A 57671-nucleotide genomic window follows, 5' to 3' on the forward strand; every position below is an offset into this window, starting at 1 on the left:
CCACCCGATTCCATCAGGTCATTGCCGGCGCCGCCGACGAACACGTCGTTGCCCGCGCCACCGATCAGGTGATCGTTGCCGTCCAGGCCGAACAACCAGTCGCCACCGGCATGGGCCTTGAGGGTGTCGGCGCCGCTGGTGCCCTTCACGCTCGATTCGTACTGGGTGACGTTGTTGCCGACCTTCAGGCCATCGGCGGTCACGCTGTGGGTCACGTCGTCCTTGAACAGGCCCCAGAGGAAGCCCGGCTCCTTGGTGACGATGCTGCCGATGTCACGGGTGATGCTGATTCCACCGTTGGCATCGCGGATGTACAGGTTGCCGGCGCCGTCGTTGGCGAAGTCGAACTTGTTCACCGACTGCTGCAACTCGAGGGTGTTGTTGCCTGAACCACCGAGGATGATGTTGTAGCCGCCGCTGTCGCGGAAGGTGTCGTTGCCGGCACGGCCTTCCAGATAATCGTTACCGCTGCCGCCCTGGATCAGGTCGTTGCCGTCGCTGCCGATGATGAAGGTGCTGCCCTTGTGGGGCTCGGCGTTGCGGTTGAGATCCTGCACCCAGGTGTTGGCCCGCGCCGGGTCCGACAGGTTGGCCACGATAATCGTCGAGTCACGGCTGGTGAGGTCGTAGAACTTCGACTCGATGACCCGGTTCATGCCGTCGCCGTAAGCCGTCGGCAAGTGCGAGATCCAGGTCGGGATGTTGACGATCGAATACGGCAGCACATTCCACGCGTTCGAGGCGTAGTGGTCGTTGAAGCTGACGATGTTGTCGTTGGCCGACACTTTCGACGCGTCGTGCACGCCCAGCGATGCCCCGGTGAAGGTCGAGCCGTCGAGCGCGCGGAACACCGGGTCATTCTCGTAGCCGACGTTGAGCACTTTGTCGGTGCTGCTCTGGGTCGGCGAGGCGTAGGCGATGTAGTTGGAGTCCTGGAAGAACCCGCCCCACTTGCTGCCGCTCAGGTCCGCCATGCTGTTGACCGCCAGGCCCCCGAGGCTGTGGCCGCTGACCAGCACGTCCTTGCCGGTGAGGCCGTTGGCCTTGGCAAAGGCCACCACGTTGTTCATCAGGTTGCCGAAGGCTTCGCCGACGTAGTTCTTGGCGTAATCCTTGGGACCGAACGCGGCGAGCAGGTCATTGATGGCGTCGGCGATGGAGTCGCCGATGAGGATTTCCCGTGGGCCGCTGGTGCCGCGAAAGGCGATGCCGATTTCCGTGAGATGGCCCTGGGCGTCGTACTTGCCGAGGATTTCCACTTGGGCACTGGTGTAGCCGGGCTTTTCACCGAAGAAGGTTCCACGCACGTCGGTCTTGCCGTCATAGCCCAGTTGCGACGCAGTGATGGGCGTCCAGCCGGCCTTCTTTACGGCGTCGAGAGCGAGTTTTTCCGAGTCGGGGTTCCACGGGATTCCGGGAATAACCCCTTGAGAGTCGGTGCCGCCGATCAGCGCACTGATCAGCGTGGCCGGTAGGCCGAGGCCGAAGCCGTTGTGCTGATAGCCGACCGCGAAACCGTTGTCGAGGTTGTGATAGGAGTACAGCGTGATGGCCATGGCGTCGCTGAACAACGCCTTGGAATCCGCCGTGCTGAAGTTCTTGTAGTCATACACACCCATTGCTGTTGCCTCTCTCTTTGTTGGAATTATTCAGAGATAGCTCACAACCAGAACGCCCCTCTCGGGGCGCCCCGGAGCATTTCCTTACAACACTTCTGTCATGCAACTCCAATGGGAACCGCCGCAAGCCACGGTGGTTCCCGCACGGAATCAGGCGAACACGAAACTCGAGTCCGACAGGTTAGCCACACCCACCCCGATCAGGGTCACGGCATAGTCGCCAATCTTCAGCACGGTATCGGCGCCGGACTGCGAAGCATGTTGCTTGTAGTCGTAGCCCTGCCCCGCGCCCTGCACGCCCATGAACACCAGTTTGTCGCTGCCCTGGTAGCCATGGATCGAGTCGAAGCCGAACGCGCCGCTGAACAGGAAGGTGTTATTGCCACCCACCGCACTCATCACGTCATTGCCGGCGCCGCCGACGAAGGTTACGTGGGCCTTGTCGCTGAACAGGTGATCGTCGCCGCCCAGGCCGAACAGCCAGTCGCCGTCAGCGGTGGCTTTCAGCGTGTCGCCGAGTGCGCCGCCGTTGAGCGAATGGTTGTACTGGGTCAGTTCGGCGCCGTTGGCCAGGCCTTTGCCGGTGACGGTCCAGGTGATTTCCTTGCTGCTCCACATCGAACCGGACTCTTTGCTCACGATCGCGCCGATATCACGGGTCATGCTGATGCCGCCGTAGGCGTCGCGCACGTAGAGCGTGCCGTCGCCGTCGTTGGCGAAGCTGAAGTTCTGCAACGGTTTTTGCAGGTCGAAGGTGTTGTGGCCCTGACCACCCAACAAAATGTTGAAGCCCCCGTCATCGCGGAACAGGTCATCGCCGGCACGGCCTTCGAGGAAGTCGTTGCCCGCCCCGCCCTTGAGCCAGTCGTTGCTGTCGGTGCCGATGATGAAGGTGCTGCCGGTGTGCGGCTCGCCGCTGCGGCCCAGATCCTCGACCCAGGTCTTGCCCCGGGACGAGGCCTCCAGATTGGACACGATGATGGTCGAGTCCTGGCTGGTGAGGTTGTAGAACTTCGAGTCGATCACCCGGTTCAGACCATCGGCATAGCCCAGCGAACTGTGGGCCGACCAGTTCAGCGGGTTGACGATGCTGAACGGCACCAGGTTCTGCGCGGTGGACGCGTAGTTGTCGTTGAAGTTGACGATGTTGTCGGTGGTCGAGTCGTGCGGCTTGTCGTGTTTGCCCATCGACGCCGTGCTGAACGTGGTGCCGTCGAGCACACGGAATACCGGATCGTTCTCGTAGCCAATGTTCAGCACGTTGGTACCGGTGCTGCTCTGGGTCGGAGAGGCGAACGAAATATAGTTGGCGTCCTTGAAGAAACCACCCCAGTCGCTCGCGCTCAGCTCCGCCACGCTGTTGACCCCAAGCCCGCCGAGGCTGTGGCCGCTAATCAGCACGTCTTGGCGGCAATGCCGTGAGCCGTGGCAAACGCGGCGACGGATTTGAGCAGGTTGTCGAAGGCGTTTTTCGCGTAATTCTTGGCGTAATCCACCGGCCCGATGGCGGCCAGCAGATTGTTTTTCATGTCGCCGAAGGTGTCGCTGTAGCTCAGCCCGCCAGTGCCGCGAAAGGCCACGCCGATGCCGATCAGCTTGCCGGCGGCGTCGTATTTGCCCAGCACTTCCGCCTCGGCGCTGGTGAAGCCGTCCTTCTCGCCGAAGAAAGTCCCTTTCGCGTCGGTCTTGCCTTGATAACCCAGGGCCGAGGCACCCAGTGGCGACCAACCGGTACCGGGCAAAGGCTGCCCGGTCGGCGTGTAGGAATACAGCGTCAGCGCGATCGCATCGCTGTACAACGCTTTGCCGTCGGCATTTTTGTAATCAAACAATCCCATGTCGTGCTCTCTCTTCCTTTCAAAAACGGCAGTTCTCTGCAGAACTGCCGCTACACCTTAGAACTGCCAGTCCAGCGTCAGGCCCACACCGTGGTCCTTCTCGTTCGAACCGATCAGTCCGTTGTAGTCCAGGTTGACCCGGACATCGCGATTCAGCGCCAGACCGGCGCGAACGCCGACCACCGCTGCATCTCGATCCATCGACACACTTTGCACCGTGAACGCGCTGTTGCCATTGACGAAGGCCAAGTGGCTGTCGGAATCCACGCTGCTCAGGTTGTGCTGCCAGCCCAATGTCGCACCCAGTTCCAACTGATGTTTGTCCGACAGGGCAAACGTGCGCTTGGCGCGAACGCCGAGGGTCGACAGCACGGCGTCGCGGTTGTCTTCACCGCCCTTCAGTGCGGCGGCATCACCCTTTTCGGTGAAGCTGTCGCTGTTCAGGTGCACGTAAGCCAGATTGGCGAACGGCTCCAGGTTCATCGGCTGCAGACCAAGATCGTAGGCGGCTTCCGTGAACAGTTGTGCGGTGGTCGCATCGCGTTTGGTTTTCTGCTTGCCGCTGACACCGGCAAATTGCAGGTCACGTTTGACGTCGATGCGGTGCCAGCTGTAAGCCGCGCCGGCGGTCAGGCGCAGGGCATCGATCTGGTGCCCCAGGTATGTACCCAGGTGATAGCTGTCAATCGACGCCGACGAGTGCGTGCCGCTGCCCATGTTCAAAGAACTGTCGCTATAACCGGTAACGAAACCCAAGCGAGTATCTTCAGTAATCAAGCCATCGACACCGAGCAACAGTCCGCCAATGGAGCTGTTGGAATTGGCATTTTCATGCCCTCCATCGGTCTTGCCCCAGGCACCGAGCACTTTGAACCAGGCATTGCTGCGGTCATCGGTCGGCGCACCTGCATCGAACAGATCCCGTTCGCGCAGACGCTCACCCACCGCATCACGCAGGTAACGGCTGTCGTTGATCAGCAGTGTGCCGATGGCCGGGTGGATCTCGCCGGACAGTTGCTGGAACGCGTCCTGCGCAACGGCAGCGGTCGGCGACAGCAGCAGGGTTTCGAACAACGCATTGCCCGCGCCCAGACGTTCGGCGGCAGCACCGACGGCGCGCTGGTTCGGAGTCAGGCCGACGCTGGCGAACGAAGCACCGTTACGCCCCACGTCCAGCTGAACACCGCCCGAGGAGTAATCGAGAGTGCCGCCGAGGAACGCGTAGTTTGGCAAGACCTGACCAAAGCGCCCCTGAATCCCGCCTGCCGCCTGCAGAATGTTGAACTGGCTGCCCAGCAGCGATTTCACTTCAGTCGTGGTCAACAGCGTCGGGCTGTTTTCCAGGGTCAGGGCGACCGTTGCGCCGTCAATGATTGCAGTGCCGCCAGCGACCACACGGTCGCTGCTGGTGGGCGATACTTCCACGGCATAGGTCGAGCCCGGTTCGAAGGTCACGTCGCCGGCCACGTTCAAGGTGCCGATGGAGTTGCCCGGCGCCACGATACCGCCGCTTTTCGCGGTCAGTGCGGCGATGCGCCCGTTACCGCCCAAAATACCGCCGTCGTTGACCGTGACCGCCGATTGCAGCGAGCCGTTGATTGCCAGTCGGCCACCGTTCACCAGGGTCGGGCCGGTGTAGGTGTTGGCACCGGTCATCACCAGAGTGCCGATCCCCTGTTTGGTCAGACCACCGTGGCCGGAAATGTCGTTGCGCCAGGTGTCGAGCCCGCAGGTGATGTCGGTACAGACGCGCTCGGTGGGCTTGCCGGCGTCGATGATCGCGCCGATCCCCGGCAGATCCGCCACGAACTGGCTGGAGCCGTAGGCGCCTTCGATGCGGAACTCCGCCGGGATGTCCTGCTCGGTGACGAACATCGCCGGGCCGTCGATGCCCTTGCGCAGGTTGATCATGCCCCAGCCGTACAGGGCGTCGATGCCCGGAGCGCCGAGGTCGGTGGCAGTGGTGCGCAGCACGCTGGCGACCTGGGCACCGGACATGTACGGGAAACGCTCCATCAGCACCGCCACGGCGCCGGCCGCATGTGGCGCGGCCATCGAGGTGCCGTTGTAGTTGGCATAGCCGGTGGTCAGATCGCTTGCGTTGGTGCCACCGATGATCGAACTGTAGATCTGCGTACCCGGCGCCGAGACGCAGAAGCTCGCGGTGTAACCGCAACGCGAGGAAAAGGTACTCATGATGTACGGGTTGGCGCTGGTCTGATCCGGGTTCTTCTGCAGCGCGGAGACGGTCATCCAGTTCGGCGCGATTTCCGGCACGAAGTAACCGAGGCCGGCGATGGCATCCGGGTTGTTCAGGTTGTAGTCGTTGCCGGCGGCAAAAATGGTCACGATCCCGCTGCGCGCCGCGGCGATTGCACCGTCATAGGCGCCGCCGGGTTTGGTGCCGAGCAGCGTGCGGATCTCGTTGAACTGCAATTGCGCGTCGTTGACGGTGAAGTGCGGATACGCCGGGTCGCGGCCGCCGAGGTCGAAACGGTCAGTGATGCCGATGCCCCAGCTGTTGTTGATGATCCGCGCGCCGCTGGCGATCAGGGCATCCCAGCCGGCCTTGTACACCGCGCCGTCGTTGCCGCGGACGATGCCGTCTTCCGGCCCCGGGTCGCCGTTGTCGGCACTGATGATTTGCGCTCCGAACGCCACGCCATGCATCGGCCCGCCATCACGGCTGCCCGCCGCGATACCGCCGACGTGGGTGCCGTGAGCGCCGAGTTTGCCGTTGGAGCCTACCGAAGGTGAACCGTCATAGCGAAAGGCGTCCCCGGCTTTGACCGGAATGTACGGGTCGGTGTATTCGCGGATACCGCTGGTGACCAATGTCACGACTTTGTTCGGGCCGGAAAACTCCGGGTGCGCGGCATAAACCGGCTGGTCGAAGATCCCCAGTTTCACACCTTTACCGGTATAGCCGGCAGCGTAGGCGTAATCCGCGCCGATCGCGCCCAGGCCCCAATCCGCCTTGAACTCGGCGCTGCGCCAACTGGCCGGGTCCCCTGCCCGGCCGTTTTCCACGTAGGGCGCGGCGTGTGCGCTGCCCCAGGTGGCCATGGCGCAGAGCAAGGCGCAGTTGAGGGTTTTCAGGCGAAAGCATCCACCCGATTGCGCGGGGGTGTTGTTGTTTTTCATCCAGCGACCTTCCTTAGTGATGTTGCACAAAATCCGTGTATTGAATTGATCGTTCCGACGCCCTCCCCGTTGATCGTTCCCACGCTCTGCGTGGGAATGCCTCTAGGGACGCTCCGCGTCCAGTGACGCAGAGCGTCACGGGCTGCATTCCCACGCGGGAGCGTGGGAACGATCATCTCTTGATGAGTCAGAACTGCCAGTTCAGGCTCAGGCCGACGCCGTGACTCTTCTCGCGGCTGGCCAGTTGTCCGTTGTAATCAAGGTTTACCCGTACGTCGCGGCTCAGGGCCAGGCTGGCCTGTACCCCCACCAGCGCGGCGTCGCGCACCAGCGGCGAACTTTCGACGCTGTACGGCGCGCTGCCGCTGGCGAAGCGCAAATGCTGTTCGGATTCGATGTCGGTGAGGCTGTGCTGCCAGCCGAGACGGCCACTGACATCGAGTTTCTGCGAGCCCGACAGGTTGATCGTCTTGATCGCCCTGACGCCGAGGGTGCTGAGCACCGCGTCACGCTGGTCGCCGCTGCTTTTCAGCGCGGCAGCGTCGCCCTTCTCGGTGAAACCGTCGCTGTCCAGATGCACGTAGGCCAGATTGGCGAACGGCTCCAGAGCCAGCGGTTGCACGTTCAGCCGGTAGGCTGCCTCGCCGAATACCTGAGTGGTGGTGGCATCGACCTTGGCTTTCTGTTTGGCGCTGACGTCGCCGTATTGCAGGTCCCGTTTCACGTCGGCGCGATGCCAGCTGTAGGCTGCGCCGGTGCTCAAACGCCAGGCGCCGATGTCATGCCCGGCATAGGCGCCGAGGTGGTAGCTGTCGACCTTGGCCGAAGAATGCGTGCCGGAACCCATGCTCAACGAACTGTCGCTGTAACCGGTGACCAGACCGATGCGGGTCTGCTCGTCCAGCGCACCGTCGACACCGGCCAGCAGGCCGCCAATCGAGGTGCTGTAGCCGGCGGTGTCGTGTCGCGAGTCGGTTGTGCCCCAGGCGCCGAGGGCCTTGACCCAGCCGTTGCCTTGGGCGCTGTTCGCGTCTTGCAGGCGTTCGCCGATGGCGTCGCGCAACTGACGGCTGTCGTTGATCAGCACCGAACCGAGGGCTGGGTAGATTTCCCCGCTCAATTGCTGGAAGGCTTGCCGTGCATCACTGGCGGTGGCGGACAACAACAGGCTTTCGTACACGGAGCTGCCAGCGCCCATGCCTTCAACAGCGCTGGCCACGGCCCGCTGGTTCGGCGTCTGGCCAACGCTGGCAAAAGACGTCGCGTTACGCTCGACACTCAGTGTGATCCCGTTACCGGTGGACGCGAGGCTGCCACCGATGAACAGGTAATCCGGCACCACCGCACCGAACTGACCCTGAATGCCGCCCGCCGCTTGCAGAATGTCGTACTGATGACCGAGCAGGCTTTTCGCTTCGGCGGTGCTGAGCAAGGTCGGGCTGTTTTCCAGTGACAGGCTGACGGTGGCACCGCTGATGGTCGCGGTGCCGCCAGCGACGATGCGGTCGCTGGCCGTCGGTGACAGCTCCACCGCGTAGGTCGAGCCCGGTGCGAAGGTCACGTCACCGGCGACGTTCAAGGTGCCGATGGAGTTGCCCGGTGCCACACGACCGCCGCTGTTGGCGGTCAGTGCGCCGATCCGCCCGGAACCGCCGAGGGTGCCGCTGTCATTGACCGTGACCGCCGACGTCAGCGAGCCGTTGACGCTCAGCAGGCCACCATTGACCGTGGTCGGGCCGCGATAGGTGCTGTCGCCGGTCAGGATCAAATGCCCGGCGCCGGACTTGATCAGGCTGCCCTGATACACCCGATTGGCAGCCGCCGCCTCACGGGCCGTGCCGACGGCGTAATCCGTCTGGTCCTGTTGGCTGGCACCGACCGGAACGCCGTTCTGCCAGCCCTTGTCCTGCAGGGTTTGCTGCCAGGCGCTGTGTTCGGCGAGGTCTTCGCCCTGGCGCTGGATCAGTGCCTTGTCGGAGATGTCGTTGCTCCACACATCGCGTTGCCCGGTGGCCAGATTTGCGTCGAACGCGCCGAGCAACTGCCCCGGCCCGCCCATCGCCCGCTTCAGGTTGGCCACACCCCAGCCGACCCGCTCGTTGGGTGCGTCGGTCACCGAGCCGTCGAGTTGGGTGGCGGTAGTCAGCAGCACTTCCAGCGCCTGCTGGTTGTTCATGTACGGGTAACGCTCCATCACCAGTGCCAGGGCGCCAGTGGCATGGGGCGCGGCCATCGAGGTGCCGGACTTGATCCCGTAGCCACCGTCGGGAACGGTGCTGTCGATCTTCGCCCCCGGTGTGGTGATGCACCAGTATTTGGCGATGCCGCACTGGTTGTACTTCTGCTGATTGCTTTGATCCAGCCCCGATACGGCCAGCCAGTGGCCTTCCAGATCCGGCTGAAAATACGGCAGTGCCGAGCGTACGCTGGCGTTGGGGTAGCCGCTGTTGCCGGCACTGAACACGTTGATCACACCACGGCGCGAAACATCGGCGGCGGCATCGAGCCAGGTGCCCTTGTTCCAGTGCTGGGCGTAAGCGGCGTGCAGGTCCGCCAGGGTTCGATAGCTGACATCCGGCGGCTGGCTGCCCCAACTGTTGTTGATCGCCCGTACACCTGCATCGGCCAGCGCGTCGTACGCCGCTTTGAAGTAACGCGGGTCGGGATTGGGGCCGAACAGGAAACTGTCGTTCTTGTTGGTGTTGCCGACGTAGATCTGCGCATTGAACGCCACGCCGTGCATGCCGGTGCCGTCGCGGGAGGCGCCCATGGTGCCGACTACGTGAGTGCCGTGGGAGTCGTTGTTCGGGTTGAGCGTGCCGTTGACACTGAAGGGCGAGCCATCGACGTAGCTGCCGCTGCTCAACACTGGGTGATAACGGTCGCTGGCGAACTCTGGATGGGCCGCGTCGAAACCGGAATCCAGCGCGCCGATCTTCACACCCTTGCCGGTGATGCCGGCGGCGTAGGCCTGATCGGCCTGCATCCGGTCCAGTCCCCAGTCCCGCAGGAACTCGGCGGAACGCCAACTGGCGGCGTCGCCAGGTTTGCCAGACTCCAGGTATTGCGCCTGGGCCTGGCTGACAGAAATTGCGAGCAACAGGGTGCCGACCGATACCGGCTTGAAGCGTACGTCCATGTTCACCACTCGTTTTTGTTGTTTGGTGTAAAAACTACGGTGTTATTGCGTCCGTGGGCCTTGCCCGAATGCTTCGTCCACCCGAGCCAGATCCTGCTCGCTCAAGGTGCCCGCGTAGTAATGCAACTTGGTCCAGGCCATGAGGTAGTCATAGCGTGCCTGGGCCAGATCGCGGCGGGTGGTAAATAGTTGTTGTTCGGCGTTCAGCGCGTCCAGGTTGGTCCGCTCACCGCCGAGAATGCTTTGTTTGGTCGACACCACCAGCGCTTCGGCCGAGGTCAGGGCTTTCTGGTAGGCGCGCAGTTTGTTGACGCCGGACAGACAGGCACTGAACTGGCGACGCAGCTCGATCAGGGTTTCGCGGGTCTTGCCGTCCAGTTCGTATTCCGCCTGCTCCATGTTGCGGCTGGCTTGGCGAGTCGAGGCCGAGACGCCGCCACCGGCGTACAACGGCACGTTGACTTCGATGCCGATGGTGTTGGTGTCGTAGCGCTGGTTATAGGTGTTGCCGCTTTCCGATTCGTTCTGGCGCATCGAGGCGTAGGCACTGACTTTCGGCAGGTGCCCGGCACGGTTGCGCTCCACTTCATAACGGGCCACTTCCACGGCCTGGCGCTGTGACGCCAGGTTCGGGTTGTTGCTGATCGCCAGTTCGTGCCAGGTGTCGTAGTTGGCCGGCATCAACGCAAAGGTCTGGAAGTTCTGGTCCAGGGGCGCCAGGTCAGAGATGTCCACTGCCGGCACACCGACCAGCGCACCCAGTTCACGCAGCGCCGCATCCTGTTCGTTGCGGGCCTCGATTTCCTCGGCAGTCGCCAGCTCATAGCGCGACTCGGCTTCGAGAATGTCGGTCCGTGTGCCTTCGCCCTGCTTGAACATGTGCTCGTTCTGCTGGAACTGCTGCTCGTACGCCTTCTTCTTGGCCTGGGCGATGTCGATCTGATCTTGAGCGAACAAGGCCTTGGTGTAGTTGTCCAGCACCCGCACCAGCAGTTCCTGGCTCTTGCCCCGGAAGTTCTCGTCGGCAAACAGCGACTGCGCCACACCTTTGCGATACGCGGCGTAGGCCTCGTAGTCGAGCAACGGTTGTTGCAGGGTCAGGTTGGAGCCGTAACTGTTGTAGTTGCGGTTTTCAGTAAAATTGCCGCGATCGGTGAGCTGCGTAACCTTCGAGGTGTTGTGGCCCTTGTTGTAGTTGTAACCGACTTTCGGCAACAACCCGGCGCGGCCAATGGCCCGGTTTTCAAGGCCTGCATCGCGTTCCTTGATCGCGCCGAGGAACACCGGGTCGTTGCGTAATGCCTGTTCGTAGATTTCGAACGGCCCCATGGCCGCCACCGCACTGTTGCCCGCGAGCAGCGCGAACGCTGCCGCCAGCATGGAAAGCTTATTCATACAGCCGAACATCCTTATTCTTCAGTCAATGCGGAGCCGGCCCGGTCGAGCAGCGGTTTGAACAGGTAGTTGAGGAGTGAACGTTCGCCCGTGCGCACGAACATTTCCGCCGGCATGCCGGGCTTGATCACCAGGCCGTTGAGCTTCTCCATGGCCTGATCGCTGACACTGCTGCGCAACACGTAATACGGCGCACCGGTTTTCTCATCGACCATCTGGTCGGCGGAAATCAGGCTGACTTCGCCGGGAACGCGCGGGGTCTTGCTCTGGTTGAACGCGGTGAAGAGGATGTCCACCGGCAGGTGCGTGCCGACCTTGTCGATCAGGTTGATCGGCAGGTGCCCTTCCACTTCCAGGCGCGTGCCTTGCGGAACGATCTCCAGCAGGGTCTCGCCCTGACGCACCACGGCACCTTCGGTGTGCACGCCGAGATTGACGGCGATGCCGTCCGAGGTCGCAAGAATCTCGCTGTGTTGCAGGTCGAAACCGGCGGAGGTCAGTTGCTCGGACAGGGTGACGCTTTTCAGTTGCGCGTCGGCCAGTTGGCTGCGGACTTCTTTCTGGTATTCCTCGCCATGCTGTTGCAGTTTCAGGCGCGATTCGAGAATGCCCTGCTCCACCCGGCCGCTTTCGCCGGTGTTCTCGGCCAGTTGCTGCTGCACTTGTGACAGCTGACGCTGGTATTCCATCAAGCGGTTGCGCGGAATGTAGCCGTTGTCCGCCAGCGGTTGCAGGTTGCTCAACTGCTGTTGCAGGGAATCGGCCTGAGCATTGAGATCAGTACGGGCGCGGCGCATGCCAGCCAGTTGCGAAGTGGCGCCTTCGATGCTGGCGCGCAATGCAGCCTGCTCGCGGGAGAACGCTTCACGACGGCTGCTGAACAGTTGCCGCTGACCTTCCAGTACCAGCGCCAGACGCGGGTCCGCGTTGTCGCTCAGCTCTGGCGGAAAGGTCACCTGCTTGAGGTTATCGCGCTCGGCCTGCCAGCGCGCCAGGCTGGCCCAGGCCATACGGTACTGGGCCTGCAGCGATTGCACGTCGGCGGCGACCTGGGTCTGGTCGAGGCGGAACAAGGGCTGGCCCTGCTTCACGATCTCGCCTTCGCGCACCAGGATCCGGCTGACCACACCGCTGCTCATCGACTGCACGGCCTTGCGTTTACCGGATACCACCACCGTGCCTTGCACCGGGATCCCCTGATCCAGCGGCGCCAGTGCCGCCCAGGCAAAGAAACTGCCGGCGCCGGCCAGTGCCAGAATCCAGCCCATGCGGGCGAAGAACTTCGCGTCGCGCTCCGGGCGCTCGGTGATGTAGTCGTGTTCCATGCTGGCTTCGTTTTCTGTGTTCATGCTCGCGCTGCTCATACACCCGAATTCCTTGTCGTGGGCTGGTACTGCCGGCTCATGCTGAGCCCGCCCGGTGCCTGCGCGGTTTTTTCAGTTTGTTGTTGCGGCTGTTGCTGCGGGTTGCCGGACAGTGCCTTGAGCACGTCATGGCTCGGACCGAAGGCTTGCAGGCGACCATCGTTGAGCACCAACAATTTGTCGGCCTGGGCCAGCACGGAAGAACGATGCGTCACCAGCACCACCGTGGTGCCCTGGGCCTTGAGTTGCACGATGGCGCTGGACAATGCCGCTTCGCCGACGGTGTCGAGGTTGGAGTTCGGCTCATCCAGCACCACCAGGCTAGGTGTGCCGTAAATTGCACGCGCCAGGGCCACACGCTGTTTCTGGCCGCCGGACAGACCGCTGCCGTCCTCGCCCAGTTGCGTGTCGTAGCCTTGCGGCATGCGCAGGATCATTTCGTGAACCCCGGCCTGTTGCGCGGCGGCCACGACTTTCTGCGGATCGGTCTCGCTGAAGCGTGCGATGTTCTCGGCGATGGTGCCGCTGAACAGTTCGATGTCCTGCGGCAGGTAGCCGATGTACGGGCCGAGCTGGTCACGGTTCCAGCGATGGATGTCGGCACCATCGAGACGCACTGTGCCGCCGAGGGTCGGCCACACGCCGACCAGCACCCGCGCCAGGGTCGACTTGCCGGAGCCGGAGGCACCCAGCACACCCAGCACTTCACCGGCCGCCAGATTGAAATTGACCATGTGCAAGGTCGCGGCACGTTGCCCGGGCGGGCCGGCACTGACCTGTTCGAAAGTGATCTGGCCTTTCGGTGCCGGCAGTGCCATGGCGTCGTCGCTCGGCGGGAACGATTGCAGCAGGGAATCGAGACGGCGGTAAGCCAGCTTCGCCCCGCTCCACTGTTTCCACACGGCAATCAGCTGATCGATCGGGCTGAGCACGCGGCCCATCAGGATCGAACCGGCGATCATCATCCCGGCGGTCATGTCACCCTTGATCACCAGCAAGGCACCCAGGCCCAGCACCAGCGATTGCAGGCACAGGCGCAAGGTCTTGCTCAGCGAGCTGATGACAGCGCCGGTGTCGCTGGCCTGGTTCTGCAGGCCGAGAAAACGCGAATGCACCTGGAACCAGCGTTTGCGCAGCGAGCCAAGCATGCCCATTGCCTGAATGGTTTCGGCGTTGTGCAGGTGGCTGGTGGCCAACTGGCTGGACTTCTGCGAGAAACCGGCGGCTTCGCCCAGTGGTTTCTTGGTCATGTATTCGTTGAGGCATGCCAGGGCGATCAACAGCAGCGCGCCAGCCGTGGCGAGGACGCCGAGCCAGACGTTGAACAGGTAAATCACAAACAGATAGACCGGGAACCACGGCGCATCGAAGAACGCGAACAGCGCAGGCCCGGTGACGAACTGGCGAATGTGGGTCAGGTCGCCCAGCGACTGGCCAGCGTTGCCCTCGCCCTTGAACAGGTTGCGCTCGAACGCGGCTTGATAGACCCGCAGGTTGAAACGGCGCTCCAGCTGGCTGCCGATACGGATCACGATGAAGCTGCGCACCACCTCCAGCAGGCCGATGAACGCGAAGAACCCCACGACCATCAACGACAGCATCGCCAGCGTGGTTTCATTTTGCGAAGACAGCACTCGGTCATAGACCTGGAGCATATAAATGGAGGGCACCAGCATCAGCACGTTAATCAGTGCGGTAAAGCATCCGACGCTGATCAGAATACTTTTATAGTCACCCAACGCCTTGAATAAGGGAGCGGTGGCCGGGGCCTTCGCCATCTTCATTGATTATTCCTGAAATGATATTCCCCGCCGTGCTTGGCGAGACTTCAATTAATTGCCCGCACCGAGGACGGGACATACACCGTCAGTATTGGCTTACACTTCAATAACAACTTTCGCGATTTAAACTGGCGTCAGCGTTATTGCAGACTCGCTTATAACTGTAACGGGGTGCCTTATATTTAAACTGTGAGTCGGTTCCGGTGATCAGGGCTGTTTGGCAGCTCGTTCGAGTGTAATCACCAGGCCTGACTTCAAAGTGCTCAGATAAAGCCCATCACGTTGTCGGCTGAAGAACTGGATTCTTGAGCCTTCCTTGCCGGTGATCGAAAGCCCGTCCGGGTCGGGAAACCAGCCGATGGCGCTCTCTTGCAGCCACGCGCTCAGGCAATCGGCGCCCTTGCCCAGGGTCTGGTTGGCTTCGAGGTCGATCTGGCAGGTGTTCGACGGTTTGTCTTGCAGCGCCTGCGCTTCGGGAGCGTCATTGCGAGCGGTCAGGGTGGCTTGCCACTGCCCGGCAAATACCGATGGGTCTTCGAGTCTGAGGCTGCTTGCCATGGTTGTTTCTCCAGAAATCATCATCAGCATCGGCAACAGATACGCTGCCGCTTTGCGGGTAAAAGCGAATTGGATCATGGGAAATTTCACTCCGGCGTGTAGCCTTGCTTACCGGCCAAAGTGATGCAAGTAAAGAAAGCGGCGCATCACGCGCCGCTTTCCTTTTTTACATCACGCTACGATGTCGCTGATCGCCGCCTGGCCAACGGTGCTGACCTGGAAGTCCGCCACGCCGTGCCCGGAGAAGTCCACCGACAGCAGGCTGTTGCCGCCCGAGGTGGTCAGGATGGCATCGCCCGCTGCACCGGTGAAAGCGCTGACGAAGTGCAGGCCCGCACCTTTGGTGATACCGGTCAGGTCGATTTTGTCCAGACCGCTGGCAAAGTCGAGGATCTGATCGATCGCACCCGGCTTGGAGTCGGAGCTGGCCGCGAACACGAAGGTGTCCGAACCCGAACCGCCCCACAGCTTGTCGGCACCGCCGCCGCCCCAGATGATGTCGTTGCCGGCACCGCCCTTGAGTTCGTTGGCTGCGCTGTTGCCGATGATCAGGTCGTTGCCCGAACCACCGATGGCGTTCTCGATGGTGACGCCCTTGGCAATGGACACGTTGCCCACCAGGCCGCCAACGTCGGAGAACGAGGCTTCATTGAGGTTGATCTTCTGGTTCTGGGTGAAACCCGAGAAGTCGAAGGTGTCCTTGCCGCCCGCATCCCACACCGAGAACACCAGCTTGTCCGACGATGAAGTCGCGCTGAGGAAATCGCGACCTGCGTTGGAGTTGAAGCCGTAGGTGGTGTCACCGGTACGCGTGGACATGTTCGCGCCGTAGAGCTTCTGGATCGCAGCGATATCGTCCATCAACGGACCCGAAGCATAGGCTTCGACGCCGCCCTTGCTGAAGTTCTGGCTGGTGTTGCTTTCACTCCAGTAACTCATGAGGCTGTAGCCGCGGGTATCTTGCCCGTAGGAAGCATCATTGTAGGTCGGGTTGCCAGTGCCGGCGTTGTAGTCGCCAGGGTGAGACAGGCCCAGGGTGTGGCCGATTTCGTGGGTCAGCGTCTGACGCCCGTAATTGTTCACGCCCGGGTTTTTGTTGACATCGTATCCACTGCCGGTCAGGTACCAGGACTGACCGTCGTAGCCTGGCTCGGTGCCTGGCAGGAAAGCGAATGCCGCTGCGCCTTCCTGACCGCCGCTGTAGTTACCGAAGGTCATGTGGCCGTCGCCACCCTTGGCTGCTTCGGTAAAGGTCACGTTGGCGACATCGGCCCAGGATTGCATGGCGAGCACCGCCTGGGCTTTTTGCAGGGAGCTGAACTGACTGAAACCGGTGACACCCAGGCCGCCGAAGTTGGCCGTCTTGGAGGTCAGAAAGGTGTAGGTCAGTTCGATCTTGCCGCTGCCGTCGAGGTCGTGCCAGGAGGCACCGTCGCGCAGCAGTTGAGTGGCGGCTTGATCCACCGAGAAGGAGGGTTTGCCATTGACCGTGAGGTTGCCGCCACGATCGTACTGATGGCTGAAGCTATTGATCTGGTTGAACGCCGAGCTGGTCGCTGCCAGTGGTTGTGGCGCCGCGTTCAGCTGGAAAGCCTGTTCGGCAGTATCAATAGCATTAGCTTTTACTTTCGACATAAACACACTTCCTTGTTTAGCAATGGAACAGTTTTTGTCCGATAGCGACAACCTCTGGCGAGATTGTCCTATCACTCGCCCAATGAAGGCGTAAGAAACCTGACACAATTTGAAATCTGTCGTCTAGCGATTTTTCGAGATCAAATTGAACTATTCCGGGAAAGTCCCGTAAACAAAGCGCGCGCCGCTGAAAGAATGTTGTAAGTGTGGTGAGTTTGCCTAATTGTCTGACGATTTCTTATTTAAATATTAAATATCGGTAAGTTACTTTTTGTTAGCCGCGTCTCACTTTCCTGCACTTTATTAGTGCGGTGCCAGCGAAGTGACATCAAACAAATAAACATATGCAACGGGCGTCATATGCCTCTGACGGAGCGGGGAAAAACCCGCTCCTTCAGTTTTTTCAGCTACCGGTACGAATCTTGTTCCAGATGCGCGTGCGGATCCGGTCGATGTTCAGCGGCATGGCTTCGAGGGCAAACAATTTGCCCATCATTTCCGGGCTCGGATACACCTTGGTGTCGTTCTTGATGGCCGGGTCGATCAGGCTGTCGGCCTGTTCATTGCCATTGGCGTAATGCACGTAGTTGCTGATGCCGGCCATGACGTCGGGCTGCAGCAGGTAGTTCATGAAGGCGTAACCGGCCTTGGCATCCGGGGCGTCGGCGGGCATGGCGACCATGTCGAACCAGATCGCCGCGCCTTCCTTGGGAATCGCATAGCCGATATCGACGCCGTTCTTCGCCTCTTTGGCGCGGTTTTCCGCCTGCAGGATGTCGCCGGAGAAACCGACCGCTACGCAGATATCGCCGTTGGCCAGGTCGCTGGTGTACTTCGAGGAATGGAAGTAGCTGACATACGGCCGCACTTTCATCAGCAGCGCTTCGGCCTTCTTGTAGTCCTCGGGGTTCTTGCTGTGATGCGGCAGCCCCAGGTAGTTCAGCGCTGCCGGCAGCAGTTCCGGGCCGTTGTCGAGGATCGCCACGCCGCACTTCTGCAGCTTTTCCATGTATTCGGGCTTGAAGATCAGATCCCAGGAATCCACCGGTGCGTTATCGCCCAGTACGGCCTTGACCTTGGCGACGTTGTAACCGATGCCGGTGCTGCCCCACAGATACGGAAAACCGTGTTCGTTGCCCGGATCGTTGGTCTGCAAGGCCTTGAGCAATACCGGATTGAGGTTCTTCCAGTTCGGCAACTGGCTCTTGTCGAGCTTCATCAGCGCCCCGCCCTGAATCTGCCGCGCCATGAAATGGTTGGACGGAAACACTACGTCGTAACCGGACTTTCCGGTCATTAACTTGCCGTCGAGGGTTTCGTTGCTGTCGTAGACGTCGTAAGTGACGCCGAGACCGGTGGCCTTTTCAAAGTTTTTCGCGGTGTCCGGCGCAATGTAATCGGACCAGTTGTAGACCTTGACCGTTTCCGCTGCCTGAGCAAGGGAAGCGGCGAGCATCAAGGGGGCGAGAGCGAGGGTCTTTCGGATCATGGATCGATTCCTGTATTGGCTATTGTTGTTGGCAGGCAATCAAAAGGATCAAGCAATCAGAAAATCAGGACGTAGGTCTTGCGCACGGTCTCCTGGATGTCCCAGATGCCGAGCGTGTTGGCCGGCAACATCAGTGCGTCGCCCCCTTGTATGTGCAGGGTTTCGCCGCCATCGTCCGGGGTGAACGTGCAGCGACCGGAAATGAAGTGGCAGAACTCCTGGGCGGTGATCTGCCGCCGCCAGCGCCCGGGGGTGCATTCCCAGACGCCGGTTTCGACGCCGTCGTCGCGCTCGACGCTGGTGGTCGATGCCACCGCGACCGGCGTGCCGAGCGGCACGGCCACCGGGTTGGATTCGTCCAGTTGCAGCGTGGCGGTATTCTTGAATTGGGTGATGCTCATGGCGCTTCCTGTCTTGAAGGCTGTCTGGAATTGAACGATGTTTAGTGCATGAAACCTTCCATGAACCCGGCCACCCGACTGGCTAGCTTGCGCCGCCAGGGCGCGGTTGCCGGGTTGGCCAGGGTCTGGTCTTCGTGAACGAAGCTTTTGATGATCGCGTTGTAGCCGAGCCAGCGGCACGGTTCCGGCTCCCAGGCCCGCAGCGCGTGAATTCCGCCATCCGGCAGCACCCAGGGTTGATGCACCAGTTCGGTATCGCGCTCGAGAATCAGATCGGCCAGGGTGCGGCCGCCGAGGTTGGAAGCACCGACGCCCTCCCCGCCATAACCGCCGGACAGCGCGATGCCGCTGGCCCGGTCGCAGAGCATGTGCGGCTTGAAATGCCTCGACATGCCGAGGTTGCCGCCCCAGGCGTGGGTGATCGTGGTGTTTTTCAGTTGCGGGAACAGCTCGCCGAACAGATAACGCCGCAGCTCTACTTCGTCCCGGGTCAGATCAAAGTTGTGGCGCAACTGGCCAGCGAACTGGTAGCCGCCACGGGCGCCGAAGATCAGCCGGTTGTCGGCGCTGCGCTGGCCGTAGGTGACTTGACGGCTGAACTCACTGAACGCCTGGCCACGGTTGAGGCCGATTTCGTCCCAGGTCGCCGCCGACAACGGTTCGGTGGCGACAATCAGGCTCTGCACCGGCAATTGATAACGACCCAGCGGCGGTAGCGTCACCGAATAACCTTCGATGGCCGGGACGATCCAGCGACTGCGAACGCTGGCCTTGTCGGTACGCAGACTGCCCGACTGCCAATGGGTCACGGGACTGTTTTCGTAGATCTTCACGCCCATGCCCTGAACGGTCCGGGCCAGGCCGCGCACCAGTTTTGCCGGCTGAATGGTTGCCACATGGGGTGCGTAGATGCCGCCATAAGGTTTGGCGACGCGAATCTGCTGCGCCAGTTGCTCAGGATTGAGCCAGCGATAATCGTCGTCGGTCAGGCCTTGGGCGTGCAGCTTGTTCAGATACTCGCGCAGGCTGGCTTCCTGCTCGGGATAGCGCGCGGCGCAGTAAAGCACCCCGCCCTTGCGGTAATCGCAGTCGATGCCTTCGCGCTCGAGGACGACTTCCACCTCATCGGGAATGCTGTGCAGCAGATCGAATGAGGCGCGGCGTTGTTGTGGCGACAGGCCCGCCAGCAGGCGATCCTCGCCCAGCAGATTGCCCATCAACCAGCCACCGTTGCGGCCGGACGCACCGAAACCGGCGGTTTGCGCCTCGATAATGGCGATGTCCAGGCCCGGCGCGTGTTTCTTCAGGTAGTACGCGGTCCATAACCCGGTGTAACCGGCGCCGATGATTGCCACGTCGACGTCAAGGTCTTGCTCCAGCGCCGGGCGCGCAGTGAGCGGCTCGTCGAGTTGGTCCATCCACAAACTGATAGTGCGCCACGCCGGCATGCAAGACTCCGCCAATCCAGATTTCGATGGCGTCGATCCTAGTGGTTGACCTCAGGGACTGTCTTGCGCGCGTGTCCGCAAAGAAATTTGTTTGGCATAAGCCTTGGGCGACTGGCCGGTGTGCTGGCGGAAACAGCTATAAAACGCCGAAATCGAGTTGAACCCGGCGGCGAACGCCAGTTCATCGATGCGCAGCGGCGGCGTGGCGTTGTCCAGCGATTGCAGCAAATGCTGGAGCCGCGCCTGATTCACGTAGCGGTAGAAGCTCTGCCCCAGCACCTGATTCAGCAGATAGGAAATCTGGTTGCGGCTGTAACCGCACTCCTTCGCCACCCGTTGCAGATCCAGTTCGGGATCGAGGTACGGCTGCTGACGCTGGAAATACTGCTGCAGGTCTTCGGCCATGAAACTCAGCTGGCGTGGCGACAGGCCCAGTCGGCTCGCCGCCGGACGCTGACTCGGCGTCGAGCTACTGGAGCCCTGCTCGCGCACCAGTGAGGCGTATTCGTTGACCCGCCAGATTTTCGCGTCCTTGACGGTAATCGCTTCGCTGGAACGGAACGACACCAGGCCATTGCCGCCACGCAGGGTCACTTCGTATTGAATAAACGCCGTATTGCCGTCGATGCGGATCCGGTCGCAATGCTCCAGCGCTTCGTCGGATTCACGGGGCATGCTGACGCGAACGTACTCGCGCAGTTCGTCGAGACCGAGCACGCGGTTCTGGAAAAAATCGTTGTACTGAATGTCCGGATGGTAAAGCGCCATGACGCCATCCAGGTCCCGGTGTTTCCAGCACAGGTGATAGCGCATGACTGTTTCGGCCGTGGCCGGGGTCTGCTGCGGGCCGTCATCATCGGCGTGCATAAGGGACTCTTGGCAAAAGAACCGAGCTTGCCCAACTTCGGGCGCTTCATCAACCAAGCGGCGCATAGTGGCACTTTGGCGACAATTTCATCAGCCGTGACTTACATCAAAAAAATCCCTGCAATCGCCAAACGGCCTGAAAATTCTCACAGGTTTTTCACATCCAGATGCTACTTTTAAGGACAGTCACTGGTTGAGCCAATGAAGGCTCTTCCCACCTACCATGAGCAAACGGAAGCGCTCGATGAAGAAGGCGGGCAACACATGAACAAAGGGTCAAGCAAGGTCACGTTCCCCAATGCCTGCCAGTTGATGCGCTGGCATTTTCATCCCATGGGTTTCGAAGCCACGATGGACGCACCGGGCAGCATGATCGCCCGCCTGTTCGATCGGGCCAGCGGCGAAACCATGATCGCCATTGCCGGCATTCCTTGCGCAACGGTAATGAATGCAGCAGATGTCGAACGAATAATCGAAGCCGTCGAGGACGAACTGGAAGCCTTTGTTCCTCCGGAGTCTCTTAGAAGTTACGCCTAAACCATTGTTTTAAAATAAAAAGGCCCGCTGCTCGCGGGCTTTTTTTGTGGGCGATCGGTTCAGGCGGTTTTCTTTTCCGGCCGGTGATCGACGAAGAACGGCTTGCCCTTGGCGACCCGGTCCGACGCACGCGGCATGTTCACCGCCTGGGCATCCTGCGGCTCGACATACCAATAGCAATGACTCACTGCCCGGGTAATGCCGACATAGGCCAGACGCAGGATTTCGTCCTTCTGCGCCGTGTCGTAAGGCTCGTTGTCACCGGCCTTGCCCAGCCCGGCCATGCGATAGACCTGATTCTTGTAGGGCGAACTGGTGAGGTGCTGGCAGTCGCCCAGCAGAAACACCGCGTCGGCCTGCAAGCCTTTGGCGCTGTGATAGGTCAGCTGTTTCAAGCGTCGAGACTCGTACGGCAAGCTCGAATCAACATTAACTACTGACTGAATATGCTGCTCTATCAATGATTTATCGCTACTTTTTCGATAGAGCATCAAGATCGAATCGCCGTTTCTGTAGTGCTCTGCCAAACGCTGGCCCAGCGCCTGATCATCGCGTTCCAGCACATTGACCGGTTGCAACGGCTTCTCATTGCCGCTGGCCTTGGCTTTTTTGCCGGGAATCGCCGGTGCGGCACGGACGATGTGCTCGGCCGCGTCGATGATGTGCTGATGGCTGCGATAGTTGTCGCTGAGCATCACCCGCGTGGTGCTCGGCGAGGAAAACTCCTTGTTGAACTCCATGAAGTAGCTCGGCGAACTGCCGCGCCAGCCGTAGATCGACTGCCAGTCATCGCCCACGCACAACAAGGATGAGCGTTGCGCACCGCGCCCGACGTGCATCGCCGGGCCACGGCTGCGGATCTCTGCAAGACTGGCGCGAATCCACGAGACGATCTGCGGTGAAACGTCCTGAAATTCGTCGATCATCAGGTGTGACATGGGGCGCAGCAGTTCATCGCTCAGTAGCTTGAGGTTTTCCGGCGAGTGCTCGCTGAACAGCGCGAACATGCGGTTGTAGGTCATGACTGGCGGCTTCTGATCGAGCAAGTGATCTTCCAGTGCGCGCCAGAACAGGCTCAGTGCCTCGAAGAAAAACCGGTCCGGATCATCCTTGGCGAAACTCATGCGGCCAACGGCGTCCGGTACATCCAGGCCCAGGTTCTCGATAAATCCGGCGGCAGCGACAAAACAATCCAGCAACGGCGCGGACGCGAGCTCTCCCTTGACCTTGTAATCGAAGCCGGGACCCGCACTGGCATCACCGGCCAACGTGGCCAAAACGCGTCTTGATGACTCGTAACTATCTATCCAGATCAATGGTTTACGACAGAATGCTTGAAACAAGGTGCGCTTCACCGCCCATTCTGCGCGGACCGTCAGCTTGGCATTGGGACGGCAGACTTGCGGGTTTTCTCTCGGATCAAAGCCCAAAACGACCCAGGCATCGAGACTCGGGATATAGCCATGGCAGTGAAAGGTCGAGCCGTTGATCTCGAAAGCCTGACGATTCGGCTCGACCCCCTTGATCGGCCAGGCACCGGCGCGAAACCACAGATCCTCGATCACATCGCACAGTTCTTCGTCACGCTTGGCCGCCAGTTCGGTCACCGCCATGCGCTTTTGCACGTCCGGGTGATCGCGCTCCAGCTCCTTGAGCTGCAGGGCATGCCGGGACAGTGGCTGGATCAATTGCCGAAAACGCTCGTCCTCGGTGTAGAGCCGGTGGTAGCAGGCGTTGAGCTGCTGGCGCTGGGCGTCGTTGATCCGCAGATCGAACGGATTGCTGTCGACGTCATCGTCCCCGCCCTGTGGCCGCAGACTGAGGTTTTCAAACGCCTGCAAACGCTCGAAGCCCGGCAGGCTGCGCACCATCGGCAGAATCCGCGAATGGAAGGTGCGCACCAGATCCCGGGCAGTCTTCTGGCTCAGGGAATGACCCCAGAGGGCAAACAGCTCGATCAGTTTGCTGATGAAGTCCTTGCGCGATTCCCGGGTGAACGTCACCACGGTCATCGAATCCAGCTCAAAGCCCAGGTAGTGCGTCAGCAGCAGGATGCGTAACACCAGCGTGGTCGATTTGCCGGCGCCAGCCCCGGCGACCACCGACGTTGACGGCGTATCACTGAAGATCATCTTCCATTGCGCCACACTCGGCTGGGCGTGGGCCGGCAGCAAGCGGGCAACATCAGCCTTGATGCGTTTTTTCAGTTCGGCAGTCAGTGGCAGACGCCAGTCATCGAACAGGTGATTGTCGATACCCGGCGCGCGATGCTCGGTGCTGCGGCTGTCGCGGATCAACAGGACCTGACGGCCCTCTTCCAGCCCCTCGGCCTTGCCCTCCTTGTAGCCGTAATCGAACCCGGCGGTGTGCCCGCTGCGAAAGCCATCGGCCTGACCGTGCAGCCACGATGCACGATGCTGGGCGCGCAATTGCGTCAGACCATGCCCGAGGAAACGCGCCGCCAGGCGTTTGAACCACGGCATCTCGGCCAAGGGACGAAGTTCGGGAGGAAGATCGGGGGTGTGTTGCGCCACGCTGACGGACTCCAGAGGCTGAGGCTGTTGAGGGCTATGGTGTCTGCATTTGCCGTTGAGTTCTAGCGAAATGCTTACGGGTCATTGAGTTAGGCGATGAACTGAAGGCTGCATGAGAGCGTTTCGAGATTTATAACATCAGTCAATTCGATGGGAATGCAGCACTTTTTACGCTTTTTCTCGATTATTGGTTGATAGATGATGCTCGCCATCAATCACCGGTCTCGCTTCGTGGCTGCGGCCGAAACGCCCCATGACGAACCTTTTGAGGAGAAGATCATGCTTGAACTCAGACCCTTCAGCTCGCTGGGCGGCGCCCATCACGGCTGGCTGGATGCCCATCACCATTTTTCGTTCGCCGAGTACTACGATCCACAGCGCATGAGCTGGGGCAACCTGCGGGTGTGGAACGATGACATCATCGCCCCGGGCACCGGTTTCCCCACTCACCCGCATCGGGACATGGAAATCATCACCTATGTGCGTGAAGGTGCGATTACCCACCAGGACAACCTGGGCAACAAGGGTCGCACTGAAGCAGGCGACGTTCAGGTGATGAGCGCTGGCACCGGAATCGCCCACAGTGAATACAACCTGGAAGCGACTCCGACCAAGATTTTCCAGATCTGGATTTTGCCGACCGAAACCGGTGCACCACCATCCTGGGGCGCCAAACCGTTCCCCAAAGGTGGGCGCGAAGGTTTCGTGACGCTCGCCAGCGGCAAGGACGGTGACGATGAAAGCCTGCGGATTCGCGCCAACGCACGACTGGTGGCGGCCACCATCAAGGCCGGGGAAACTGCCGAGTATCGACTCGATGCCGGACGTCGCGCTTATCTCGTACCGGCCACCGGTGTGATTGAAGTCAACGGCTTGCGTGCACAAGCTCGAGACGGTGTCGCGGTGAGCCAGGAGCCGGTGCTGACCGTCACGGCCATTGAAGACAGTGAAATCGTGTTGGTGGATCTGGCCTGATCGGCTGGATTGCGGGAAAAAAAAGGGCGACCTCTTGGTCGCCCTTTTCTATTCGGCCGTGATCACTTGGTGGAAATTGCACCATCGACCAGGGTTTGCGCTTCAGCCACCAGTTGCTTGAGGTGGTCGTCGCCGATGAAGCTCTCGGCGTAGATCTTGTAGATATCCTCGGTGCCCGAAGGACGCGCGGCGAACCAGCCGTTCTCGGTCATGACTTTCAGACCACCGATGGCCTGATCGTTACCCGGTGCCTTGCTGAGAATGCTCTGGATCTTCTCGCCCGCCAGTTCGGTCGAGGTTACCTGCTCCGGCGACAACTTGCTCAGCAGGGCTTTCTGCTCAGGGTTGGCCTTGGCGTCGACACGTACCGAGAACGGCTCGCCCAGCTCTTCGGTCAGTGCACGATAGGCCTGGCTTGGGTCGCGACCGGTGCGGGCAGTCATTTCAGCAGCCAGCAGCGCCGGGATCAGACCGTCCTTGTCGGTGCTCCAGACGCCGCCGTCCTTGCGCAGGAACGATGCACCGGCGCTTTCCTCACCGCCGAAACCGAGCGAGCCGTCGAACAGACCGTCGGCAAACCACTTGAAGCCGACCGGCACTTCGTACAGACGACGGCCCAGACGCTTGGCCACACGATCGATCAGACCGCTGCTGACCACGGTTTTGCCCACGGCCGCATCGGCGCGCCATTGCGGACGGTTCTGGAACAGGTAGTCGATCGACACGGCCAGGTAGTTGTTCGGCGCCAGCAGGCCGCCGGACGGAGTAACGATGCCGTGACGGTCGTGGTCCGGATCGCAGGCGAACGCGACGTCGAAGCGTTCCTTGAGGCCGATCAGACCTTGCATGGCGTGGCTGGACGATGGGTCCATGCGGATCTGGCCATCCCAGTCGACGGTCATGAAGCGGAATGTCGAATCGACTTCCTTGTTCACCACATCGAGGTCCAGACGATAGTGCTCGGCGATGGCCGACCAGTAGCGCACCCCTGCTCCGCCCAATGGATCAACACCCAGACGCAGTTTGGCGCCACGGATGGCATCGAAGTCGATGACGTTGATCAGGTCGGCAACGTAGGTGTTGACATAATCGTGGCGGTGCGTGGTCGGGGCTTTGAGCGCCTGTTCGTAACCGATGCGTTTTACGCCAGCCAGTTTGTTCGCCAGCAGCTCGTTGGCCTTGGCTTCGATCCACTTGGTGATGTGAGTGTCGGCCGGGCCACCGTTGGTTGGATTGTATTTGTAGCCCCCGCTTTGTGGCGGGTTGTGCGACGGCGTGATGACGATGCCGTCAGCCAGGCCGGTGGTGCGGCCGCGGTTGTAGCAAAGAATGGCGTGAGACACGGCCGGCGTCGGGGTGTATTCGTCGCCTTCGGCGATCATTACGGTCACGCCGTTGGCTGCCAGCACTTCCAGGGCACTGGCCCCGGCCGGTGTGGACAGCGCGTGAGTATCGATGCCGACAAACAGCGGACCGGTGATGCCCTGGGCTTCGCGGTACAGGCAGATCGCCTGGCTGATGGCCAGAACGTGCCACTCGTTGAAACTCAAGTCGAAGGAGCTGCCACGATGTCCGGAAGTACCAAACGCTACACGCTGGGTGGAAATCGAGGCGTCGGGTTGACCGGTGTAATACGCCGTTACCAGTCGCGGGATGTCGACCAACAACTCTGCCGGTGCCGGTTTGCCCGCAAAAGGACTGAGTGTCATGCAAAACCTCTGAAATAGAGTGGTTCAGGAAATTACAGCGGAGTTTACTGGCAGTTTGACCGTAGTGCGATGGGATCTATCCAGTGCGTCCCCGATGTTTTTTAACAGCTCAGCCATCGGGTGCCAGTCGCAACGCATCGCCGATCAAACCGACGACGCCTTCCAGTTCAGGCCCGTTGCTGGCTGTCGCACTCAGTCGCATGTATTGCCCATGCATGCCTTGTGCGCTGAACAGTTCGCCCGGTGCGATCAACACGTGTTGCTTGAGCAAGCGCTGGAACACGGCGCCCATCACTATTCGGCGCGACGAGCGCACCCAGACCGTCGCGCCGCCCTGCGGCTCATCGATGTGCAGCGCGTCGCCCAGGCCTTCGCGCAGCAACTCGATCAACCGGGTACGACGCTCCTTGAGCAGGCGCTTCAACACCGGGAGGTGCTGATCGACCCGACCACTGGCATACAGTCGGGCAATGGCCTTCTGGCGAATCGGCGAAAGTCGGAACGAGCGCAGCAGAAAGTGCCGTTGCAAGTCGGTACGCCACTGGCGAGCCAGTACAAAGCCGTAAGGCGCTTCGACACCGATCACCTTTTCGAAGGTGGAAAACACCAGGAGACGATCCGGGTCCAGCAAATCCCGCAGAGGCCGACGTTCACAGTCGTCACCCAGCTCGCTGTAACTGTCGTTTTCCAGCACCCAGGTTCCATGATTCCTGAGCAACTGCACGATGGCTTCGCGATTATCCTCAGGTGTCAGACTGCCACAGGGCATGTTCAACACAGAAGACAGCAGGATCAGTCGAACCGGCTCGGTTTCCAGCAACATTTTCAAGTGCCGTGGATCAAGCTCCCCGCCAGGTTGCACCGGCAGCTCGATGACCCTCACATCGGCAGACTGGAACAGGCGCAACACCATCCAGTCACAGGGTGATTCAACCACCACCGTTGCGTTACGCAGCTCAAGGACAGCGATCAGGATCTCCAGCACCCCTCTCACATCAGCGCCGATATAGACGTCCTCGGCGTGCCAGCAATGAGTCGGCGACGAGGTATAGCGAGCCGCCAGCAGCATGCGTAGCTCAAGCTCTCCGCACGGCTGGGCCGAGACCTGTGATTGCCGAGGGTATTGCCGCATCAGCTCCCGTTCGAGCATCAGCAACGGGCTGTCCAGCGGCTGGATCGATGCCGGGTCGTCGGCGCTCAATACGCGCATGCCGAAACACCTGGCGTTGACGTAGACGGTTTCCAGCAAATCATTGCCTCGACCCGGCGACATGACCGCGGACGTTGGCTGTGCGAAGTACCCGGACTTGGCCACGGAATAGACCCGGCCTTCTTTCTCGAGCAGCGCGTAGGCGTACTGGATGGTCGAAATCGACACGTTCAACCGTTCGGCCAGTTGCCTCAAGGATGGCAGCCGCATCGCACCCTCGCCGCTTGGCCCATCGATCAGTTGAGTGAGATAGCGATAGACAGCCTGATAGGCGAAATCGGTTTCACGCGAGGCATTCATGAACGGGCGTCCGGCATTCTTTGGCGATCGGGCGCGAGACTCACGCTCAACCTTCCGCCGAACGGTCGCCTGCGGCAACCCCATTGTCGACAGGGTCCGGGGCCTGCGTCGCCTGGTCAGTCACTTGGACGGGCGCCATGGAATACAACCGGCTGATCAGTTGCACGGGCAAGCCGCTGACATCGGTCATCCATTGCAAAACCTGCTCAGGAGCGTGCAACCCCTGCATCGCGCGATGCAGGTCCGGCATGGCCACCAGCATGCCGGGATGGCAGGTTCGCAGAAAACGTTCGAGTCCTGCGCCACTCTCGATGAAAGGCGCAAACAGCAGACAGACCAGTTGCGCTTCATTGAGCCCGAAATTCTTTTGCAAGGCGGTGGCGGCCAGTGATCGATGCTCGCCTGGATCTGTCAGGGTGCCGAATGTCGCCATGAAGCGCTCGCAGGTTTGCTCCGGAACGTCCTGGCGGCGCATGAATGCGAGGCAACGCTGCAGGTATTCGGATACGCCACTTTCGTAATTGCGACCCTCGATGCAGCAAGCCTGGAGACCGCTCAGGTAGGCAGCGATCAAGGGATCCGTCGACTCACCGGTACCCGGTTCGAGCAGCAGCTCGTCAGTCTGAAACCCGAGAAAATCGCTGAGCAAAGGCCACCGCTCCTCCATCTTGCCCACCACGATGTCATCGATGCCGATATAACTGGTGCGTCGGCAGGCTTCGAACTGGCCGAGCGGCCGCCACGGCGGCAGGTCGTCCGGTGCACGGAGTTCCCGGTAACAGTCTCCTCCCATACCGTCCAGCACATCGAACAACTCATCGAACCCGCCAGTTCGCTTCGGCAGCGCGCCGATGCCGGCCTTTTGCGCTGCACGATCCAGCCCTTGCAGGAAGTGCGCCTGACGGCGAACTGAGTCGCTGCTGACCAGTGCATCGACACCATTGCTCCACCGGGCGACCTGTCCGTAGAACTCGGCCGTAGCCAGGTACGCATCGTCCCAAAGCTCCAAGCTCTCGCTCCAGCAGCGGCGGTGGCCAACCATCAGCAAATTGATGCGGTTCGCCTCGCGCCCATCGTCGGAAAGGGGCTCCTGATGATTGAAAGGCAAGACCTCCCGGTTGTCGATCATCAGCAGTTCGACCCTTGGGTCGTCATACAGAAACAGGGCGCTGAAGCTGCGATGCATGTTGTGCAATGCCGACGCCGGAGTGGCGCAACCACGCAGGGTCGCCACTCGTAACTGAAAAGTGCCCGGAGCCCGTCCGGCGATACTCAGTTGCGCAGCACGCAACAGCGCCAGGCTGTAGCAGCATTCACGAGTGCCCGATTGCGTGACCAGCACCTTGAATTCACCGATACGATCCATGCCCCCGGCGGCTACCGCCAATCGCTGAATCAACAGCTGCAATGCCGTGCGTTCGGCACGGGAAAAGAAACTCAGCAATCGTTGCAATACTTGCTGGTAGACATAGTTCATTGCCTGGTCATGGATCGTGCTCATCAGTACTTCACCCGATATCAAAGGTTTTATATTGCGCAGCCACGAACGCCGGATACGCAATCACTCTTCATTAATTAATAGACGCTGAAATGCTAACACTTAAGGTTTTGTAGTTATTTGAAACAGTTGAGCCGACAACAATTGAAATTCACCAACCACACGCCGCAAGCCCGCGTCTTTACAGGCTTTTCTCGACACTGAAGTTTTCCTAGGAAAATTCTTACAATGGCTTGCACATGATGAGCACAAGAAAAAAAGAAGGGATTACTGGGACGCCCTACAGCAATTAAACAGAGTCTGAAACATCGGCCAGCCACTATTGCCCGGTATTGCGAAAAGTAAACAGAATGCACAGCCATAGCTCATTCCTTGAGATGAAAGTAGTCATTCAATTATCAGGGTCTGAATGGCGATTAGAAGATACAGATCAAGAGTAAAAACCAGTTCAGTTGCTGAACGTCCCCAGGCATCGCGCCCAGGGTTTCTCATGGTCTGAAGGATGGAACGCACAAGAGTCCGTGGGGCCACGGACTCTGATCACAAAAGTCAGGCAGGTTCGACTTGCAGGGCGACTCGCTCACGGCAAGGGCATTCGTCCATGTAGCGGTGTGCTTCGACAAACTCGTTGAACGGGAAGACCCGGGTCTTGAGCGGAACCAGCACGCGGTCGGCCGTCAGCTGGTTGATGTCACGCAGGGCACGTTGCAGCGCGACGTGATCCTGGACGATGCCCAGTTCCGGCTTGCCGGTGAAGTTGCCGATGCAGTGCACGAAGAACTGAATGTTCTTCTGGAACGCTGCGCACGCCGGAAATGGCGTCTGGTTGCCACCTTGCAGACCATACAACACCAGACTGCCGCGAGGTGCCAGTACATCGCCCAGCAGCGACATCTGCGGGCCGCCGAGACCGTCGAACACGACGTTGACGCCGCGGTTGTCGGTGATCTTGTTGATCCGCATCAACAGGTCTTCTTCTTCGGTGACAATGACTTTCTCGGCACCGAGGGACAGCAGGTATTCGCGCTCTTCAGCGGTTTTCGTGGCGGCAATCACGCGCACACCCAGCGCCTTGCCCAGCTGGACAAACGATGGACCGGCGCAATGACTGGCGTCGGTGACCAGGGCAAACTGCCCGGGTTTGACACGCGCCAGATCGACGTAACCGAAATAGGCGATCAACAGCGGCGTGTAATGCACGCTCGCCTCGATCGGGGTCAGCACGTCCGGATAACGGGTAAGCGCGGTACGTGGCAGAACGATGAGTTCGCCGTAGACCGGATAGTCATTGGGGCTCTCGGCCGGGAAGCTGGCCACCTTGTCACCGACGATCAGGTCTTCGACACCATCGCCAATGGCTGTGACCACACCCGCCATTTCATGGCCCAGGCCCGAAGGCAGGCGAGCCTGCGACGACGCCAGGTTCTGACGCCAGAGCGTGTCATACCAGCTGATGCCGATCGCCTCGACACGCACCTGCACTTCGCCAGGACCTGGCTGAGCGGCCGCATGCTCTTCGCATTTGAGCACCTCGGCCGGACCAAACTTGTGAAAACGGATCGTGCGGGACATCGCAAACCTCGTCAAAGTAACCTCTAATGCCCTGAACTCTATCTGGGCTTTCCAGCCAAGACTATCAGTGGCTATTAATAGTCGACATGCCTGTCATTGATTCCGCAGTATGGCCAGCATTGAGCAAATCCATGAAAAAACTGCTGCATCCTTCTCAGTAAAGCTGAATTACCCGGTGCAGAGTACCAGCCTTTCCCCGTAAGATTCATGCCGGCCATTGTTCTCATATGGTCGCTCTCGTCAAGCTTGATGACTCTGCCAGGACTCCAGATGAATCGTAATGACCTGCGTCGTGTCGACCTGAACCTGTTGATCGTATTCGAAACCCTGATGCACGAACGCAGCGTGACCCGCGCGGCGGAAAAGCTGTTTCTCGGCCAGCCGGCGATCAGCGCGGCGCTTTCGCGCCTGCGCGGTCTGTTCGACGATCCGCTGTTTGTACGTACCGGGCGCAGCATGGAACCGTCCGCCCGTGCGGTGGAAATCTTCGCCCTGCTCTCGCCTGCCCTGGACTCGATTTCGACAGCGGTCAGCCGCGCCGCCGAATTCGATCCGGCCACCAGTACCTCGGTATTCCGGATCGGCTTGTCGGACGACGTCGAATTTGCGTTGCTGCCCATGCTGCTCAAGCGCCTGCGTGCCGAAGCACCGGGGATCGTGCTGGTAGTGCGCCGCGTCAACTACATCCTGATGCCCGGCCTGCTCGCCTCCGGCGAAATCTCCATCGGCGTCAGCTACACCACCGACCTGCCGGCCAACGCCAAGCGCAAGGTCTTGCGCCGCAGCCAGCCAAAACTGCTGCGCGCCGATACCGTGCCGGGGCCGCTGAGCCTGGACGACTACTGCGCCCGCCCCCATGCGCTGGTGTCGTTCGCCGGCGACCTTAGCGGCTTTATCGATGAAGAACTGGAAAAACTCGGCCGCAAACGCCACGTGGTGCTGGCCGTGCCGCAGTTCAACGGCTTGAGTACGTTGCTGGCCGGAACCGACATCGTCGCGACCGTGCCGGATTACACGGCTGATGCGCTGACGTCTGCGGGTGGGGTTCGGGCGGAAGATCCGCCGCTGCCGACGCGCACGTTTGAACTGCACATGGCGTGGCGTGGGTCGCAGGATAACGATCCGGGGGAACGGTGGTTGAGGTCGCGGATTCAGATGTTTTTTGGGGATCCGGATAGCCTGTAAGCCAACTTCAACTACATCAGCACCCGTTATATTTCGCTCATTTACGAGTTTTCTGGTCGAGACAAAGGGCATCGCCTCTCCGGCGGCGCCCCCTTCGACAAGTTCCTTGCCCTGCTCAAATGACTGCTCCATGCAAGCTCATTGGGCGTGCTTGTTTGCAGCGGCTACTCGCTCATCCGCGCTTCGCAGCGAGGTTTATATGAGCCCTTGGCCTTACCTCTTATCGATAGCCTAACCGAGTGAGTACAGCACCACCTCGCCGGACAAATGTGTGCAAATATAAAAAATATGATGGCACAATGCCTCGGCAACCGGCAAAATCCACACGTTTCTAACGGATTTGAAGGATCGGTTCCGATGACATGGCCAGTCACGCTGAGACTCGACAGCGCAGCCTACCCGCTCAGCGTGGTGCAACGTGCCGTTTATTCCCTGGCCGACACTGTCACGATCCAGGTCGGTATTGAGGCCAATCAGATAAGTCTCACGGCTCACCCCGCTGAAATAAGGCTAACGTTTTCCCCGGAGCAGGCTCACTCGCTGATCCTTCAGCAACTGAACGACTTCGCCCTACGCGACCATATCAACCGAGAAACAGTAGGGTTGCGCGAAGTCCTGGCCCGAGCTGCGCTCGCTGGATGTGGGATTTCCCAGTGACCATTATTGCGACAGACGCCAAGCACTACCGCTTGCTGCCTTTTCGATTCATGCGCATGAACACGGGACATGATCGAGACATCCTGCTCACCTCCGATACCGGTGAGTACATGCACGTGAACGACGCGCAATTACGAGCCCTCAGTTACTTCGATGTCCAAGCAGGTACGCCTTTTTACAAGGACCTGCTGGCCCGCCACTTCATCTACGAACCAGGCCGCCACGACCCGCTCCCGGAAATGGCCGCGCAGTATCGCAGTCGCAAGGACTTCCTTTTCCAGGGCCCTGCACTGCACTTGTTCGTGGTTACATTGCGCTGCAACCACACCTGCCAGTACTGCCAGGTGTCGCGAGCCCCTCTGGGAGGATCCGGCCACGACCTGACGGAAGCGAATGCACAGGCAGCGGTCGATCGCCTGTTCGAATCGAACGCTCCTGCCCTGACTGTGGAGTTTCAAGGTGGCGAGCCGCTTCTGGCCTTCGAGCGCGTCCGCCAGATTGTCGAATCGGTCGTTGAGCGAAACGTGGTCGAACAACGGGATATCCAGTTCGTCATCACCACCACGCTGCACCATCTGACGGAGGAAATACTCGACTTCGCAGAACAAAATCGCATCCAGTTTTCGACCTCGCTTGATGGGCCGGCAGCCTTGCACAATGCCAACCGCCCCACCCCTTCACGAGATTCCTACGAGAGAACTGTGAAAGGCATCCAGTGGGTCCGTGAGCGTCTTGGGCATGATGCGGTTTCCGCGCTGACCACACTGACATCAAGAAGCCTCGAACAGCCTGAAGCGATCATCGACGAGTATGTAAGCCAGGGCTTTTCCAGCATCTCGCTTCGGCCACTGAGCCCTTATGGGTTCGCCACCAAGAGTGCCCATCGCCTTGATTACCCGATTGAGCGCTACCTGGCCTTCTACCAGAAAGCACTGGCCTATTTGTTGGAGATCAATCAGCAAGGCGTATACCTCTCGGAGAGCTACACGAGCCTGCTACTGAAGAATATCCTGACGCCCTTCTCCTCTGGCTATGTGGACTTGCGCTCCCCCACCGGCGCTGGTACCGCAGCGCTGGTTTACAACTATGACGGATATGTCTATCCCTCGGACGAAGCCCGGATGTTGTTGGAAATGGGCGAAGACGGCTTGAGGCTTGGTACCGTCCGGCAACCCTTACCTGAGCTGCTGGCATCGCCCGTCATGGATGCATTGCTTGCCAGTGGCATTGCGGAAGCACTGCCCGGCTGCTCGGACTGCGCGCTGGTCCCCTACTGCGGTGCAGACCCTGTCGAACACTATGCTCGCCAGGGCGATCCGATCGGACACCGAGTATTCAGCAACTTCTGCAAGAAGAACATGGGGCTGCTGAAGCATTTGTTCGGTTTGCTTCGCGACGGCGACGACAATGTACAAAGAGTGCTGCTGTCCTGGTTGAACAGACGCTCCTACAGCGATGTTCGTTTTCCGGGTTACAGGACCTGATAGCGATGCTACGCAAAGATACCCATTTCGAAATCCTTCACCTGCACGAGCCAAAACTGCTCAAGGTCATCACTCTGAATGAGTTCATCGAGCAAGGCTTGGCTGTTTGTGCCGGTAACGCCGAGTTCGGTGACCTATTGCTTTGGTTGCCAGATGATGAACTGCAACGGAATCCGCACATGCTTTCGTTGCCATTGGGTGGATTTCTGACTCCGGAGCCATTGATAGGCGAATTCGACAGCGAACGGCTACACCTGCACACCCCCAAAAATGCGGAAGTTGTGCAGCCCGGTGATGTTATCGCCATCACACCGGGCAACGCTTTGGTAAGAGTGCTTTATCGACGCGGCTCGGACAGCAACCTGTTGTTCATGACAGATCGTTGCAACAGCCTTTGCCTGATGTGCTCGCAGCCGCCCAAAGATATCGATGACCGTTGGCATATCGAAGAGAACCTACGGCTGATAGACCTGATGGACCCGGGCGAAGAAAATCTGGGAATCAGTGGCGGAGAACCAACGCTTTATCGCGACGGTCTGCTCGAAATCCTGGCCAAGTGCAAAGTCGTCGTACCGCAGAAATCCATTCATGTGCTCAGCAATGGCCGCCTGTTCAACGACCCGAGCTGGGGCGCTTCACTTACTGCCGTTGGTCATCCTCAGTTGAGCTGGGGCATTCCACTGTATGCGGACAATGCCGAAGACCATGATCATGTAGTACAGGCTCCGGGCGCGTTCAGCGAAACCCTGCAAGGTCTTTACAACCTGGCCCGAGCCAACCAGATCATCGAGATACGCGTAGTGCTCAATCGACTGACCACGCCACGCTTGCCAGAGCTCGCCCACTACGTGTTCAGGAACCTGCCCTTCGTGCGGCATGTTGCGCTGATGGGTATCGAAAGTACCGGCCTGGCCAGGAAGAACTACGAAGAACTGTGGATTGACCCGCTGGACTATCAGGAGTCGCTGAGCGAAGCCGTGTATTTCTTGTTCAACCGCGGAGTACCGGTCTCAATCTACAACTTGCCCCTGTGCCTGATCCCGGCCCACCTCTCGCGTTTCGCCCGCCAGAGCATCTCGGACTGGAAGAACCTGTTCATCGATACCTGCCAGCAATGCTCTGCCGTCAAACAATGCTCTGGCTTCTTCAAATCCCACACCGACCGCTGGCAAAGCCGCGGCATACAACGACTATCGCCCGAGGCCTTTAGCGCCTACGCAAGGAGTGCACAGTGAAATTGCTTGATCGCTGGAAAGTCATGATCAGTGGAATCACCCTTCTGCCAATTGCAGGAACTACCCTGGCACAGGCAGGCCATATGCCGCTCGCCGATACGAACTGGCAACCTAGCGACAAGGTTCAGCCTCCGGTGTTTACCGATACACTCAATGCGCCAGACGCCGTGAACATCTACGCGGCACATCGCTCGCACAGTTCACACCGGTCCCACAGTTCGCACAGTTCTCACTACAGCGGCTCGGGTGGGTATAGCGCGCCTCGCTACTACAGCCCACCCGCTACCAGCACTCGGAGTTACAGTACGCCGAGTACTTCGAGCAGCACCTCAAGCAGCAACAGCCTTTATCAGTCGTCTGGCGCTACCAGCGGGACAAGTTCGAGCACTTCAAAGAGTCGTGCAACCAATGAGCAGAAAAGCAACCTGGTCACCCGTGTGCAGACCGCGCTGATGGTGCGCCAGTATTACCAAGGCACCATTGATGGGGTTATGGGCAAGGCAACTCGTGGTGCACTGATGGCCTTTCAGTCAGATAGTGGGCTGACCGTGCATGGTCGGATGGATACCCCATCGCTGAATGCATTGGGGATCAAGATCCCATAAACCGCTTCAAGTTAAAGCGCCTCGCCAGCAACAATCATTTCGACCCGGCAAAAGCTGTAGAAATGGCTAAAACAGGGGATCCGGATAGTCTCTGAAGTATTGCCGAAACCGCTTTGCCATCGGTATTTTTCCTGTAGCAAAGCGGTTCAAGAACTCAAACAGAAGCCCCGGGTTGAGCCAAGCGATAGACCGACAGGCAATAAATCAACAACGCCAACCCCGCCAACGCGCCGCCCACAACCCCGACATAAGCAAAACCAAACTGGCTCCCCACCCAGCTCCCCATCAGTGCCCCGCCGCCAATGCCGATGTTGTAGATCCCCGAAAACAGCGCCATCGCCACATCGGTGGCGTCAGGCGCCAGCACCAGAACTCTGGACTGCAACGCCAGACCAAACCCCATGATCGCCATCCCCCAGAACAGGCTCAGGGTACACAGGTAAGAAACCTCGCCGTTCAATGGCAGCAGCAACGCCAGACACAACGCGAGCAACGACACGGCAACGATCAGAAAGCGCTGCGGGCTGTACCGGTGCAGCCAGCTGAACAGCAGAGATCCGAAAATCCCCGCGCCGCCGAATAACAGCAGGATCAGCGTGACCGTCTCGCCACTCATGCCCGCCACCACCTGAACGAAAGGCTCGATGTAGCTGTAGGCGGTGAAGTGAGCGGTCACGACAATGGCCGTCAGGACATAGATCGCCACCAGCGCCGGTCGCTTCAACAATAAGGGCAGGCTTTTCAGTGATCCAGAGTTCTGGCTCGGTAACAAGGGCAAGACCCTCGCCAGCCAGAACACCAGCGTAGCGGCCAAGACTGCGATCGCGATGAAGGTGGTTCGCCAGCCCATCGCCTCGCCCAGAATCCGGCCGAGGGGAATACCGAGCACCATCGCCAGGGATGTGCCGGTCGCCAGCAAGCCCAAGGCCTGCACCTGTTTACCGGGCGGCGCCAGTCGCACAGCCAGAGAAGCTGTGATCGACCAGAACAATGCATGGGATAACGCCACGCCAATCCGGCTCAGCAACAGGACGGCGAAGCTGGTCGCCACACTCGACAGAATGTGACTGACGATGAACATCGCAAACAGCACGATCAACAGCTTGCGCCGCTCGACGTTGCGCGTCAGCAGCATGATGGGCAGCGACGTCAGCGACACCACCCAGGCATAGATGGTCAACATCAGGCCGACCTGAGCCGACGTCATGTCGAAGCTGCTGCCAATCGAACTCAACAGGCCGACCGGGACAAATTCGGTGGTGTTGAAGACGAATGCTGCCAGTGCCAGCGCAATGACCGCATACCAATTGCCGCTGCTGGTCGTCGTAGAGTTGCTCATTTGAAAGTCGCGTCCATCTGTCGGTTTTGCGTACACCAATTGCCGGAAAGCCTCAGACGACAGGTGGTTCGATGGCGACTCTACTATAAAGAAACGCGGACGGGTTCATCGTCGGGGTGAAACTCTCGGCGCTCGGGATACAGGCGTGCTTCATTGCCCGGCATAGCCTTTGACCCGCATGCAATCATTGGTCAGATCGATCTGTTTTTCAGCGATAACGATGCCATCCCCCACGGCGTTGCCCATGCCGTGAGTCTGGTCGTTTGCTGCCGGCGTCGAGTGGTAACTGGCCGTTGCCGCTTTGGCCTGGTACTGGCATTCAGCTTTGTCGTGCTGGATGTCAGAGGTACTGGCGCCCGGCCTGGACCAATCATGAACAGAAGTGGCACAAGCGCTCAAAAGCATCGCGAACAACGTGAAAAAAATGAATCTCATGGCTTTCTCCATCGGTAAAAGGATTCTGATTGCGCTGTTTGCAATCACTTGCAGACGAACGTCACATGGGCGACTTCATTCTCGGGATCCAGCGGCAAGCGAGATTGAACTTCAAACTCGCCGAGTTGCTTGCCAAGCGATGCACACTTTTTGCAGGCATTGTCCAAGGCCAGCTGACGAGCCCCTGAGTGGGTGTGTCTCGATAGCAGAGCATTCGCCGACGCCTGATATTCGTAGGGTCCGAGCTTCAAGTCGTGGGACTGCCAGATATAGTTGCCGACCAATGCGACTGCGCTCACAGCAATAATCATGTTGAGTTTCATGGCAGGCATCGGTCGCTGGACATTTCATTCCTCATAACGCTCACCCCTGAGTGGTCAATAGCGCAACGTCTGTGCGGGTCTGAATCGGTCAGATCGCGGTGATGGGATGATTGAGCAGTTCGGTACCTAGATGAAGAAAAACGAAGTATCTTTCAGTGCGGATTAGAAAAACTTAACGAGACTGGCGGCCATGCAACTCGATGCAAAACAGATGCAGGCGTTCCTTGCCGTGGTCGACAGCGGCAGTTTCGAAAAGGCCGCGGAACGGCTCAACGTGACGCCGTCGGCGGTCTCGCAACGGATACACGCACTGGAAGTTCGCCTCGGCAGCTCAGTTGTAGTGCGCGGGCGACCCTGCGAACCCACTCAGGCGGGAAGAAAGCTGATGCTCTATCTTCGCCGTGCGACGGTGCTCGAAGAGGAACTCCTCAACGACTTGACCGGTGACGAAAAAGACCATCTGCGGGTTGTCATCGCTGTCAACGGTGACACGCTGGCGACCTGGTTTTTCCCTGCGCTGGCCGAGATATTCGTCAGCGAAAAAATCCTGCTCGACGTCGTGGTCGACGATCAGGACCACACCTATGCATTACTGGAAAGTGGCCAGGTCATTGGTTGCATCGGCACGCGCTCACAGCCGATGCGAGGATGTTTTGCAGAGTTGCTGGGGTCAGTACGCTACCAATTGGTGGCATCGCCCGCCTTTCAGGAGCGTTGGTTTGCCAAGGGGCTGACCCGCACGGCTGCACGCAAGGCACCGGTTTTCGCTTATTCGCGCAAGGACACTTTACAGTCTGATTTCATGCGGTCGCGTTTCGGTCTGCAGGCAGATGCTTATCCGACCCATTACCTGTCACTTCCCGAAGCACGCCTCAAAGCCATTCGTCGTGGCCTCGGATACGGGATGGTGCCGTACATGCAGGTAAGCGACCTGCTGAAAAATCGGGAGCTGGTGGATTTGGCACCCGGCCATTTCACTGATGTAGCGCTTTATTGGCACGCCTGGGACCTGCAGTCAGCGCGCATGGAAATGCTCTCCGAACGTGCAGTACATGCCGCGCGACGCATCCTGAACAGCAAAGAGCCGGTGAAGCGCTCGACCATGCCGAAGAAATGACTGGCGCAGAAAACCCTGTCATTTCGGTGTGCCGCGCGAGTGCTGGCAAAGTGCCTAATGACAAATCCCGCAATAAAGTTTAACTTGTCGCCGCCCCGATTGATGTCAGGTCGGGCATTCGCACTCAGTTAAGGAAAACGATGGCAATGGTCTATTGTCGTGCTTGCGCCAAGGAGCTACACGAAACGGCGCTCACTTGCCCCCAATGCGGGGCTCCTCAGCAGGCCCCAGTGCCGCAAACGCAAGCCGAAATGCCTTGGCTGGCCATCGTTTCGTTGATCCTCGGAATTATCAGCGCACTCACCCTGTTTGATGACTCCGAATGGGACAGGGACGCGATTGTCGGTGTGGGATTTCTCAGCATCGCGGGTCTCATTTGCGGCATTGTCTGTATCAACCAAAAACATCCAGGAAGAAACCTCGCGATTGCCGGCATTATCTTGTCAGGCATTGCCGCGTTCGTTTTGTCCTGTCTATCGATTGAATAATTTTAGGGAAAAAATATGAGCATGGTTTTCTGCCGCGGTTGCGCCAAGGAAATTAGCAGCCTGGCCGTGGCTTGCCCGCAATGCGGCGCACCTCAGGCGACCCAGCCGTCCTTTGCAAGCGGTCCCGCCATCGCGACGGGCAACCCTTACATGGAAGCGCTGAAGAACTACGCCGAATTCAAGGGTCGCGCCACCCGCCGCGAGTACTGGATGTTCATTCTGATCAACATGGGTATCTGCATTGTCATCGGTGTTCTCGATGCAATGTTCAATACCAAGGGCATCCTTTACAACCTGTACAGCCTGGCGATGTTGCTGCCAAGCATCGCCGTCGGTGCGCGCCGCATGCACGACACCGACCGTAGCGGCTGGTGGTTGCTGCTGCCGATCGTCAACCTGGTGTTTCTGGTGCAGGACAGCCAGCCAGGTCCGAACCGCTTCGGGCCGAACCGCAAAGGCGTGAACTGAGTCACTGCGCAACACGCTGATCGAGACGGCCGCCATGGCCGTCTCTTTGCATCTGCCGCAAAGAATTCCTGTCGATCTCATCCTTGCAGGTCGCGCAACACAGATTTGTCATCGACCATATTGATAGCCCCCTAACGAAAGGTGCATGCTAGAGGGCTTCGCTCGGTCTTATATCATTCCGAATGATAGTTACCTTCGTGTCATTCGATTCGTTTGCTATCTACCTGCCGAGCATCATCCGCCCATCTTCAATACATTGGCGGATGCATCCATGGAACAATCACTCAAACATTTGCGCTTCCCGTTGGCTCTGTTGGCCGTGATGGTGATGAGCGCCTGCGGCAAGACTCCAGAAACCGCCGCCGCCATGCCTGCTGCCAAGGTCAGCGTGGCCAAGGTGCTGGAACAACCGGTCAACGAGTGGGACGAATTCACCGGGCGCCTCGAGGCGCCGGAAACCGTTGAAATCCGTCCGCGGGTCTCCGGCCAGATCGACGAGGTCGCCTTCACCGAAGGTGCACTGGTCAAGAAAGGCGACCTGTTGTTCCAGATCGACCCGCGTCCGTTCCAGGCCGAGGTTCGTCGCCTTGAAGCCCTCGTAGCCCAGGCTCGCGCCAACGCCACTCGCAGTGAAAACGAAGCCGGCCGTGGCGAACGCCTGCGTGCCAGTAACGCCATCTCTGCCGAACTGGCTGACTCGCGCACCAGCGCCGCACAAGAGGCACGCGCCGCCGTGGGTGCACTGCAAGCGCAGCTGGATCTGGCCAAACTGAACCTGAGTTTCACCCGTGTAACCGCACCGATCAGTGGCCGCGTCAGCCGTGCAGAGATCACCGCCGGTAACCTGGTGACCGCCGACACCACCCCGTTGACCAGCGTGGTTTCCACCGACAAGGTCTATGCCTACTTCGACGCGGATGAGCGTGTATTCCTCAAATACACCCAACTCGCCCGTCAAGGTCAGCGCGGCGCGACCACTCCGGTGTACATGGGCCTGTCCAACGAAGACGGCAACCCGCACCTGGGCCAGATGAACTTCGTCGACAACCAGGTCAACCCGAAGACCGGCACCATTCGTGGTCGCGCCGTGTTCGACAACAGCGACGGCACCTACACCCCGGGTCTGTATGCGCGTCTGAAACTGGTCGGCAGCGGCACCTACAACGCCATGCTGATCAACGACGAAGCGGTCGGCACCGACCTCGGCAAAAAGTTCGTGCTGGTGATGGATGGCGACAACAAGACCGCCTACCGCGCCGTCGAGCTCGGTCCGAAGATCGAAGGCCTGCGTATCGTGCGCAGCGGCCTGAACAAGGACGACACGATCATCGTCAAGGGTCTGCAACGGGTTCGTCCTGGCTCTCCGGTTTCCCCTGAAGTGATCCCGATGGCCAGCGAGCAAACCATTGCCGCTCTCGCTCAACAACGACAAGCGCTGGAAGCCAGCAACCTGCCCAAAGTCGCACCTGCCAAAGGCGCGTCTGGATCGGTTGTGAAACTGGCTGCTGCGACCCCACGCGGTTAAGGGACGACAACTCCGATGAATTTTTCCCAATTCTTCATTTCACGGCCGATCTTCGCAGCGGTGCTTTCGCTGCTGATCCTGATCGCCGGCGCTATCTCGCTGTTCCAGTTGCCGATCAGCGAATACCCGGAAGTCGTGCCGCCCACCGTGGTGGTACGTGCCAACTTCCCGGGTGCCAACCCAAAAGTCATCGGTGAAACCGTGGCCGCTCCACTGGAGCAAGCCATCACCGGCGTCGAGAACATGCTGTACATGTCCTCGCAGTCGACCGCCGACGGCAAGATCACCCTGACCATCACCTTCGCCCTGGGTACCGACCTGGACAACGCGCAGGTGCAGGTGCAGAACCGCGTGACCCGGACCGAGCCGAAACTTCCAGAAGAAGTGACACGGATCGGTATCACCGTCGACAAGGCTTCGCCCGACCTGACCATGGTCGTGCACTTGACCTCGCCGGACAAACGCTACGACATGCTGTACCTGTCCAACTACGCAATCCTCAACATCAAGGATGAGCTCGCTCGCCTCGGTGGTGTCGGTGACGTGCAGCTGTTCGGTATGGGCGATTACTCGCTGCGTGTGTGGCTCGATCCGAACAAGACCGCTTCGCGCAATCTGACGGCCACTGATGTGGTGACCGCGATTCGTGAACAGAACCGTCAGGTCGCCGCCGGCCAGTTGGGCGCGCCCCCTGCCCCGAATGCCCAGAGCTTCCAGCTGTCGGTCAACACTCAGGGCCGTCTGGTCTCCGAGGAAGAGTTCGAGAACATCATCATTCGCGCAGGCGATAACGGTGAAATCACTCGCCTGAAGGATATTGCCCGCGTCGAACTGGGTTCCAGCCAGTACGCCCTGCGTTCGCTGCTGAACAACCAGCCGGCCGTGGCGATCCCGATCTTCCAGCGTCCGGGCTCCAACGCCATCGAGATCTCGAACGAAGTTCGCGGCAAGATGGAAGAACTGAAGAAAAGCTTCCCGCAAGGCATGGACTACAGCATCGTCTATGACCCGACGATCTTCGTGCGCGGCTCCATCGAGGCGGTGGTCCACACCCTCTTCGAAGCACTGATCCTCGTGGTTCTGGTGGTGATCCTGTTCCTGCAGACCTGGCGCGCCTCGATCATTCCGTTGGTGGCGGTGCCGGTATCGTTGATCGGTACGTTTGCGGTGATGCACTTGTTCGGCTTCTCGCTCAACGCCCTGTCGCTGTTCGGCCTGGTACTGGCGATCGGTATCGTGGTGGACGACGCCATCGTGGTGGTGGAGAACGTCGAGCGGAACATCGAACTGGGGCTCAATCCCTTCGATGCGACCAAAAAGGCCATGGGTGAAGTGACCGGCCCGATCATTGCCACGGCGCTGGTGCTGTGTGCGGTGTTCGTACCGGCGGCATTCATCTCGGGCCTGACGGGACAGTTCTACAAGCAGTTCGCACTGACCATCGCGATCTCGACCGTGATCTCGGCCTTCAACTCGCTGACCCTGTCGCCGGCGCTGGCCGCTGTGTTGCTCAAAGGTCACGACGCGCCGAAAGACCGCTTCTCGCGGGTGCTGGACAAGATCTTCGGTGGCTGGCTGTTCCGTCCGTTCAACCGCTTCTTCGACCGCGCCAGTCATGGCTACGTCGGCACCGTGCGCCGGGTCATCCGTGGCAGCGGCATCGCCCTCTTCCTGTACGCAGGCCTGATGGTGCTGACCTTCTTCGGTTTCTCCAGCACGCCGACCGGTTTCGTACCCGGCCAGGACAAGCAATACCTGGTGGCCTTCGCGCAACTGCCGGACGCCGCGAGCCTGGACCGTACCGAAGACGTGATCAAGCGCATGTCCGACCTGGCGCTGAAACAGCCGGGCGTGGAAAGCGCCGTAGCGTTCCCGGGCCTGTCGATCAACGGCTTCACCAACAGCCCGAACGCCGGCATCGTGTTCGTGACCCTGAAACCGTTCGACGAGCGTAAAGACCCGAGCATGTCCGCCGGTGCGATTGCCGGGGCCCTGAACGGCCAATACGCGAACATCCAGGAAGCGTACATGGCGATCTTCCCGCCGCCGCCGGTACAAGGTCTGGGCACCATCGGTGGTTTCCGCCTGCAAATCGAAGACCGGGGCAACCTGGGCTACGAAGAGCTGTACAAGGAAACCATGAACATCATTGCCAAGAGCCATAACGTTCCGGAACTGGCCAACCTGTTCACCAGCTACACCGTGAACGTTCCGCAGGTCGATGCCGCCATCGACCGGGAAAAAGCCAAGACCCACGGCGTGGCCGTCAGCGACATCTTCGACACCCTGCAGATCTACCTGGGTTCGCTGTATGCCAACGACTTCAACCGCTTCGGGCGCACCTATCAGGTCAACGTTCAGGCCGAGCAGCAGTTCCGCCTCGAATCCGACCAGATCGGCCAGCTGAAAGTACGCAACAACAAGGGCGAAATGATCCCGCTGGCGACCTTCATCAAGGTCAGCGACACCTCGGGCCCGGATCGCGTGATGCACTACAACGGCTTCATCACTGCTGAAATCAACGGAGCCGCAGCCCCGGGCTACAGCTCCGGCCAGGCCGAAAAAGCCATCGAGAAACTGCTCAAGGATGAACTTCCGAACGGCATGACCTACGAATGGACCGACCTGACCTATCAGCAGATTCTGTCCGGCAACACCGCGCTGTTCGTGTTCCCGCTCTGCGTACTGCTGGCGTTCCTGGTGCTCGCCGCTCAATACGAAAGCTGGAGCCTGCCACTGGCGGTGATCCTGATCGTACCGATGACCCTGCTGTCGGCGATCACCGGCGTGATCATCTCCGGCGGCGACAACAACATCTTCACCCAGATCGGTTTGATCGTACTGGTGGGCCTGGCCTGTAAGAACGCGATTCTGATCGTCGAGTTCGCCAAGGACAAACAGCAGGAAGGTCTCGATCCGCTGGCCGCTGTACTGGAAGCCTGCCGTCTGCGTCTGCGGCCGATCCTGATGACCTCGTTCGCGTTCATCATGGGTGTGGTGCCACTGGTGTTCTCCAGCGGTGCCGGTGCCGAGATGCGTCACGCCATGGGTGTGGCGGTGTTCTCCGGGATGCTCGGGGTGACCTTCTTCGGTCTGCTGCTGACGCCAGTGTTCTATGTACTGATCCGCAACTTCGTGGAACGCAGTGAAGCCCGCAAAGCGGCCAAGGCGCAGAATCTTCCACAGCAACTGGAGGCGCACCAATGAGTCTGAAAGTCTTCCTGCCGAGCCTGCTGGTACTGGCCTTGAGCGCCTGTGCAGTCGGTCCCGACTACAAGACCCCAGCCACGGAGGCGGCCAACATCACGGCCGCCACCGACGGCGCCGCCGGCCAGAAGAACTTTGACCGTTCGAAATTCGAAGGCATCTGGTGGCAGCAGTTCGACGACCCGACCCTCAACCAGTTGGTGACTCAATCGCTGCAGGGTAACCGTCAACTGCGCGTCGCCTTTGCCCGCTGGAAAGCGGCCCGGGCGATCCGCGACGACGTCAGCAACGATGCGATGCCGACCATCACCAGCCGCGCCAGCAGCAATCTGGGCAAAGGGCAGATTCCCGGCCAGACCACCCAACGGGTCAACAGCGAACGCTATGACCTGGGTCTGGACATGGCCTGGGAGGTCGATCTGTTTGGTCGCATCCAGCGCAACCTGGAAGCCAGCGAAGCCGATCAGCAGGCTGCCGAAGCCGATCTGTACCAGTTGCAAGTCACCATGATTGCCGAACTGGTGGACGCGTACGGTCAACTGCGTGGCGCCCAGCTGCGGGAAAAGATCGCCGTGGCCAACCTGGAAAACCAGCAGGAGTCGCGCAAGATCACCATCAGCCTGCGTGACGCCGGCGTGGGCGATCAGCTCGATGTCGAGCGCGCCGATGCCCGTCTGGCCTCGGTCGAAGCCAGCGTGCCGCAATTGCAGGCGGAGCAGGTTCGGCAGAAAAACCGCATCGCCACCCTGCTGGGTGAACGTCCGGACAAGCTGACCGTCGACCTGAGCCCGAAAGACTTGCCAGCCATTGCCAAGGCATTGCCGATCGGTAACCCGGGCGAACTGCTGCAACGTCGCCCGGACATCCTCAGCGCCGAACGCAAACTGGCTTCCGCCACGGCGCGTATCGGTGTGGCCAAAGCCGACCTGTTCCCACGGGTCAGCCTCAGCGGCTTCCTTGGCTGGACCGCCGGGCGTGGTTCGCAGATCGGTTCCTCGGCGGCCAACGCCTGGGCGCTGGGCCCGAGCATCACCTGGGCGGCGTTCGACCTTGGCAGCGTACGTGCCCGCTTGCGCGGTGCCGACGCCGATGCCGAAGGCGCACTGGCAACCTACGAGCAACAAGTGCTGCTGGCCCTGGAAGAGTCGGAAAACGCCTTCAGCGATTACGGCAAGCGTCAGCAACGGTTGATCTCGCTGATCCGCCAGAGCGAATCCAGCCGCAAGGCTGCCGACCTGGCTGAGATCCGCTACCGCGAAGGCACCACCGATTTCCTGGTGCTGCTCGACGCCCAGCGTGAACGCCTGAACGCCGAAGACAGCCAGGCACAGGCCGAAGTGGATCTGTATCGCGGCATCGTCGCGATCTACAAGGCTCTCGGTGGCGGCTGGCAACCGGAAACGGTCGCCAGCAAGTAACAGGTTTTTAAAGAGCTCCTTTGGTTGGCCGCAACCAACCAATTTTTTGCCCCGCGTATCATTCGGTCGCGGGGCTTTTTTGTGCCTGTCTTTCGTGATTCTCCAGAACGGTGACGGTGGCGGTGGTACCTGCCCTGAGGCGATCCTTGCCTGCATAGTCCGGGTCGATGCCAATCCGCACCGGCACCCGTTGTGCCAGCTTCACCCAGGTGTAACTGGGGTTGATGTTGGCCAGCAATCGACTGCCCGGCGCGTTTTCCCGGTCGGCGATGGCGAAGGCGATGCTTTGCACGGTACCGCCGAACTTCTCACCGCTCATCAACTCGATCCGTACCCTGTCGCCCTCCTCGATCCGTGGCAGCTTGGTCTCCTCGAAATAACCACTGACGTAGAACGAGTCGCTGTCCACCAGTGCCAGCAATGCGCCGCCGGCCACCGCGTAGTCGCCCTGCCGGGTCAACAGGTTGGTGACGTAGCCGCTGACCGGCGATTCGACTCGGGTACGCTGCAAATCCAGTTCCGCCTGGGTCAGTGCCGCAATAGCCAGTTGAACGTTGGCTTCAGCCAATCCCAGATTCGCTTGATTACGCAGCAGATCAGCCTGGGCCACGGCCACGTCGGTGCTGGACTTTTCCCACTCTTCACCCGAAATCGCGAAGCCCTGTTTGAGCGTGCGTCTGCGTCGCTCCTCACTCTCGCGCTGTTTCAGCAAGGCCTCACTGGCCACGATGGACGCCCGGGATTGACCCAAGGTGGCCTTGGCCACCTCCACCGAACGTTTGGCATGCTCGACCGCCAGGCTGTAGCGAGCCGGGTCGATTTCCAGCAGCAGTTGCCCCTTTTCAACGTGCTGATTGTCCTGCACCGCCAGACTGACGATCCGCCCCGAGACATCCGCCGACAGGGTCACCACGTCTGCCCTCACCCGTGCATCCCGCGTCCAGGGCGCACGGGTGTAATGCTCCCAGGCGAACCAGCCCAGCACGATGGCCAGCAGCACCACAGCCAATGTCGTCAATCGAGTGAGCAACGTCTTCAAGGCATCAGGCTCCCATCAACAGAATCAATGTGGCGCAAACACAGGCGTACAACGCGCCCTCGAACAGCGCTTCATGCCAGACCAGCCGCAGCACGCCGAGGCGGCGCAACACCCAGTCCAGTAACAAAAAGACCGGTATGGCGAGGATCAGTGCCTGGGCGATTGGCGGCAGGTAGACGCCGCCAATCTCGAAATCAATAGGCAAGGACGGGTTCTCCTTCAGGGACGTTGTGTTGCAGATATTCACCGTGACGCTCAAGGAACGAGACGACGATCAACAGCGCCACACGCATGCGGAACACTGACCACAGGTGCTCGTGCGTGGCGGCATGCAGGTCATCCAGCTCGTCACCGAGCGCATGTAACGTCGCCAGCAAGGCTGGCAGGTGCACATCCGGGCGGCCAGCGACGAAGCGGCCGGTCTGGCGCAAAGCGGCCGTCAGTTGCCGGCCGAAGGTGTCCGTCAGCAAAGCGTTGCCCTGCACCTGCTGCCTGAGCTGGTGAATGGCGACACCGAGCGCCACACAGGCGAGGCTGATTTCATAGCGTCGTTGCATGTCCGGATCATTGGCTGCCGGCAACAGACCCAGCATGGTGGTCAGGCGGTCAACCATGCGGCTTTCGAACGCGAATTGCTCTGCGTCCGTGGCGGGCGATTGGGTCAGTTGATACACCTGCTCCCGTGCTTCGTTGTAGAACCGACGGATTCGCAACACCGGCCGGAACGGAAAGATCCACGCATAGACGATCAGGGCCAGCATCGCCGCACTGACGTAGGCACCGGCAAACTCGAACCATTGAATGGCGGTGTTCTGCCCGGTGCCGACGTTCTGCGGGCCGAGCATCAGGAAACTCGACAAGCCCAGCCCCATGCCGATGCCCGCCGTGGCCGGGCTGGCCAGTCCCACCGCGATCACATAAAGCAGTGGAGCCAGCAATAACGCCAGCCATTCGAAGTCGTTGACCGCCGGTACCAGCATGAATTGATACAACGCCGAAACCACCAGTGCCAGGCCCAGTCCCCGGGCGTAGCTCTGCGCGGCGATCAAGGGGCGCGGGAACGTTGCCATCAGCGAACACAGAATCCCCACCAGAATCATCCCGCCACGGGCACCGTCCCAGGCGGTTTCGATCCAGATCAGCCCGGCCACCAGCAATGCACTGAAGGCCCGGATGGCATTCATCGTCGCCAGGGTGAAGTCCAGGTGCAGCGGGCTGGACTGGCCACGGAACATGCAACTGGCCTCTCGGCCGTCCTGTATGGCTTCACTCAGTTCGAGGATCTGCTCCAGTTGTTGCAGCAGCCGCGCCTGCTCCCAGCGCAGGGCCCATGCCAGCGAACGCAAGGTTGCGCTCATGTCCTCGGTCAACTGTTCAGCCCTGTAGGCCAGCGCTTCGAATTGTTGCTGCAGGACAACCAGCTGATGCCTCATGTCTTCCGGCAGTGAACGCCCGTACTGTGCCAGTTGATCAAGAAACGCCAGTTCATCGGCACGCAAGCGCTGGACCTCCAGCGGCAGATCCCCGTCCCAGCGTTCGGTCAGCAACTGCCGCTGATGACGCAGTGCTGTCAGGCGCGAAGTCAGCAGCATCAGTTGATTGCCCAGCATCAGCACCAGATTGTTGGCACTGCGCAGGCGCGGAGCATCGAAATACAGATGACGACGCAAGCCTTCCAGGGCGCTGATTTCGCCGAGCAGCTGCATTTGTCGGCGCTGGAATTCGGTTTCGCTTTCCTCGGTGCGAATCACCGCAGCGGCATGGGTGGCGACCAGTTTGATCACCTGATCGACTTTGGCGAAGTAGTTGCGCGAAACCGCCTCCGGACGGGCCGTCAACAGGCTGACGACACAGACGCAGGCCACCGCCAGCAGGGTTTCGGTCACCCGGGTAACCGCCAGCAGGAAGGTGCCGTCCTGGTCCGGAATGGCCAGCAGCGCCACCACCACAGCGGTGTAGCCACTGAGCACGAACGCCTGGGAACTGGTGTAGCGCAGCAAGGTGCCGCCGGCCGTGCACAGCGCCAGCCACAGCGCCAGGGTTGTGATGAACGGCAAAGGCGCCTGAGGGAAAATCGCCATGATCAGCACCGCCACCGCAGCGCCCAGCGTGGTGCCGATAACCTGACCGAAACTCCGGGCCAGCGCCATCCCGGCCAGCGGCTGACTGATGATGACCACTGCCATGATCGACCATTTGGGTTGATCCAGATCGAACAGGAACGCCAGGTACAACGTCAGCAACCCGGCTGCAATGGTGCGCAGGGCAAACAGCAACACGGCCTGACCGGGATGGATCACCGTCTTGAAATAATTGAGCAGGGCTTGCATGAACGCACTCGTCAAAGGAACTTCACCAAGCGTAGTCACTGCATCGAAAGCTCGACGGCTTCCGGGGCCGACAGATGTTGTAGGGATATTCATCCTCAGTCGCGTGACATATCGGGCAGATTGTTTGACTCAAGGCGTCAGCTGACCGAAGCTTGCCCCTCTGCGTCAATATGAAAGCTTCGGATACCTGCATGCCTCAGTCCCGCCGCTACGTGTTCATCAGCCTTGGCCTTGTGCTTGTCCTTCTGGTTGCCTGGCTGTCGCTACGCAGCACCGCTCCCGTGGTGCCGGAAGCCATCAAGCATGGCTACAGTGAAGCGCTGGCCGCCGCCCGGGCCGGCCAGCCGGGCGCGGCGCGGGTTTTGTACCAGCAACTGGGACGCCCGGATCTTTCAGTCAAGCGGCGCGTCTGGCTGCATGCCGAGCTGCCGAACTACCCGAGCCCGCAAGCGTTGAAACTGGCCGATGCCGATCTGCAGAACGAATCCCCCGACGTGCGAATGGCGGCGATCAGGAGCGTGACCGGTCTGGTGCCGGGTGGCCAGCGCAGCCTGTTGCTTGGCCCGTTGCTCGACGATGAGGACCAGAACGTTCGTTTTGCCGCGATCAACGCCCTGCTCGGCCTGTCGCCGGACCAGTTGGGCCTGTACTTCGCGCCGTTGCAGCAAGGCATCGACGTGTGGGAAGAGGCGCTCAAGCATCAGCCGGAGAGCGCCGCCAACCATGCGCAGCTGGCGCGTCTGTACCTGCACAATGCCGAGCTCAAACAGGCGCAGGATGCCCTTGAGCAGACTCTGCGCCTGGATCCCGCCAACCTGCCGGCGCTGGTGATGCAGATCGAGGTGCTCGACCGCCAGGGCCAGAGCGACGCCGCCCGGCAACTGCTGGCTCGACAGCTGAAGGCCCAACCCGACTCCGCCTACCTGCAACATGCCCTGGGTCTGTGGCTGCTCCATCACGATCAACGGGAATTCGCCCTGCTTGGCCTGTCCAAGGCCGTGGAGCTGGAACCCGACAACAAGGACTATCGCTACGACCTCGCCACCACGCTGCACAGCGCCGAGGAACTCGAAGCGGCGCAGAAACAATTGCAGGAAATCGTTCAACGTCATCCGGCCGACCGCAAGGCACGGGTGCTGCTGATCAGTTACTGGAAAGAAAGTGGTCAGCTACAGAACGTGCAGGTGCTGCTGGCCCAGCTCGAGCAGATGAACCCGGACGACCCCTCGTTGCAGCAGGGTCTTTGAACGAGTTCTGACAGGCTCCATGACACACTCGGAAAGAAATTCGGAACCGCCCTCTCGGCAAAGGGTCAAGTAAACAGGCAGCCCGCAAAGGCGTACACCGCCCGCTGCCTCGTTTCCCCTAGTCATGAGAGGGCATTTTTTGTCTACATCGAATGAGTTGATCAGCGCAAAAGCCGCCACGGGCATCGAAGGTCTGGACGACATCCTGGCCGGTGGTCTCTCTCGCAGTCATGTTTTCCTGCTGGAGGGCGAGCCCGGTACCGGTAAAACCACGGTGGCGTTGCATTTTCTCCTCGCCGGTGCCCGTGCCGGAGAACGCTCGCTGTACATCACGCTCTCCGAAACCGAGCGCGAACTGCGCCAGGGTGCGGCATCCCACGGCTGGGACTTGAATGAAAACATCGAGATTTTCGAGCTGACACCGCCGGAAAGCCTGCTCAATGCCGAGCATCAACAGAGCCTTTTGTACTCTTCTGATCTGGAGCTGGGCGAAGCCACCAAACAGATTTTTGAAGTGGTCGAGCGCTTCAAGCCGACCCGGGTGGTGCTCGACAGCCTGTCGGAAATCCGACTGTTGGCGCAAAGTTCTCTGCGCTATCGCCGGCAGATTCTGGCGATCAAGCACTACTTCGTGCGCTATGACGCGACGGTGCTGCTGCTGGATGACCTGACCACCGAATCCCTCGACAAGACCGTCCACAGCGTGGCCCACGGCGTCATCCGCCTCGAAGAACTGACCCCCAACTACGGCGCCGAACGCCGACGCGTGCGGGTGATCAAGTATCGCGGCCAGAAATATCGCGGCGGTTTTCACGACTTCACCATCATGGGCGATGGCGTGCATGTCTTTCCGCGTCTGGTGGCAGCCGAACACCGCGGCGACTATCCCCGCCTGCAACTGACCAGTGGAATCGCTGAGATGGACGCGCTGCTGGGCGGCGGCATCGAGACCGGTTCCAGCACGTTGATCCTCGGTCCGGCCGGTACTGGCAAATCGCTGATCTCGATGATCTTTGCCGCTGCCGCAGTCGCACGGGGTGAGAAAGCGGCGCTGTTCATTTTCGACGAGGAACTGGGCCTGCTGTTCGAGCGCATGAAGAACATCGGTATCGACCTCAAAGCCCTGCAAGCCACCGGCAATCTGCTGATCGAGCAGGTCGACGCGGCCGAACTGTCCCCAGGCGAGTTCTCTCACCGGGTACGACGCTGTGTCGATGAAGCCGACATCAAGACCGTAGTGATCGACAGCATCAACGGCTATCAAGCCGCAATGCCGGAAGAAAACGCCCTGGTCCTGCACATGCACGAACTGCTGCTGTACCTGAACCGCAAGGGCGCCGCGACTTTCATGACCGTCGCCCAGCACGGACTGGTCGGCGACATGCAGGCGCCGGTGGACATCACCTATCTGGCCGACACGGTCATCCTGCTGCGTTACTTCGAAGCCCTCGGCAAGGTGCGCCGGGCGATTTCGATCATCAAGAAACGCACCGGCAGCCACGAATCGACCATCCGTGAATACCGGATTTCCACCCAGGGCATGACCATCGGCGAACCGCTGGAAGCCTTCCAGGGTGTGCTGCGCGGTGTGCCCACGTACCTCGGCGCGAGCAATCCGCTGCTCAAGGAAGACAACTTGTGACTGTCACCGTCCCGCTGTCCGAACGGGCGCTGATTCTGGCGCCCCTGGGTCGCGACAGCCAGATTGCGCTGATGATCCTCAACGAGGCCGGTTACGGCGGCCTGATCACCCCCGACCTGGGAAACCTGTGCAGTGAACTGGAGCCCGGCGCAGGCCTGTTGCTGATTGCCGCCGAAGCCCTCAATGGCCCGAACCTGGAAGGCCTGCTGGCCTATCTGAAGCAACAACCGGCATGGTCGGATCTGCCCATCGTTTTGTTCACTCATCATGGCGGGGCCGAGCAAGGTCCGTCTTCGCGTCTCAGTGAATTGCTGGGCAACGTGACATTCCTTGAACGCCCTTTTCATCCGGCAACCCTGATCAGTCTGGTTTCTACAGCCTTGCGCGGTCGACGACGACAGTACGAGGCCCGTGACCGTCTGATCGATCTGAGCGAAAGCGAGCGACGTCTGCAATCGACCCTCGAAACCCTCGAGCAACAAGTCGAGGAACGCACCGCGCAACTGCGGCACAACGAAGAAGCGCTGCGCCAGTCGCAGAAGATGGAAGCGGTCGGTCAGCTCACCGGCGGAATCGCCCACGACTTCAATAACATGCTGACCGGGATCATCGGCAGTCTGGAACTGTTGCGCCGGCGTCTTGCCCGTGGCCGGACAGATGATCTCGACAGCCTGATCGATCTAGGCGTGACCTCCGCCAACCGCGCGGCGGGCCTGACTCACCGTCTGCTGGCGTTTTCCCGCCGACAGTCGCTGGATTCCAAAGCGGTGCAGATGAATGATCTGGTGCAATCGATGGGTGAGCTGCTGCAGCGCAGCCTGAACGAAAGCATCCAGCTGGACATGCGTTTGCATGAACAATTGTGGGTGGCCGAGGCCGACCCGAATCAACTGGAAAGCGCCCTGCTCAACCTGGTGATCAACGCCCGGGATGCGATGCCCGACGGTGGCAATCTGGTAGTCGAAACGGGCAATCAGGTGCTGGATCGTGATTTCACCGCGAGCTACAGCAATCTGCAACCCGGCGACTATGTCGTCCTGAGCGTAACCGACAACGGCTGCGGCATGCCGCAGAGCGTGATCAACCGCGCGTTCGATCCGTTTTTCACTACCAAACCCATCGGTCAGGGCACCGGGCTGGGTCTGTCGATGATCTATGGCTTCAGCAAGCAGTCCGGCGGGCATGTGTCGATCGACAGCGAAATTGATCAGGGCACCACGGTCAAACTCTATCTGCCGCGCTTCCAGGGTGAGTCCCTGCCCCACACCCCGATGGATACAGAACAGACTCCGGACGCCCTGGAAGGCGAAACCGTGCTGATCGTCGAAGACGACCCGGCCGTACGCGTGCTGGTCAGCGCCGTATTGAGCGAGTTGGGTTATGGATTTGTCGAAGCCAGCGACGCCGACGGTGCCGTGCCCATCCTGGACTCGGCGCAGCGCATTGATCTGCTGATCAGCGACGTCGGTCTGCCGGGCATGAACGGCCGGCAACTGGCGGAAATCGGCCGACAATACCGGCCGGAATTGAAAGTGCTGTTCATCACCGGCTATGCCGAGCACGCAGCGGTGCGCGGCGGATTCCTCGACCCTGGCATGCAGATGATCACCAAACCCTTCACCTTCGATCTGTTGACGGCGAAGGTGCGGGAGATGATCAAGAGCTGAGGCGGTTGACGCCTCAGGCCAGCAGTTCCTGAATCTTTTCCTGCAACACGTCCAGGTCGAACGGTTTTTCCAGGATCGGCGCCCGGCGGGTGATCGGGCTGCCGGTCTCGCGGATTTCCTGCGGATAGCCGCTGATGAAGATCACCTTCAGGTCAGGACGCAATTTGACGGCGGGTTCGGCGATCTGCACGCCGGAAATTCCGCCCGGCAAGCGAAAATCGGTAATCAACATGTCCAGATGCGGCTTGCTCGCCAGAATCTCGAACGCCTGCTCGCCGTTTTCGGCCTGCAATACGCGATAGCCCTGGCCTGACAAATAATCGGTCAGGACCATCAGGATCACCGGTTCGTCCTCGACGACGAGTACTACATCTTGTGCATCTACGCTCATGGGAAGCCTTTGTTCGGTCAATAGCTGCTGATACGACCGTGTGGTCACTCAGAGGTTGCGTTTGTTTCGCCGTTTTCCTGGAGCGGCAGACAAACGCGAAACAGGGCGCCCTCGTTGATCCTGCTTTCGACGACGATTGAGCCGCCGTGGGCGGCGACGATCTGCTCGGAAATGAACAGACCCAGCCCGAGACCGGCGACCACCGTCTTGGCGGAAACCCGTTCAAACTGTTGAAAAATGCGCTTCTGGTTCTCCTCGCTGATGCCGATGCCCTGGTCCGCGACTTCGACCCGCGCCTCGTTACCTTCGCGATAAACCCGCACCTGCACCGGACTCTTGCCGCCATACCGCAAGGCGTTGGTCAGCAGGTTCGACACCACTTGCTCGATGCGGAACTCATCCCACTGCCCTTCCACCGCTTCTGTCGCGGTAAAGCTGACTTCGGTCTCGGCCGCTTCGATCTGCTGGGCGAAATTCTGCAGAAGGTTGCCCACCAGTTGCGAAAGATCGAAGCGACTCGGCCGGATCGAGAGCTTGCCGGTGCGGATCCGCGACACGTCGAGCATGTCCTCGATCAGGCGGATCAGGCTTTTGATCTGGCGCTCGTCGCGGTCGACCATGGCGTGCATCTTGTCGAGGGTGAAAGCAGCGGCGTTGTCCCGGGCCAGGTGCATCTTGCGCAGCTGCGTTTCGAGGATAAGGCCGTTGAGCGGCGTGCGCACTTCGTGGGCGACGATCGACATGAAATCGTCCCGCATGCGTACTGCCTGCTCCAGTTCGCCCTGGGTGCTTTGCAGTTGCTGCAACAGCGCTTCCTGTTCGCGACGGCTCTGCTCCAGCGCTTCGACCTGTTGCTTCATCGCCTTGCTCTGGCGATACAGGTCGACGAAGACGTTGACCTTGCTCTTCACCGCATGGATATCCAGCGGTTTGTGCAGGAAGTCCACTGCGCCGCTTTCATAGCCCTTGAACGCGTAGTTCAGCTCACGGCCGGCAGCGCTGACGAAAATGATCGGAATGTTCTTGGTCTTCTCGGTGCCGCGCATCAGTTCGGCCAGTTCGAAGCCGTTCATGCCGGGCATCTGCACATCGAGAATGGCCATGGCGAATTCGTGTTGCAGCAACAGCGATAGCGCTTCGTCTGCTGAAAGCGCTTTGTAAACGGTGCGGTCTTCGCGTTTGATCAGGGCTTCGAGAGCCAGCAGGTTCTCGGGCAGATCGTCGACGATCAGCAGTTTTGCCTGGATATTACTCAGCATGCGATTCGTTCCAGCTCGACAAGCAGACGGCCGATGCCGCGTATGGGAAGTATGTGATCCGGTTGATGAGTCTTCAATGCGGCCTCGGGCATGGTCGCTACCAGCGCGTCCTGCGGATCCTGAACGATGGTCAGCCCTCCCTGGCGTTTGACCTGGGCCAGACCTCTTGCGCCGTCGTGATTGGCTCCGGTCAGCAGCACGGCAGCCAGCGCCGGGCCGTAGACATCGGCAGCGGATTCGAACAGGAAGTCGATCGACGGCCGCGAATGGTGCAAACGGTCCTCCAGGCTCAACGACAAACTGCGATCCTGCTCCACTGACAGGTGATAACCCGGTGTGGCGAAATACACCGTGCCCGGGCTGATGTCCTGCTTATCGATGGCCTCGGTCACCGGCAACGCCACGCGCCGGGCGAACACCTCGGCAAGTTGGCTGCGTCGTTCTTCCGGCAGATGCAGCACGATGATGATCGGCAGACCGAAACCTGCCCGCAGTGAACCGAGCAGGGTCAGCAAGGCCTCGACGCCGCCGGCGGAAGCTCCGACCACAATCGCCTCGACTCGAGGCAAATCCGCTGCACTGTTCATGATTTGCGGTAGATCCGTTCTTGTTTCACCAAGGGTTCGAACTGGTTGGAGTAGCCGGAAAAATCCAAAGTTTCCTTGCTGCCCAGCACCAGAAATCCACGGTGGCACAGCGACTCATGGAACAACCCGAACGCCCGATCCTGGAGTTTTTTATTGAAATAAATCAATACGTTACGACATGAAATTAATTGAGTTTCAGAGAATACGCTATCCGTTGCCAGGCTGTGATCGGCGAAGGTCACGTTCTCGCACAGGCTCTTGTCGAAAATCGCGTAACCATACGCAGCCGTGTAGTAGTCGGCAAACGAGCGCTGACCGCCGGCCTGCTGGTAGTTGGCGGTGTAGGCGCGCACGTTCTCCATCGAAAAGATCCCCTGCTTGGCCTTGTCCAGCGAGCGCGGGTTGATGTCGGTGGCGTAGATGATCGTGCGGTCCAGCAGACCTTCTTCGCGCAGCAGGATCGCCATCGAGTAGACCTCCTCGCCAGTGCTGCACCCGGCGATCCAGATCTTGATCGACGGATAGGTCTTGAGCAGCGGCACCACTTCCTGACGGATCGCCAGGAAGTGCGACGGATCGCGGAACATCTCGCTGACCGGAATCGTCAGCAGCTGCAGCAATTGCATGAACGCCGTCGGGTCATGCAGGACCTTTTCCTGCAACGCCGAAATGGTCGCGCATTCGAACTGGCTCAGCGCATGTTGCACCCGGCGCTTGATCGATGCGCCGGAATAATCACGAAAGTCGTAGCTGTACTTGAGATAAATCGCCTCGATCAGCAACCGCAGTTCGATTTCACTGTTTCGTTCAATGTGATTACTACGTTCCACTAAATGCGTTCCATCTTCGGCAACCACACGCGAATCAGCGAGAACAGGCGATCCAGATCAATGGGCTTGGCCAGGTAATCATTGGCGCCCGCCTGCAGGCAGCGCTCCTGATCGTCCTTCATGGCCTTGGCCGTCACCGCGATGATCGGCAGCTTGCGCCAGCGCGGATCCTTGCGGATT

The 57671-nt window shown here is 60.0% G+C and carries 44 protein-coding genes and 1 pseudogene (2 of these 45 only partly in view); 16 read left to right on the top strand and 29 right to left on the bottom strand.

The genetic code is table 11. The annotated features are described in order from the left end of the window. From CAG02_RS01995 to CAG02_RS02055, 13 genes and pseudogenes are all read right to left on the bottom strand, one after another. Positions 1-1619: the 5' portion of a polyurethanase gene (locus CAG02_RS01995; protein WP_085709819.1), read on the bottom strand. 235 nt of this gene lie to the left of the window's left edge; the window shows 1619 of its 1854 coding nt (coding positions 1-1619); the start codon lies at positions 1617-1619; its stop codon lies beyond the left edge, outside the window. Between the two features lie 150 nt (positions 1620-1769). After that, a pseudogene (locus tag CAG02_RS02000) lies at positions 1770-3457 on the bottom strand (polyurethanase). Between the two features lie 57 nt (positions 3458-3514). Further along, positions 3515-6601 (bottom strand): autotransporter serine protease, encoded by a 3087-nt coding sequence (locus tag CAG02_RS02005; protein WP_085709818.1) that lies wholly within the window; start codon positions 6599-6601, stop codon positions 3515-3517. A 187-nt stretch (positions 6602-6788) separates the two neighbouring features. Next, entirely contained in the window at positions 6789-9740 is a 2952-nt protein-coding gene (locus CAG02_RS02010) for an autotransporter serine protease (RefSeq protein ID WP_085709817.1), read from the bottom strand. 42 nt (positions 9741-9782) lie between these two features. Next, positions 9783-11147 (bottom strand): TolC family outer membrane protein, encoded by a 1365-nt coding sequence (locus CAG02_RS02015; RefSeq protein ID WP_085709816.1) that lies wholly within the window; start codon positions 11145-11147, stop codon positions 9783-9785. 2 nt (positions 11148-11149) lie between these two features. After that, on the bottom strand, positions 11150-12499 hold the full coding sequence (locus CAG02_RS02020; protein ID WP_085709815.1) for an HlyD family type I secretion periplasmic adaptor subunit: 1350 nt from the start codon (positions 12497-12499) through the stop codon (positions 11150-11152). Beyond that, positions 12496-14283: a type I secretion system permease/ATPase gene (locus tag CAG02_RS02025; RefSeq protein ID WP_085709814.1), complete on the bottom strand. Its 1788-nt coding sequence runs from the start codon at positions 14281-14283 to the stop codon at positions 12496-12498. The genes CAG02_RS02020 and CAG02_RS02025 overlap by 4 nt, the downstream gene beginning before the upstream one ends. Positions 14284-14487: 204 nt before the next feature. Further along, the gene (locus CAG02_RS02030) at positions 14488-14916 is read right to left on the bottom strand and encodes an AprI/Inh family metalloprotease inhibitor (RefSeq protein WP_170931555.1); all 429 of its coding nucleotides are present in this window, start codon (positions 14914-14916) and stop codon (positions 14488-14490) included. 93 nt (positions 14917-15009) lie between these two features. Then, positions 15010-16473 carry a serralysin family metalloprotease gene (locus CAG02_RS02035; protein ID WP_085709813.1) on the bottom strand — a complete coding sequence of 488 codons (1464 nt, stop codon included), beginning with the start codon at positions 16471-16473 and terminating at the stop codon, positions 15010-15012. A 403-nt stretch (positions 16474-16876) separates the two neighbouring features. Continuing rightward, on the bottom strand, positions 16877-17962 hold the full coding sequence (locus tag CAG02_RS02040) for a polyamine ABC transporter substrate-binding protein (protein WP_085709812.1): 1086 nt from the start codon (positions 17960-17962) through the stop codon (positions 16877-16879). Between the two features lie 56 nt (positions 17963-18018). Further along, positions 18019-18363 carry a cupin domain-containing protein gene (locus CAG02_RS02045; protein WP_085709811.1) on the bottom strand — a complete coding sequence of 115 codons (345 nt, stop codon included), beginning with the start codon at positions 18361-18363 and terminating at the stop codon, positions 18019-18021. Between the two features lie 41 nt (positions 18364-18404). Further along, positions 18405-19811, bottom strand: a complete 1407-nt coding sequence (locus CAG02_RS02050) for an FAD-binding oxidoreductase (protein ID WP_085709810.1) — start codon at positions 19809-19811, stop codon at positions 18405-18407. A gap of 51 nt (positions 19812-19862) precedes the next feature. After that, complete coding sequence (locus CAG02_RS02055) at positions 19863-20678, bottom strand: AraC family transcriptional regulator (protein ID WP_085709809.1); 816 nt, start codon at positions 20676-20678, stop codon at positions 19863-19865. A gap of 264 nt (positions 20679-20942) precedes the next feature. Here CAG02_RS02055 and CAG02_RS02060 point away from each other — a divergent pair, with 264 nt between their 5' ends. Next, positions 20943-21215: a DUF1652 domain-containing protein gene (locus CAG02_RS02060; protein WP_038367758.1), complete on the top strand. Its 273-nt coding sequence runs from the start codon at positions 20943-20945 to the stop codon at positions 21213-21215. Between the two features lie 59 nt (positions 21216-21274). Here CAG02_RS02060 and CAG02_RS02065 read toward each other — a convergent pair whose 3' ends face one another. After that, positions 21275-23749, bottom strand: a complete 2475-nt coding sequence (locus tag CAG02_RS02065) for a UvrD-helicase domain-containing protein (RefSeq protein WP_085709808.1) — start codon at positions 23747-23749, stop codon at positions 21275-21277. 279 nt (positions 23750-24028) lie between these two features. On the opposite strand from CAG02_RS02065, the gene CAG02_RS02070 reads away from it, so the two are divergent. Then, positions 24029-24724, top strand: coding sequence for a pirin family protein (locus tag CAG02_RS02070; RefSeq protein WP_085710172.1), 696 nt, complete (start codon positions 24029-24031; stop codon positions 24722-24724). A 62-nt stretch (positions 24725-24786) separates the two neighbouring features. On the opposite strand, the gene pgm is transcribed toward CAG02_RS02070, so the two are convergent. The 4 genes from pgm to CAG02_RS02090 form a co-directional block, all read right to left on the bottom strand. After that, complete coding sequence (gene pgm / locus CAG02_RS02075; RefSeq protein WP_085709807.1) at positions 24787-26433, bottom strand: phosphoglucomutase (alpha-D-glucose-1,6-bisphosphate-dependent); 1647 nt, start codon at positions 26431-26433, stop codon at positions 24787-24789. A gap of 109 nt (positions 26434-26542) precedes the next feature. Continuing rightward, entirely contained in the window at positions 26543-27943 is a 1401-nt protein-coding gene (locus CAG02_RS02080; protein ID WP_085709806.1) for a PLP-dependent aminotransferase family protein, read from the bottom strand. A gap of 46 nt (positions 27944-27989) precedes the next feature. Next, positions 27990-29444, bottom strand: a complete 1455-nt coding sequence (locus tag CAG02_RS02085; protein ID WP_085709805.1) for a hypothetical protein — start codon at positions 29442-29444, stop codon at positions 27990-27992. Positions 29445-29990: 546 nt separating this feature from the next. Then, positions 29991-31013 carry a zinc-dependent alcohol dehydrogenase family protein gene (locus CAG02_RS02090; RefSeq protein ID WP_085709804.1) on the bottom strand — a complete coding sequence of 341 codons (1023 nt, stop codon included), beginning with the start codon at positions 31011-31013 and terminating at the stop codon, positions 29991-29993. A gap of 270 nt (positions 31014-31283) precedes the next feature. Between CAG02_RS02090 and CAG02_RS02095 the strand changes: the two genes are divergently transcribed. The 5 genes from CAG02_RS02095 to hxsA all read left to right on the top strand — a co-directional run bounded on the left by CAG02_RS02095 (position 31284) and on the right by hxsA (position 36179). Then, entirely contained in the window at positions 31284-32198 is a 915-nt protein-coding gene (locus CAG02_RS02095) for a LysR family transcriptional regulator (RefSeq protein WP_085709803.1), read from the top strand. A 357-nt stretch (positions 32199-32555) separates the two neighbouring features. Next, on the top strand, positions 32556-32855 hold the full coding sequence (hxsD, locus tag CAG02_RS02100) for a His-Xaa-Ser system protein HxsD (protein WP_085709802.1): 300 nt from the start codon (positions 32556-32558) through the stop codon (positions 32853-32855). Beyond that, positions 32852-34339, top strand: a complete 1488-nt coding sequence (hxsB, locus tag CAG02_RS02105; RefSeq protein ID WP_085709801.1) for a His-Xaa-Ser system radical SAM maturase HxsB — start codon at positions 32852-32854, stop codon at positions 34337-34339. The genes hxsD and hxsB overlap by 4 nt, the downstream gene beginning before the upstream one ends. Beyond that, complete coding sequence (gene hxsC / locus CAG02_RS02110) at positions 34339-35574, top strand: His-Xaa-Ser system radical SAM maturase HxsC (RefSeq protein WP_085709800.1); 1236 nt, start codon at positions 34339-34341, stop codon at positions 35572-35574. Before hxsB ends, hxsC begins: the two co-directional genes overlap by 1 nt. Then, positions 35571-36179 carry a His-Xaa-Ser repeat protein HxsA gene (hxsA, locus tag CAG02_RS02115; RefSeq protein ID WP_085709799.1) on the top strand — a complete coding sequence of 203 codons (609 nt, stop codon included), beginning with the start codon at positions 35571-35573 and terminating at the stop codon, positions 36177-36179. Before hxsC ends, hxsA begins: the two co-directional genes overlap by 4 nt. Before the next feature lie 154 nt (positions 36180-36333). Here hxsA and CAG02_RS02120 read toward each other — a convergent pair whose 3' ends face one another. The 3 genes from CAG02_RS02120 to CAG02_RS02130 form a co-directional block, all read right to left on the bottom strand. Then, a complete protein-coding gene (locus CAG02_RS02120) occupies positions 36334-37518 on the bottom strand; it encodes a sugar transporter (RefSeq protein ID WP_085709798.1) in 1185 nt (394 codons plus the stop codon). A gap of 150 nt (positions 37519-37668) precedes the next feature. Further along, positions 37669-37953 carry a hypothetical protein gene (locus CAG02_RS02125; RefSeq protein ID WP_085709797.1) on the bottom strand — a complete coding sequence of 95 codons (285 nt, stop codon included), beginning with the start codon at positions 37951-37953 and terminating at the stop codon, positions 37669-37671. A gap of 44 nt (positions 37954-37997) precedes the next feature. Further along, positions 37998-38276 (bottom strand): hypothetical protein, encoded by a 279-nt coding sequence (locus tag CAG02_RS02130; RefSeq protein WP_139831848.1) that lies wholly within the window; start codon positions 38274-38276, stop codon positions 37998-38000. Positions 38277-38466: 190 nt separating this feature from the next. Here CAG02_RS02130 and CAG02_RS02135 point away from each other — a divergent pair, with 190 nt between their 5' ends. The 6 genes from CAG02_RS02135 to CAG02_RS02160 all read left to right on the top strand — a co-directional run bounded on the left by CAG02_RS02135 (position 38467) and on the right by CAG02_RS02160 (position 46499). After that, positions 38467-39393, top strand: coding sequence for an HTH-type transcriptional regulator ArgP (locus CAG02_RS02135; RefSeq protein ID WP_085709795.1), 927 nt, complete (start codon positions 38467-38469; stop codon positions 39391-39393). A gap of 140 nt (positions 39394-39533) precedes the next feature. Continuing rightward, positions 39534-39881: a DUF4190 domain-containing protein gene (locus CAG02_RS02140; RefSeq protein WP_085709794.1), complete on the top strand. Its 348-nt coding sequence runs from the start codon at positions 39534-39536 to the stop codon at positions 39879-39881. 15 nt (positions 39882-39896) lie between these two features. Continuing rightward, complete coding sequence (locus tag CAG02_RS02145; RefSeq protein ID WP_085709793.1) at positions 39897-40349, top strand: DUF805 domain-containing protein; 453 nt, start codon at positions 39897-39899, stop codon at positions 40347-40349. Positions 40350-40620: 271 nt separating this feature from the next. After that, positions 40621-41874 (top strand): multidrug efflux RND transporter periplasmic adaptor subunit MexE, encoded by a 1254-nt coding sequence (gene mexE / locus CAG02_RS02150; RefSeq protein ID WP_085709792.1) that lies wholly within the window; start codon positions 40621-40623, stop codon positions 41872-41874. 15 nt (positions 41875-41889) lie between these two features. Beyond that, entirely contained in the window at positions 41890-45081 is a 3192-nt protein-coding gene (locus CAG02_RS02155; protein WP_085709791.1) for an efflux RND transporter permease subunit, read from the top strand. Next, positions 45078-46499 carry an efflux transporter outer membrane subunit gene (locus CAG02_RS02160; protein ID WP_085709790.1) on the top strand — a complete coding sequence of 474 codons (1422 nt, stop codon included), beginning with the start codon at positions 45078-45080 and terminating at the stop codon, positions 46497-46499. Before CAG02_RS02155 ends, CAG02_RS02160 begins: the two co-directional genes overlap by 4 nt. A 58-nt stretch (positions 46500-46557) precedes the next feature. Here the strand turns inward: CAG02_RS02160 and CAG02_RS02165 are convergent, their stop codons facing one another. Genes CAG02_RS02165 through CAG02_RS02175 form a run of 3 tightly spaced genes read right to left on the bottom strand, consistent with a single transcriptional unit; the run spans position 46558 to position 49868 of the window. Beyond that, a complete protein-coding gene (locus CAG02_RS02165) occupies positions 46558-47538 on the bottom strand; it encodes an HlyD family secretion protein (RefSeq protein WP_085709789.1) in 981 nt (326 codons plus the stop codon). A 4-nt stretch (positions 47539-47542) separates the two neighbouring features. Beyond that, complete coding sequence (locus CAG02_RS02170; protein WP_085709788.1) at positions 47543-47743, bottom strand: DUF1656 domain-containing protein; 201 nt, start codon at positions 47741-47743, stop codon at positions 47543-47545. Continuing rightward, positions 47733-49868, bottom strand: a complete 2136-nt coding sequence (locus CAG02_RS02175; RefSeq protein ID WP_085709787.1) for an FUSC family protein — start codon at positions 49866-49868, stop codon at positions 47733-47735. The genes CAG02_RS02170 and CAG02_RS02175 overlap by 11 nt, the downstream gene beginning before the upstream one ends. A 191-nt stretch (positions 49869-50059) precedes the next feature. On the opposite strand from CAG02_RS02175, the gene CAG02_RS02180 reads away from it, so the two are divergent. The 3 genes from CAG02_RS02180 to CAG02_RS02190 all read left to right on the top strand — a co-directional run bounded on the left by CAG02_RS02180 (position 50060) and on the right by CAG02_RS02190 (position 54424). Further along, complete coding sequence (locus tag CAG02_RS02180; protein ID WP_085710171.1) at positions 50060-51115, top strand: tetratricopeptide repeat protein; 1056 nt, start codon at positions 50060-50062, stop codon at positions 51113-51115. A gap of 139 nt (positions 51116-51254) precedes the next feature. Then, positions 51255-52757 (top strand): ATPase domain-containing protein, encoded by a 1503-nt coding sequence (locus tag CAG02_RS02185; RefSeq protein WP_085709786.1) that lies wholly within the window; start codon positions 51255-51257, stop codon positions 52755-52757. Next, positions 52754-54424: an ATP-binding protein gene (locus CAG02_RS02190; RefSeq protein WP_085709785.1), complete on the top strand. Its 1671-nt coding sequence runs from the start codon at positions 52754-52756 to the stop codon at positions 54422-54424. Before CAG02_RS02185 ends, CAG02_RS02190 begins: the two co-directional genes overlap by 4 nt. A gap of 13 nt (positions 54425-54437) precedes the next feature. Here CAG02_RS02190 and CAG02_RS02195 read toward each other — a convergent pair whose 3' ends face one another. The 5 genes in view from CAG02_RS02195 to CAG02_RS02215 are tightly spaced (at most 44 nt apart) and all read right to left on the bottom strand, a layout consistent with a single transcriptional unit that may run on beyond the window. Then, complete coding sequence (locus CAG02_RS02195; protein WP_007954537.1) at positions 54438-54815, bottom strand: response regulator; 378 nt, start codon at positions 54813-54815, stop codon at positions 54438-54440. A gap of 44 nt (positions 54816-54859) precedes the next feature. Then, positions 54860-56074 carry a hybrid sensor histidine kinase/response regulator gene (locus tag CAG02_RS02200; RefSeq protein WP_085709784.1) on the bottom strand — a complete coding sequence of 405 codons (1215 nt, stop codon included), beginning with the start codon at positions 56072-56074 and terminating at the stop codon, positions 54860-54862. Next, positions 56068-56661 (bottom strand): chemotaxis protein CheB, encoded by a 594-nt coding sequence (locus CAG02_RS02205; RefSeq protein WP_085709783.1) that lies wholly within the window; start codon positions 56659-56661, stop codon positions 56068-56070. The genes CAG02_RS02200 and CAG02_RS02205 overlap by 7 nt, the downstream gene beginning before the upstream one ends. Beyond that, entirely contained in the window at positions 56658-57491 is an 834-nt protein-coding gene (locus tag CAG02_RS02210) for a protein-glutamate O-methyltransferase CheR (protein WP_085709782.1), read from the bottom strand. The genes CAG02_RS02205 and CAG02_RS02210 overlap by 4 nt, the downstream gene beginning before the upstream one ends. Further along, positions 57491-57671, bottom strand: partial view of a response regulator gene (locus tag CAG02_RS02215; RefSeq protein ID WP_085709781.1) — the 3' portion only. 3305 nt of this gene lie beyond the right edge of the window; the window shows 181 of its 3486 coding nt (coding positions 3306-3486); its start codon lies beyond the right edge, outside the window; it ends in the stop codon at positions 57491-57493. Before CAG02_RS02215 ends, CAG02_RS02210 begins: the two co-directional genes overlap by 1 nt.

The sequence above is a fragment of the Pseudomonas sp. R43(2017) genome (assembly GCF_002112345.1).
GTDB classification, from domain to species: Bacteria; Pseudomonadota; Gammaproteobacteria; order Pseudomonadales; family Pseudomonadaceae; genus Aquipseudomonas; species Aquipseudomonas kribbensis.

Coding starts and splice junctions, on each gene's coding strand:
- hxsD (WP_085709802.1), top strand. CDS start 32,556: ATGACATGGCCAGTCACGCTGAGACTCGACAGCGCAGCCTACCCGCTC.
- mexE (WP_085709792.1), top strand. CDS start 40,621: ATGGAACAATCACTCAAACATTTGCGCTTCCCGTTGGCTCTGTTGGCC.
- CAG02_RS02195 (WP_007954537.1), bottom strand. CDS start 54,815: ATGAGCGTAGATGCACAAGATGTAGTACTCGTCGTCGAGGACGAACCG.
- CAG02_RS02035 (WP_085709813.1), bottom strand. CDS start 16,473: ATGTCGAAAGTAAAAGCTAATGCTATTGATACTGCCGAACAGGCTTTC.
- CAG02_RS02145 (WP_085709793.1), top strand. CDS start 39,897: ATGAGCATGGTTTTCTGCCGCGGTTGCGCCAAGGAAATTAGCAGCCTG.
- CAG02_RS02160 (WP_085709790.1), top strand. CDS start 45,078: ATGAGTCTGAAAGTCTTCCTGCCGAGCCTGCTGGTACTGGCCTTGAGC.
- pgm (WP_085709807.1), bottom strand. CDS start 26,433: ATGACACTCAGTCCTTTTGCGGGCAAACCGGCACCGGCAGAGTTGTTG.
- CAG02_RS02045 (WP_085709811.1), bottom strand. CDS start 18,363: ATGAGCATCACCCAATTCAAGAATACCGCCACGCTGCAACTGGACGAA.
- CAG02_RS02025 (WP_085709814.1), bottom strand. CDS start 14,283: ATGAAGATGGCGAAGGCCCCGGCCACCGCTCCCTTATTCAAGGCGTTG.
- CAG02_RS02030 (WP_170931555.1), bottom strand. CDS start 14,916: ATGATCCAATTCGCTTTTACCCGCAAAGCGGCAGCGTATCTGTTGCCG.
- CAG02_RS02095 (WP_085709803.1), top strand. CDS start 31,284: ATGAATCGTAATGACCTGCGTCGTGTCGACCTGAACCTGTTGATCGTA.
- CAG02_RS02070 (WP_085710172.1), top strand. CDS start 24,029: ATGCTTGAACTCAGACCCTTCAGCTCGCTGGGCGGCGCCCATCACGGC.
- CAG02_RS02020 (WP_085709815.1), bottom strand. CDS start 12,499: ATGAGCAGCGCGAGCATGAACACAGAAAACGAAGCCAGCATGGAACAC.
- CAG02_RS02120 (WP_085709798.1), bottom strand. CDS start 37,518: ATGAGCAACTCTACGACGACCAGCAGCGGCAATTGGTATGCGGTCATT.
- CAG02_RS02130 (WP_139831848.1), bottom strand. CDS start 38,276: ATGAAACTCAACATGATTATTGCTGTGAGCGCAGTCGCATTGGTCGGC.
- CAG02_RS02155 (WP_085709791.1), top strand. CDS start 41,890: ATGAATTTTTCCCAATTCTTCATTTCACGGCCGATCTTCGCAGCGGTG.
- CAG02_RS02180 (WP_085710171.1), top strand. CDS start 50,060: ATGCCTCAGTCCCGCCGCTACGTGTTCATCAGCCTTGGCCTTGTGCTT.
- CAG02_RS02205 (WP_085709783.1), bottom strand. CDS start 56,661: ATGAACAGTGCAGCGGATTTGCCTCGAGTCGAGGCGATTGTGGTCGGA.
- CAG02_RS02140 (WP_085709794.1), top strand. CDS start 39,534: ATGGCAATGGTCTATTGTCGTGCTTGCGCCAAGGAGCTACACGAAACG.
- CAG02_RS02125 (WP_085709797.1), bottom strand. CDS start 37,953: ATGAGATTCATTTTTTTCACGTTGTTCGCGATGCTTTTGAGCGCTTGT.
- CAG02_RS02050 (WP_085709810.1), bottom strand. CDS start 19,811: ATGCCGGCGTGGCGCACTATCAGTTTGTGGATGGACCAACTCGACGAG.
- CAG02_RS02015 (WP_085709816.1), bottom strand. CDS start 11,147: ATGTTCGGCTGTATGAATAAGCTTTCCATGCTGGCGGCAGCGTTCGCG.
- CAG02_RS02060 (WP_038367758.1), top strand. CDS start 20,943: ATGAACAAAGGGTCAAGCAAGGTCACGTTCCCCAATGCCTGCCAGTTG.
- CAG02_RS02010 (WP_085709817.1), bottom strand. CDS start 9,740: ATGGACGTACGCTTCAAGCCGGTATCGGTCGGCACCCTGTTGCTCGCA.
- CAG02_RS02005 (WP_085709818.1), bottom strand. CDS start 6,601: ATGAAAAACAACAACACCCCCGCGCAATCGGGTGGATGCTTTCGCCTG.
- CAG02_RS02090 (WP_085709804.1), bottom strand. CDS start 31,013: ATGTCCCGCACGATCCGTTTTCACAAGTTTGGTCCGGCCGAGGTGCTC.
- CAG02_RS02175 (WP_085709787.1), bottom strand. CDS start 49,868: ATGCAAGCCCTGCTCAATTATTTCAAGACGGTGATCCATCCCGGTCAG.
- CAG02_RS02040 (WP_085709812.1), bottom strand. CDS start 17,962: ATGATCCGAAAGACCCTCGCTCTCGCCCCCTTGATGCTCGCCGCTTCC.
- CAG02_RS02055 (WP_085709809.1), bottom strand. CDS start 20,678: ATGCACGCCGATGATGACGGCCCGCAGCAGACCCCGGCCACGGCCGAA.
- CAG02_RS02200 (WP_085709784.1), bottom strand. CDS start 56,074: ATGCTGAGTAATATCCAGGCAAAACTGCTGATCGTCGACGATCTGCCC.
- CAG02_RS02085 (WP_085709805.1), bottom strand. CDS start 29,444: ATGAGCACGATCCATGACCAGGCAATGAACTATGTCTACCAGCAAGTA.
- CAG02_RS02080 (WP_085709806.1), bottom strand. CDS start 27,943: ATGAATGCCTCGCGTGAAACCGATTTCGCCTATCAGGCTGTCTATCGC.
- CAG02_RS02135 (WP_085709795.1), top strand. CDS start 38,467: ATGCAACTCGATGCAAAACAGATGCAGGCGTTCCTTGCCGTGGTCGAC.